Source organism: Pelomonas nitida, from assembly GCF_043555975.1.
GTDB classification, from domain to species: Bacteria; Pseudomonadota; Gammaproteobacteria; order Burkholderiales; family Burkholderiaceae_C; genus Pelomonas; species Pelomonas nitida.
Genome location: NZ_JBIGIA010000006.1, coordinates 112,779 through 167,695, shown reverse-complemented (window position 1 = coordinate 167,695; position 54,917 = coordinate 112,779). Strand labels below are relative to the sequence as shown.

Here is a 54,917-nt window from a genome sequence, read left to right as displayed (position 1 = left end):
GCCAGGCCGCGGCTGACCGCCTGGTCGAGGCCGTTCTTCGTGCGGTAGAAGCCTTCCACGGTGCGCTCGCCGGTGCAGAACGGCTTGTCGTTGTCGTCGATGTCGCTGGTGACCAGGTCGCCGGCTTCGGCATCGGTGCGGGCGACCAGCAGCGTGGGCACGCCCATGGTGTCGGCCGCGAGGCGCGCCGCGACGAGCTTGGCCACGGCTTCACGCGTGGGCACCAGCACCTTGCCGCCCATGTGGCCGCATTTCTTGGCGCTGGCCAGTTGATCCTCGAAGTGCACCCCGGCGGCGCCGGCCTCGATCATGGCCTTCATCAGCTCGAAGGCATTCAGCACGCCGCCGAAGCCGGCTTCGGCGTCGGCCACGATGGGCGCGAAGAAGTCGATGTCGTCCTTGCCTTCGCTCCACTGGATCTCATCGGCGCGCTTGAACGTGGCGTTGATCTTCCTGACGACCTTGGGCACCGAATCCACGGAGTAAAGCGACTGGTCGGGATACATCTCGCCGTTGCTGTTGGCGTCGCCCGCCACCTGCCAGCCGGACAGGTAGATGGCCTTCAGGCCGGCCTTCACCTGCTGCATCGCCTGGTTGCCCGTCAGCGCGCCGAGCGCGTTGACGAAGGGCTCGCTGTTGACGAGGCCCCACAGCTTCTCGGCGCCACGCTTGGCCAGCGTGTGCTCGATGTCGATGGAGCCGCGCAGCCGCACGACATCGGCAGCGCTGTAGCCGCGCGTGATGCCCTTCCAGCGCGGGTTTTCGGCCCAGTCCTTCTCGAGGGCGGCGATCTGTTGTTCACGGGTCAGGCGGGTCATGAGAGCTCCTTGGCAAACGTTGAAAACCGATGACGTAAGACTAGTCCCGCACGTGCCGGTCGAAAACCCTCAAGTCTTGTAGAAGACAAAAAACTTTCTTGTTAAAAAACAATAACTTGTCTGCAACATTTCAAATCGCAAAAGTGGTTTTGCCATAATGAGAAATATTGCGGCACCGCAGCAATCGGACTTTTCACCATCCAAAAGGTCACTTTCGAATCGTGAGAGCGGTCAGCCGCAGAATCGCGCCCATGACGCAGCTTCAAACCCCTCGGCTACGGCTGGAACCCCTATCCCAGCAGCACTTCGATGCGCTGCATCGCCTCAACCGCGACCCGGTGGTCATGCGGCACATCACCGGCCGGCCCGACACGCCACAGGACACGCAGGACATGATCGACCGCGTGCAGGCGCGCTGGGCGGAGTTCGGCTATTCCTGGTGGGCCTTCATGCGCCAGGAAGACGGCGAGCTGATCGGCTGCGGCTGCATCCAGCACCTCAACCGTGACCCGGCCGGCCCACTGGAGACCGGCTGGCGCCTGCGGCAGGACGCCTGGGGTCAGGGCTATGCGAGCGAGGCCGCACGTCACATGGTGGGCTGGGCGTTCGCCACCCTGGCGCCCGAGCAGATCTGCGCCGTCTGCCGCCCCGAGAACACGCCCTCCTCCACCGTCATGGAACGCCTGGGCATGCAATTCACCGGCACCGGTCGCTGGTACGACATGGATTGCCGGCGCTATGACATCACCGCGGCTCAGTGGGCCGCCAGCGCCGCCAAGACGCGCTACGACGCTGAGGCATAGTTCGCGCTATCTCTACTTTCACCTGCAGGAGGAACCATGGCCAACACCGAACAACGCAGCAACAAGATGACCAAGAAGCCCAAGAAGGACGCGCCCCAGGGCAAGTCCGCGGGCTCTGACCGCCCGGTCGCACCGATGACGTCGGTGATCCCGAAGGGCAAGGAAGCCAAGAAGAACAAGTAAGCCGACCCGCTGGCCGGCGGCGGCCTACAGCCCGCCGATGAAGTAGCGCTTCAGGCCGGCCAGCACCATCTCGACGGCAATGGCCGTCAGCACCAGCCCCATCAGCTTCTCCAGGGCCGACACGACCGAGTCGCCCAGCAGCTTGCGGATGCGGTCGGCCAGCACCAGCACCAGGCCTGACACCAGCAGCGCCGTGCTGAGCGCGCCAATCCATTCATAGATGCGATCGGGCTGCCGCGACGCGAGCAGCAACACGGTCGCCATCGCCGACGGGCCCGCCAGCAGCGGCACCGCCAGCGGGAAGATGAAGGGCTCCTTGCCGGGCTCCATGCCATAGGCCGACTCGCCCGAGGCGCCGAAGATCATGCGGATCGCGATGATCATCAGGATGACGCCGCCGGCCACCTCCAGCGAACGCTCCGACAGGTGCATGACGCTCAGGAAGCTGTCGCCCAGGAACATGAAGGCGAACAGCACGACAAACGCGATGCCGACTTCCCGCACCGCCACGCGCGTGCGCCGCTCGGGCGGCACGTTGCGCATGATGGGAATGAAGACAGGCAGGCTGCCGAGCGGGTCGAGCACGAGCAGCAGGAGGATCAGGGCGGAGAGAAAACTGTGGTCCATCCGCCCGGATTGTCCGCGACGACCTCAGAACCTGTAGTGAGCCCGCGCGAAGTAGGACGCGCCGTTGAGGCCGAACTGCACGCTGTCGTAATAGAAGCCGTTGTCGGTCTCGTACGGGTCCTGGCGGGTCGGCTTCACATTGAAGACGTTGTTGCCACCGACGCTCAATTTCAGCGCAGGCGTGGCCTGCCAGCTCATGCCCAGGTCCATCGAGGCCTTGGGCTTGTATTTCAGCAAGACGCCGTCGGTGAACCCGCCCTGGGTCTGCTTGCCGAAGTGGATGATCTTGGCCTCGCCCGTCCAGGCGCCCTGCGCATACTCGAAGCCCAGCGTGCCCTTCATGCGCGGGCCGGCCTCCTCGATGAACAGGCGCTCCCGCGTGGACAGCAGCACGTCCTCGTAACCCTGCAGCGCGGCTGGCGCATTGCGGGCGGTGACCGTCGTGCGGCTGACGTTCAGCGCCAGGAAGGTGCTCAGCTGGCCGGCGCCGACCTTGGCCCGGGTGGAGGCAGTCAGGTCCAGCCCCCGGGTGCGCGTGTTGACCGAGTTCACGAAGAACTGCGCCTGGCCCACGCCCAGCCCCTGCAGGATGGTGCCGAGCGCCGGATAGTTGTCGGCGTCGAAGCGGCCCGACAGCACGATTCGGTCCTTGATGTTGATCTGGTAAAGGTCGGCGGTGATGGCCGTGTCGGCGTCGGGCTTGACGGTGAAGCCGACGGACAGGTTCTTGGCCTTCTCCTGCTTCAGCGCCGGCACGCCCGCGGCGTTGGCGATCTTGCTGCCGTTGGGCGCCAGCACGACGTCCAGCGGCTGGCCACTGATGAAGTCGGTGAATGTGGACGAGAAGTAGAGCTGCTGCAGGCTGGGCGCGCGGAACCCCGTGCTGGCGGCGCCACGCAGCATCAACGCCTTGCCGAGCTTGTAGCTACCGGCCAGCTTGGCCGTCGTCGCGGAGCCGAAGTCGCTGTAGTGCTCGGCACGCACCGCGGCATCCACGGTCAGCGATGGCGTGAAACTGGCTTCCCAGTCGGCATACAACGCCTGGCTGTTGCGACTGCGGTTCGTCGCATCGCCCGGCTGGAAGCCAGGGAAGCCCTGGCTGCCGGCATTGCCACCGAACCCGACGCCGTCGGCGTCGATGTAGGAGCCCGGCTCGCCAGCGACGATGTCGTATTTCTCCTTGCGGTACTCGGCGCCGAAGGCGATGTTGCTGCCGCCCAGCAGGTCGGGGAAGAAGCGGCTGACGTCGAAGTTCGTCGTCGCTTGGCTGAAACCGAAGCCGCCGGCGTCGAAGCTCGTCGCGCTGACGCCCTTGCCGCCGTTCAGCAGATCCTGGTTGGCGATGGACGCATTCAGCGTGTTGCTGATGTTGTAGCGCATCTTGTTGGAGCCATAGGTCTGCGACAGGTCGGTGTCCCAGCCGGCGAAGGCCGACTTCCAGCCGACGCTGACATAGCGGTCCTGCACGTCGCCGTTGATGAATGGCACGAAGCCGTCCGGGTACATCGCGGCCGAGTTGCGGTCAGGAATGTCGCCGGAGCCCACGCCGCCACGCGCCCAGGCGCCCGAGGAGGCGTCGCGGTCCTGAGCGCCGGCCGTCAGGTAGAGCTTGTTGTCGCCGGCCAGCGGGAACTCGCCGTTCAGGTAGAGCGTTTTGTTCTTGACCGCGGTGTCGCCGATGGTGCGGGGGCCGACCAACTCGTCGTTGGGATCGTTGCGGTTGGAGCGGCCGCGGTCCTGCCACTCGCCGGTGATGCCCAGCGTGCCGCCGGCCAGCTTCACGCCGCAGTAGGCGGAGGCCAGGTAGTTCTTGCCGTCACCGGCCGAGTATTGGCCGTAGCCCGCCACGGCCTCGCAGCCGACCTTCTTCTTCAGCTGGATGTTGAGCACGCCGGCGATGGCGTCCGAGCCGTACTGCGCCGCGGCGCCGTCGCGCAGCACCTGCACGTTGTCGATGGCCAGCAGCGGCAGCGAGTTCATGTCGGTGCCCGTCGCGCCGCGGTTGCGCGCGCCGAAGATGTTGACCAGCGCCACCGTGTGGCGGCGCTTGCCGTTGACGAGCACCAGCGTCTGGTCCGAACCCAGGCCACGCAGTGCGGCGGAGTCGATCAGGTCGGCGCCGTCCGCACCGGTCTGGCGTGTGGAGTTGAACGACGGCGACAGGTATTGCAGCGTCTGCGCCAGGTCGAACTGCCCACCACCCTCGGCCAGCTTGTCCATCGCATAGACATCCACCGGCACCAGCGTGTCGGTGCTGGAGGCGGCCGGCAGCGTCTTGCGTGAGCCGACGACGCTGACACGTTCAAGGCTGGTCGTCTCCTGGGCGATGGCGGCGGTGGCGGCGCACAGGCACAGGGCGGCGAAGGCTGTCGGCAGCAGGCGGGTAGCGTGCATCGAGAACTCCGTGAAGTTGTGTGATGGCGGCGGAGTTTGCCCCTGAGCACCCTGACACACGGCGTCGCTGTTGTGGGCCGCCGACAGGGGTCAACCCCGCTTCCGGCCACCCGCACGGCCGCACGTACGCGGGATGCAACACGACGGCGCAGGCGCTGCGACACGATGATGCAGACCTGCGCCAATATGGTGACTTCACGCGGCTGGATGGCTGGAATTCGCCCCAAACGCGGGATGAATGCGGGATGCGACCGCCGTCAACCGGCAATTGTTCCTAGCACCAATAACGCCTTGTCGCGTGAACATTCTTTGGCCACGCTACAGCGCGCCCCATCACGCGGCAAGCTCGGCGGCTCAGCCCCGCGGGTGGTGCGCCGCGTGCAGGGCCTTCAGGCGTTCACGCGCCACGTGCGTGTAGATCTGCGTCGTCGACAGGTCGGCGTGCCCCAGCAGCAGTTGCACGGCTCGCAGGTCGGCGCCATGGTTGAGCAGGTGCGTGGCGAACGCATGCCGCAACGTATGCGGTGACAAAGGCGCCGTGATGCCCGCCGCGAGCGCGTGTCGCTTGATCAGCGTCCAGAACATCTGGCGCGTCATGCCAGCGCCCCGCCCGGTGACGAACAAGTCGTCGCTGCTCTGCCCGGCCAGGATCTCCGCTCGGGCTTCCCGCAGATAGCGCGTCATCCAGTCGCGCGCATGCTCGCCGAACGGCACGAGGCGGCTCTTGCTGCCCTTGCCGGTCACGTGCAGCACCGCGTCCTTGAAGGCGACATGCGCACTCTTGAGCGTGACCAACTCGCTGACGCGCAGCCCGCTGGCATACATCAGCTCCAGCATCGCGCGGTCGCGCAAACCGAGCGCGGTATTCACATCGGGTGCGGCCAGCAAGGCGCTGACCTGCGCCTCGCTCAGCAGCTTGGGCACCCGCAACGGCTGCTTGGCGGCCGTGAGCTTGAGCGTCGGGTCGGCCTGGATGCGCCCCTCGCGCAACGCCCAGCGGAAGTAGCGCTTGAAGACCGACAGCCGCCGGTTGGCACTCGTGGCCTTGACGGCAGGCCGCGCCACGGCGTATTCCAGCAGGCGCGCCTCGGTGCAGGCGTCCAGCGGCGTCGGCGCCAGCCAGATGGCCAGCGCCGCCAGGTCGCGGCGGTAGGCCGCCTGCGTGTTGGCACTCAGGCCGTCTTCCAGCCACAGCGCCTCGATGAAGGCCTCGATGCCTGCGTCAGTCAAGCTTGAGCTTCTGCAGCGCCACGACCTTCTTGTAGACCTCGAATTCCGCAGCGATCTGCGCTGCGAATTCGGCCGGCGAGTTGGCCAGGATGATGGAGCCGGTGTCCTCGATGCGCTTGCGCACGTCGGGGATCTCGACCGCCTTCTTCATCGCGGCGTTCACCTTGTCCACCACCTCCTTGGGCAGGCCCTTGGGGCCGTGGATGCCGTAGAAGGCCATGCGGTTCACCGGCTCCAGCCCCACTTCCTGGAAGGTGGGCACATTGGGCAGCGAAGGCACGCGGCGCGACGACGCGACGACGATGGGGATGAGCCGGCCGTCCTTGATGAAGGGCAGTGCCGACGGCAGGTTGTCGAAGATCATCGGCACCTGGCCCGCGACGGTGTCGTTCAGGGCCGGGCCGGCGCCCCGGTAAGGGATGTGCAGCACGAACACGCCCGCCAGCGTCTTGTAGAGCTCCATCTGCAGATGGCCGATGCCACCGGTGCCCGACGTCGAGTAGCTGTGCTTGCCCGGGTTCTTCTTGAGCTCGGCGACGAAGGACTTGTAGTCGCGCGCCGGAAAGCTCGGGTGCACGGCAATCACATTGGGTGTGGCCGCCACGTTGATGACGGGCGTGAAGTCCGTCAGCGGGTTGTAGGCGATCCGGGGGTTGATGGCCGGATTGGCCGCCGTCGTGGAGACGGTCGCCACGCCCAGCGTGTAGCCGTCGGCCGCGGCGCGGACGATCTCCATCGCGCCCACGGTGCCACCGCCACCGGCCTTGTTCTCGACCACCATGGTCTGGCCGAGCAGCCCGTTCATGCGCTCGGACAGGATGCGGGCAATGATGTCCGTCGTGCCACCGGGTGCGAACGGCACGATCAGCCGCACCGGCTTGGCCGGGTAGCCATCGGCCCAGGCGAGCGGACTCAGGGAAGCGAGCGCGGCGGCTTGAAGAACGGAACGGCGTTGCATGGAGTCGGTCTCCTTGACGGGTAATGGTCAGCGGGCCCCGGCTGATTCGCCGGGCTTGTGAGCTGCATGCTAGCCCGGCTGGCCCAGCAGTCCGGCGCGAAGCCGGGCGTCGCTGTTGTGATCGCCGATGAAGACCTTCAGGAATGCGGTGTAGAAGTCATGTCCTTCCACCGGCTTGCCCCAGACCTTGCCGTTGACGGCCAGCACCGTGCCGCCCTGTGCGGGCAGGTAGTCAATGGTCAGCAGATCGCCCTTCTTGACGCGCCCGACATCGCTGATCGACGCATTGAACTGCTTCACGCGCGCCTCCAGCGCGGCCCGCTCGGCCTCGGTGCAGTTGCGGCTGACCCCTTTGTTGATAGCCTTCACGAACTCCTGCGTCGACACATCTTTTACAAGTGGAATCACAATGCGCATCTCCAGCCGCTTCGGCCCCTCCTGCGCATAGATCGCGTCAGGCGCCGACGCCTTTTGCGGCAGATACAACGCCGCCAAGTACAGCGGATAGATCGCCACTTGCCGCTTGCCGGTGCCGTTCAGCGCCAGCGCGCTGCCGCCGAGCTTGAGCGTGTCGACGAACTCCTGTCCTTCGTATTGCACGGCCCAGGCCGGCATGGCGGCGGCAGCGATCACGGTCATCAACAAGACTCGGCGGGACAGGGACATGCGAAACACTCCATCAACAGGCAATCACGATAGCGCAGCAGCGCCCCTTGCTGTTGACACGACGTGTAGGACTCGGGCCGCCAGCGGCGTCGGCAGGCGCCCACCGCAGCGTGCGGCCTCTCAGGCCAGCGCCCAGTCGATGTGCTCGCTCACCAGCTCGTCCGCCCCGGCCTGCGCGCGCGTCAACGCCTGCCGCAGGGCGGCATCCTCGCGCTGACGCAATGCATTCCCGGCCGCGACGGCCAGGTTGCGCTGCCAGCGCGCAAAGCCGATGCGCCGGATGGCCGAGCCCTCGGTGCGGCGCAGGAACTCGGCCTCGCTCCACCCGAGCAACTCGGCGATGGACGTGCCCGCCATGCCCGGCCGCACGTCGAAATCGGCCAGCACGGCCGGCTTGGCGAACTTGTTCCACGGGCACACCAGCTGGCAGTCGTCGCAGCCGTAGATGCGGTTGCCCAGGCGCGGGCGCAGCTCGACGGGGATGGGGCCGTCATGCTCGATCGTCAGGTAGGAGATGCAGCGCCGCGCGTCGACCCGGTAGGGCGCGATGATGGCCGCCGTCGGGCACACATCCATGCACGCCCGGCACTCGCCGCAGTGCGACGTCACCGGCTCGGTCACCGGCAGCGCCAGGTCGATGAAGATCTCGCCGAGGAAGAACATCGAGCCGGCATCGCGATGCAGCGTCAAGGTGTGCTTGCCGCGCCAGCCCAGGCCCGAGCGCGACGCCAGCTCCACCTCCAGCACGGGCGCGGAGTCGGTGAACACGCGAAAGCCCAGCGGGCCGACGTCCGCCGCCAGCCGTTCCGCCAGCTTCTGCAGGCGCTGGCGCAAGACCTTGTGATAGTCCCGCCCCCGCGCGTAGATCGAGATCTGCGCCTGGCGCGGCTCGCCCAGGCCGGCCCACTCCACCTCGCGCCACCCGGGCTCGGTGCCCGCCGGAAGATAGTCCATGCGTGCCGTGACGACGCGCAAGGTGCCCGGCACCAACTCCGCCGGCCGCGCGCGCTTCATGCCATGCGCGGCCATGTAGTGCATGCGGCCGTGGTGGCCGGCGTCCAGCCAGGCCTGCAATCCCGGCTCGGCACTGCGCAGGTCCACATCGGCCACGGCGATCTGTGAGAATCCCAGTTCACGAGCCCAGCCGCGCAAACGGTTCAACAGCGCGGCGGCATCGACAGTGGACGGGACCTCTTGCATTTGCCTGCGATTTTAGAAACCGATCTCCTGTGGCCCGACGAGGCCGCGGCCCAGGCCACCGCTGACAAGCTCGCGGCGGCGCTGCTGCCCTCCCCCAACGCCGTCATCGAACTGCACGGGCCGCTCGGCGCCGGCAAGACGACGTTCACGCGCCTGCTGCTGCGCGCGCTGGGCGTGCAGGGGCGCATCAAGAGCCCCAGCTATGCCGTCATGGAGAGCTACGAACTGCCCGGCGGCGGCACGGCCAGCCATTTCGACTTCTACCGCTTCGGCGACCCGCGCGAGTGGGAGGACGCCGGCTTTCGCGACGTCTTCGCCGCGCCGGGCCTGAAGCTCTGCGAATGGCCCGAGAAGGCCGCCGGGCAGTTGCCGCCGGCCGACCTGCAGCTGCACATCGACCTGCTGCCGGACGACCGCCGCCAGGTGCACGTGGCCGGTCTCGCGCGACTCGTGAAGGCCCTGTCATGCGCATGAAGCCGGCACCGCGCCACGCCGCCCGCACCGCGCTGCTGACACGCCGCAGCTCGCTGGGCGCCCTCGCACTCCTACTGAAAGCCCCCACGTCGCTGGCGGCCGGCAGCGAAGCCAGCATCGTCGCCGTGCGTGTGTGGCCGGCCGCCGACTACACGCGGGTGACCATCGAGTCCGACCGCCCCCTGGTCGCGCGGCACTTCACCGTCAATGCGCCGGAGCGGCTGGTCATCGACATCGACGGCCTGACCCTCAACCCCGACCTGCGCGAACTCATCGGCAAGGTCAAGGCCGACGACCCCTACATCGGCGGCGTGCGCGTCGGGCAGAACACGCCGACCGTCGTGCGCATCGTGCTGGACCTCAAGCAGCCGGCCGCGCCGCAGGTGTTCACGCTGGCGCCGATCGCGGCCTACAAGCACCGGCTGGTGCTGGACCTGCACCCCGTCGTGGAGGCGGACCCGCTGGTCGCCCTCGTCCAGGAACAGGACAAGGCGCCGGCTGCCGCCCGCCGCGCCGAGGCGGCCGCCAGCGCCGTCAACGACGCGCTGGAGGACCTGATCCTGAAGATCGAGCGCCCGGCCGCGCCGTCGGCCAAACCCCTGCCCCCTGCCCCGGCCCCCGCGGCTTCGGCGCCCGCTGCGCCGGCCTCGGCCGCCCCGCGCCCGCCCGCGCCCCCGGCCGGCAAACCGCCGGCGGTGGACAGCCTCATCGTCATCGCGCTGGACCCCGGCCATGGCGGCGAGGACCCCGGCGCCGTCGGCCCGTCGGGCTTGAAGGAGAAGGACGTCGTGCTGGCCGTGGGCCTCAAGCTGCGCGAGCGACTCCAGACCAATCCCAACATCCGGGTGCTGATGACCCGTGACGCCGACTTCTTCGTGCCGCTGCAGGACCGCGTGCGCAAGGCCCGGCGCGTGCAGGCCGACCTGTTCGTCTCCATCCACGCCGATGCGTTCTTCACGCCGCAGGCGCGCGGCGCGTCCGTCTTCGTGCTCAGCGACGGTGCCGCCAGCAGCGCCGCCGCGCGCTGGATGGCCAACCGCGAGAACGCCGCCGACATGGTGGGCGGCGTGAACGTCGGCGCCGCCACCAAGGATGCCAACGTGCTGCGCGCGCTGCTGGACATGAGCACCACGGCGCAGATCAAGGACAGCCTCAAGCTCGGCGGTGAAGTGCTCTCGCAGATCGGCAAGATCGGCAAGCTGCACAAGGTCAAGGTGGAGCAGGCCGGCTTCGCCGTGCTGAAGGCGCCCGACATCCCCAGCATCCTGGTCGAGACCGCCTTCATCTCCAACCCGGAGGAGGAGAAGAAGCTGCGCGACCCGGCCTACCAGGACCAGCTCGTCGACGCGCTGGCGTCCGGCATCGCGAAGTACTTCGCCAAGAACCCGCCGATGGTGCGCAAGCGCAGCACCTCGCTGTGAGGCGAGGCCTGCGGTTGTCCGGCTACGCGGCTACGGCCGCAGGATGGCGCTGCCGGTGAGCCGCCGCGCTTCCAGGTCGCGGTGCGCCTGCGCCACGTCGGCCAGCGCATAGCGCTGGTCGATGCGGATCTTCACGGCGCCGCTGGCCACCACCGAGAACAGCTCGTCGCCCATCGCCTGCGTGGCTTCCCGCGTGGCGATGTGGGTGAACAGCGTGGGCCGGGTCACGTAGACCGAACCCTTGGCCGCCAGCGTGCCGACGCTGAAGGCCGGCACCGGCCCGGACGCCGCGCCGAAGCTGGCCAGCAGCCCGAACGGCGCCAGGCTGTCGAGCGAACCTTCCCAAGTGTCGGCGCCCACCGAGTCGTAGACCACCTTCACGCCACGGCCGCCGGTGATGTCACGCACCCGGGCCGCGAAGTTCGGCTCGCGGCGGTAATTGATGGCATGCGCCGCGCCGTGCGCCAACGCCAGTTCGCATTTCTCGTCGCTGCCGGCCGTGCCGATGAGCTGCAGCCCGAGCGCCCGGGCCCACTGGCAGGCGATCAGGCCCACGCCCCCGGCGGCCGCATGGAAGAGCACGAAGTCGCCCGCCTGCAGCCCGCCCTGCGGCAGCGTGCGGCGCAGCAGATATTGCACCGTCAGTCCCTTGAGCATCATGCCGGCGGCGGTCTCGAAGTCGATGCTGTCGGGCAGCTTCAGCACCGACTTGGCCGGCATCACGCGCGCTGTCGCGTACGCGCCCGGCGGCTGGCTGGCGTAGGCCGCGCGGTCGCCGGCCTTCAGGTGGGTCACGCCCTCGCCCACAGCCTCGACGATGCCGGCCCCCTCCATGCCCAGCCGGGCCGGCAGCGGCAGCGCGTAGGCGCCGCTGCGGTGGTAGACGTCGATGTAGTTGAGGCCGCAGGCTTCATGGCGGATGCGGATCTCGCCCGGGCCCGGCGCCCCGACGTCCACGGCCACCAGCTTGAGCTGCTCCGGCCCACCCGGGGTCTCGATGACCACCACCTTCTCGTTCATTGCCCATCTCCAGTTCAATGCGTGCCGGCGGCTGTCGTCGACACCGCCACAGTCGGCTATCGTGCCAGCCCTTTGCCCCACCCGCAGACCCCGATGAAGCTGACCCCACGACTGGCGTTGCTGCTGACCCTGCCACCGCTGCTGTGGGCCGGCAATGCGGTCGTCGGCCGGCTGGTGCGCGACGCCATCGCGCCGCTGACGCTGAACGCGCTGCGCTGGGGGCTGGCGCTGCTGCTGCTGGCCCCACTCGCCTGGCCGCTGCTGCGCCACCCGGGCGCGGCGCTCCAGCGCTGGCGCGGCCTGGCCGTGCTGGGCTTCCTGGGCATGGGTTGCTACAACGCGCTGCAATACCTGGCCCTGCACACCTCGTCGCCGCTGAACGTGACCCTCATCACCGCCAGCCTGCCGGTCTGGATGCTGGGCGTCGGCGCGGTGTTCTACGGCGTGAAACCGCAGCGCCGCCAACTGGCAGGCGCCGCCCTGTCACTACTGGGCGTGGCGCTGGTCATCGCGCGCGGCGACCCGGCTGCGCTGCTGGCCGTGCGCTTCGTGCCGGGCGACCTGCTGATGCTGGTGGCCATCTTCAGCTGGGCCATCTATTCGTGGATGCTGGCCCGGCCGCCTGCCGGGCTGCGGCCCGGCGAGCGGCCCGACTGGAACTGGGCCGAGTCGCTGATGTCGCAGCTGATGTTCGGCGCCGTGTTCTCCGCCGTGTCGGCCGGCGTGGAGCAGACCATCGCGCCCACCCCCATCCACTGGAGCCCTGCGCTGATCGCCGCACTCGCCTACGTGGCCATCGGCCCGTCGCTGATCGCCTACCGCTGCTGGGGTGTCGGCGTGGCCGAGGCCGGGCCGGCGCTGGCCGGCTTCTTCGTCAACCTGACGCCAGTGTTCGCCGCGCTCATCTCGGCCGTGCTGCTGGGCAGTGCGCCGGCCTGGTATCACGGTGCGGCGTTCGCGCTGATCGTGGCCGGCATCCTCGTCTCGTCGCGCTGAAATGCCGCCCCACTTCACAACACCCGTGACCGCCCTGCGTGTGCTGCATGCCGACGCGCGGCTCGTCGTCGTCGACAAACCGCCGGGCCTGCTGAGCGTGCCGGGGCGCACCGAGCCCGACTGCGCCAGCGCCCGCGTGCAGGCGCTCTACCCCGACGCACTGATCGTCCACCGGCTGGATCAGCCCACGTCGGGCCTGCTGCTGTTCGCGCGCGGCGCCCAGGCGCAGCGCGAACTCAGCGCGGATTTCGCCGAGCGGCGTGTCGACAAGACCTACATCGCCATCGTCGCGGGCCATCTCGACGGCCAGGGCCTCATCGACCAGCCGCTCGCCGCCGACTGGCCCAACCGCCCGCGCCAGCAGATCGACCCGGCCCGCGGCAAGCCCTCCCAGACGCGCTGGCGGGCGCTCGGCCACGAAGGCGCGCACACACGGGTCGCGCTGGAGCCACTGACCGGGCGCAGCCACCAGCTGCGCGTGCATCTGGCCCACCTCGGCCACCCGATGCTGGGTGATGCGCTGTACGCCCCGCCCGACATCGCCGCCGCCAGCCCGCGCCTGCTGCTGCATGCCAGCGAGTTGCGCGTCGCCGGCCACCATTTCGTCTGTCCTCCGGAGTTTTGAATGCACCTCTACATCGTCACCGGCAGCTCGCGCGGCCTGGGCGCGGCGCTCGCCGCCCAGCTCTCGCAACCCGACCATGTCGTCATCGGCATCGCTCGCCAGGTCAACCCGGCGCTGCAGGCCGAGCAATGGGCGCTGGACCTCGCCACGCCCGTGCCCGCCGCCGAGCGTCTGCAAGCCTGGCTGCAAGCCCACGGCGGCTGGCACAGCGCCACGCTGATCAACAACGCGGCGCTGCTGAGCGCACCGGGGCCGCTGGCGGGCAGCGGGCTGGACGAGTTGTCCGCCGCGCTGCGAGTGGGCCTGGAAGCACCGGCGCTGCTCAGCCGCGCCTTCCTGGCCGGCACGGCCGGCGTGCCGGTGCGGCGCATCCTCAACATCTCGTCCGGCCTGGGCCGGCGCGCAATGGCCGGCAGCGCCGCCTACTGCGCGGTCAAGGCCGGGCTCGACCACCTCAGCCGTGCGCTCGCACTGGAGGAGCCGGGCGTGGGCGTCGTGTCGCTGGCGCCGGGCGTCATCGACACCGACATGCAGGTGCAACTGCGCGGCGCCGACCCGGCCAGCTTCCCCGAGCAGTCCCGCTTCCAGGGGCTCAAGGACGGCGGCCAGTTGCAGACCGCCGAGAGCACCGCGGCAGCCATTGTTCGGTTTCTCACGCGGCCAGACTTCGGAAAAACCATCATCGCCGACATCCGGGAAGCTTGAAAATCCTGACCCGAGCCGCGACCTGCGTGGCTCGTCACCCCTCTTCCGGAGACTTGCCTTGAACCGCATCCTCGCCCTGAGCCTGGCCACGCTGCTGGCCACCGCGCTCCCTGCCCACGACGCCGAGGCCAAGCGCCTGAGCAGCGGCGGCATGAAGCGAAGCGTGCCCGCCCAGACGGCGCCGCAGACGCCGACCTCCCCCTCGCCATCGCCCCAGCAGGCTGCGCCGGCCAAGCAGGCCGCCGCCCCCGCAGCGGCCGCTGCAGCCGCGGCGCCCAAGCGGTCGTGGCTGGGCCCGATCGCCGGCCTCGCCGCCGGCCTGGGCCTCGCTGCGCTCGCCAGCCATCTGGGCTTCGGTGAGGGCCTGGCCAACTTCATGATGATGGCCCTGCTCGCCGTGGCCGCGTTCGCGCTGATCCGCTTCCTGATGCGCCGCTTCGCCGCGCCCAAGCCGCAGCTGGTGGCCGCCGGCATGCCGCATCAGTTCCAGGCCGAACCCCAGGCCTGGAACGCGCAGCCGTCCACCGGCACCAGTGCCAGCCCCGCCGCGCCCGCTTCCACGCTGCCGGCCGATTTCGATGCCGCCGGCTTCGAGAAGATCGCCAAGCAGGTGTTCATTCGCCTGCAGGCAGCCAACGACGCCGGTGACCAGGCCGACCTGCGCCGCTTCACGACGCCGCAGATGTACGCCAGCGTTCAGCAGGAACTGCTGGAGCGCGGCGGCAAGACGCAGCGCACCGATGTGCTGCAGCTCGACGCCAGCGTCGTCGACGTCGCGACAGAAGGCGGCGACCGCGTCGTGTCGGTGCGCTTCTGGGGCCTGATCCGCGAAGACAGCGCCCAGGCCGCCGAGAGCTTCGACGAGGTGTGGCACCTGGTGCAGGCCGACGAAGGCTGGCTCATCGCCGGCATCCAGCCGACCGCCTGACCCAGGTCAGGCCCCGCTGTGGCCGCCGCTGGCGGTCACGGCACTCAGATCGTCGTGCTCCTGGCAGCACCGCCCGTAACGGGGCGGCTGAGGCCAGGTGGCCGGTTGCGGTGGCGCACCGCGCCACTGCCGCGCCGTCATCCAGCCGCCATGGCCCACGGCCAAGGCGCAAGGCGGCTGCCAGGCGGCCGCGCGCTGCAGCAGCGCGGCCAGCGACTCACCGCCGTCGAACGCGAAGCCACAGAAGTCGCCCATCCAGCGATCGAACTCGGCGGGCCCGATGCTCTGCCACGGCCGGCCGTCCCAGGCGCCGAAATCCATCTCGGCAAGACCGGCGTCGACCCGCCACACGAAACCCCAGCGCCGCAGCCAGCGGCCGACGTCAGCCGCCCGGGTCAGCGGCGACGTGACCACCTCGCGCGGCAAGCCATGGCGGCGCGCATGCTGGCGGATGCGGTGGGCCAGCCGCTTGGCCTTGCGGCGGTCCACCGGCAGGTCCGTGCGCCCGCCGATGCAGCGCCCCGCCGCGCCCAGCGGCTTGGGGTGGCGCCAGAGGATGAAGGCCGGCATCAGATCGCGGCCGTGAAGGCCAGCAACACGCCGATCTCGGCGAGTTGCTCGGTGGCGCCGAGGCCGTCACCCGTGTAGCCGCCCAGACGCTGCCGCAGCCAGCGCCGCATCGCCAGCGCCACGAGCGCCGCCGCCAGCACGGCCAGCAACAGCCGCAGCGGCGCGATGCCCCACGCGCCCAGCAGCGCCAGCAGCAGCGCACACCAGGCCAGCGCGATGACGAAGTTGACCGGCGCGACGGCCAGCGCCAAAGGCTTGGCCTTGGCGTGTTCGGCGTCGCCCCCATAGGGCAAGCTGACCATGACACCCACCGCCGCTGCCCGCGCCAGCGCATGGCTGGCCAGCAGCGCCGCCACGGCGCCCCACAGCGGCCGCGCCGCCAGCTCCGCCAGCAAGGCGGCACGCAGCAGCAGCGTCAGCCCCAGCGCCAAGGCCCCGTAGCTGCCGATGCGCGAGTCCTTCATGATGAGCAGCGACTTCTCGCGCGACACGGCACCACCCAGCGCGTCGAAGGTGTCCGCCAGGCCGTCCTCGTGGAAGCCGCCGGTCAACGCGACCGTGGCCATCAGCGCCAGCACCGCTGCCACCCACGCGGGCCACCACTGCGCCGCCCCCGCCAGCACGGCAGCGCCCACCGCGCCGACCAGCGCGCCCACGAGCGGAAAATGCCGCACGCAATCGGTCAGCCAGGCAGGCTCGAAATGCCGCAGCCGCACCGGCAGCCGGGTCAGAAACTGCAGCGCGACGAGAAAGAGGCGCATGCCGCTCAGGCGGTTCAGTCGCGATTGCTGACGCCAGCGCTCTCGAAGCTGGCCATCTCCGCCAGCACCGCACAGGCCGCCGTCAACAGCGGCCAAGCGAGCGCCGCACCACTGCCCTCGCCCAGGCGCAGGTCCAGATCCAGCAACGCACGCACACCCAGGTGCTGCAACCAGCGCGCGTGCGGCCCTTCCGCCGAGCGGTGCGAGAACACGCACGCCGCCAACACGCCCGGGCGCAGCGCCTCGGCGAGCACCACGGCGGCCGTGGTGATGAAGCCGTCGACCACGACGACGCGGCGCCCGGCCGCGGCCGCGATGACGCTGCCGGCCATCGTGACGATCTCGAATCCGCCCAGTGCCGCCGCCAGCGCCAGCGGTGCCTGCGCTCCGGCGTTGACCGCCAGGGCCTCGCCCAGCACGGCCAGCTTGCGGGCCACGCCGGCGTCGTCCAGCCCCGTGCCACGGCCCACGCAGTCGGCCAGCGGCAGGCCGGTCAGGCGCTGCATCAGCAGGCTGGCCGACGACGTGTTGCCGATGCCCATCTCGCCCAGCAGCAGCGCATTGCCCGGCAGCCGCTCCACGAGCGCCATGCCGTTGTGAAGCGCGCGTTCGGCCTGCTCGACGGTCATGGCCGGGCCGACGCTCGCGTCCGCCGTGCCGGCGGCGATGCGCAGGTCGGCAGCACCCGCCGCCAGCGGCGCATCCACGCCGCAATCCGCGATGGTCAGCGCCAGTCCCTGCTGCCGGGCCAGCACCGACACGGCCGCACCACCGGCGAGCATGTTGGCCACCATCTGCGGCGTCACCTCGCGCGGAAAGGCCGACACGCCGCGCCGCGACAGGCCATGGTCGGCCGCGAACACCACCAGTTGAGGATCAGCCAGCTGCGGGCGCTCGACGCCCTGGATCAGCGCCAACTGCAGCGCCAGCGCTTCGAGGCGCCCCAGCGCGCCGAGCGGCTTGGTCTTGTGGTCGATGGCGTGCTGGACGCGCGCGGCCAGCGCGGGCTCGGCGAGCGCCGGCAATTCAGGAAAGTTCATTCGGGTCACCCGTGTGTGAAATCAGCGAGCCAAGCACCGCAGGCCGGCTTCGCAGCCTGGCCGCAGCAGGCGCATCCGGCCGTCAGCCAACGAGGTTCGCCAGCGACAGCAAGGCCAGCAACAGCATCCAGAGCACGACCGACCGCCACACCAGGCCGACGACGCTCTGCAGATGCGCCAGTTGCGGCAAGGCACCGGCCGTGGAGCCGGCGGCGCCGATGGCCTCGGCCTCAGCGCCGGAATCGAAGGTACGGCTGCGGTCAGGCGTGATGCCGGGCGCGGCCGCCCCGCCCAGCTGCAGTCCCACGGCGCCAGCGGCGGACGCGAGGATGATGCCTTCGTTGGGATGCAGCCACAGGCTGGCATCGCGGCGCCACGCGTTCACGGCTTCCTCGAAGTTGCCGACGATGGCAAAGCCGGTGGCCGTCAGCCGCGCCGGCACGTGATCGATCCAGACGAACGCTTGGCGGGACAGCGCCAGCAGGCGTTGGTTGGTCGGCGCGTCGATGGTGCGGCTCTTGAACGCCCAGTAGCGGCTCGTGAACTCGGCCATGCGGTAGACCACGGCGCCGGCCGGGCCCAGGCCCAGCGTCGAGCAAACGATGAACCAGAAGAACACGCCGAACACGTGCCGGTGCGCGGCCAGCAGCGAGTGCTCGATGACGTGGCGGATCAGTTCGGTGCGGGGCAGCTCGCTGGCATCCAGATGGCGCCAGTCGGCCAGCAACTGGCGCGCCATCAGGTCGTCGCCACGCTCCAGCGCGTCGCGGATATCGGTGAAGTAATGGCTGAACTGCCGGAAGCCGAGCGTCAGGTATAGCGCCAGCACATTCAGCGCCAGCGCCAGCAACAGGCTGAAATGGCGCAGCGTCCAATAGGCCAGCGTCAGCACCAGCCCCGGCACGATGACGGTGATGAGCCAGACGATGACGGCGTGATGCTCGTCGCCGGCGTCGAAATTGCGCCCGGTCCAGCGCACCCAGCCGATGACGGACTGGTGCACCCGGTTCCCATGCCTCAAGGGCTTGAGCTGCTCACACAACAGGGCCAACAGCACCGCGAAGAAATTCATGGGCCGGGATGATAGTGGCGCGCTCAGCGCCCGATCAGAAGTCGGTAGAGGTTGCGCAACATTGCCGCCGTCGCGCCCCAGATGAAGTACTCGCGCTCAGCCGCCTGCCAGGGCATGGACAGGAAGCGCCGCGTGACGCCGCCGGCCTCGAACACGTGGTGGCGGTGGTGGGCCGGGTCCATCAGGAAAGCCAGCGGCACCTCGAACGCCTCGGCGACCTCACCGCTGTCCAGCGTCAGCGAGAAGCCTGGCGCCACCAGCGCGACGACGGGCGTCACCTGGAAGGCCGTCACGGTGGCGTAGACCGGCAGTTGGCCGATGACGTGAATATGCTCGCGCGACAGGCCGATTTCCTCTTCCGTCTCGCGCAGCGCGGTCGCCACCGGACCGTCGTCTTCCGGCTCGACGCGGCCGCCGGGGAAGCTGATCTGCCCGGCGTGGTCGCGCAGATGGTCGGTGCGGCGGGTCAGCAACAGCGTCAGCCCCGATTCCCGCTGCACCAGGGGCACGAGCACGGCCGCACCGGCCGGCTGCCGATCGGCGAAGCGGCCGCCATCGCCGGCGAACTCGGGCTGCCAGTCGGGTGGCGACGCCAGGCGATCACGGATGGCCTGGGCGGTCAGCGCGTCGGCGCGAACGGCGGGCAGGTCGGCATCAACCTTCGTGACGGGCGCGAGCTGCGGTTGGGTGATGGCGAGGCGCGTCATGCAGAAAAGACAAAAGCCGCCGAGAGCGCAGGCCCTGGCGGCTTTGGCAGCGGTAAGCGGCCGATCAGGCCAGCTTTTCCTTGATCCGGGCCGACTTGCCCGAACGCTGACGGAGGTAGTACAGCTTGGCGCGACGGACGTCACCGCGGCGCTTGACTTCGATCGAAGCGATCAGCGGGCTGTACAGCTGGAACGTACGCTCCACGCCTTCGCCGCTGGACATCTTGCGGACGATGAAGCTGCTGTTCAGGCCGCGGTTGCGCTTGGCGATGACCACGCCTTCGTAGGCCTGCACGCGCTTGCGGGTGCCTTCGACGACGTTCACGCTGACGATCACGGTGTCGCCAGGGGCGAAAGCCGGAATGGTCTTGTTCAGGCGAGCAATTTCTTCTTGCTCGAGGGTTTGGATCAGGTTCATCTGTACTCCTGGGATCTTGGCGAGACGCTATTTATCGGCATGTTTGCAGCTGCTCTTGCTTGAGACGTCACCGTTGCCGTTAACGCCTGCAAATTCAGCCACTCGACCCGCCAGAGGATCGGACAGCCCGCAAATATAACCCGGTTTACGGGTTTTGCCTAGAGCTTGGCGAGAAAGGCCTCGTCGGCCTTGCTCAGCCGACCCGCCGCGCGCGCCGCAGCGATCAACTCGGGCCGACGTGCCGCCGTCAACGCCAGCGAGCGTTCACGCCGCCAGCGGCGGATATCCGCATGGTGACCCGACATCAGCACGGCCGGCACCGCCCGCCCGTCAGGCAAGACCTCGGGGCGGCTGTAGTGCGGGCAGTCCAGCAAGCCGTCGACCGCCTCCGCAAAGCTGTCCTGCTGGTGGGACTGGGCATCACCCAGCACGCCCTCCTGCAGGCGGGCGATCGCATCCAACAAGGTCAGCGCGGGCAACTCGCCGCCGGACAGCACGAAATCACCCAGGCTCAACTCCATCGTCACATGCCGGTCCAGCACGCGTTGGTCGATGCCCTCGTAGCGGCCGCACAGCATGATGGCCCCGGGGCCCTCCGCCAGCCGCTGCACGAGCGCCTGGTCGATGCGCGCGCCGGTGGGCGTGAAATGGATGACGACGGGCGCCGCCTCGCCGCGATCGGCAGCAGCGGCGGCGAACGCTTTTTCCAGCGGCTCCGCCAACATGACCATGCCCGGGCCGCCACCGTAAGGGCGGTCATCGACACGGCGGTAGTTGTCCTCGGCGAAATCGCGCAGCGGCCACAAGCGCACATCGACCTGGCGGCTGTCGAAGGCGCGCCGCGTGACGCCATGCGTCAGGTGCGGCGCGAACAGCTCCGGGAAGATCGTCAGGATGTCGAAGCGCATGGCTTCAGATCAGAAGTCCAGACCCCAGTCGACCGTGATCCGCCGGGCTTCCAGGCTCACATCGTCGACAAAGGCCTCGACGAACGGGATCAGCCGCTCCTGGTCGGGCTTGGCCGGCTCCACCACACCCGGCGGCAGGATGCGCAGCACGCAGTGCGGGCCGGTGTCGATAAGGCCGATGACGCGGCCCAGCGGCTGCAACTCCCGGTTGACGACATCCAGGCCGATCAGGTCGATCCAGTAGTACTCGCCATCGGGCGTGCGCGGGAAATCGCTGCGGGGAATGTGAATCTCATGGCCGCGCAGCGCCTCGGCGGCATTGCGATCGTCCACACCGTCGGCCATGGCGACGATGCCTTCACCCTGCTCGCGCACCGAGCGCACGGCGAGTTGCAGTTGGCCTGGCTTGGGGCCGGTGGCCTTCAGATACCAGCGCTTGGCACTGAACAGCGCATCGGCGTCGGCCGAGTAAGCCTGGATCTTCAGGCCGCCCTTGATGCCCCAGGCATCCAGGATGCGCCCCACCGGCACCAGGTCGTCGGGCCAGGATTCACCAGCGGGCGCCTGAGCGCCCCTGGAAGCAAAAGACGGCGCCGAGGCGCCGTCTTGCTGAGGCTTGTTGCCTGCCACGCCAGCTTAGGCGGCAGCGACGGCGGCCTTCTTGGCCTCGTCCACCAGGCGAGCCACGGTGGGCGACAGCTGAGCGCCGACACCAACCCAGTAGCTGACGCGGTCTTGCGCCACGCGCAGCTTCTCGGCAGCGCCGGAGGCGATGGGGTTGTAGAAGCCGACGCGCTCGATGAAGCGGCCGTCACGGCGCTGCTGGCTGTTGGCCACGACGATGTTGTAGAAGGGGCGCTTCTTGGAACCGCCGCGGGCGAGACGAATGACAACCATGATGTTTCCTAAAAAATGGGCGACCACCGCACGAGGAGACACTCAGGGCGAGCAAGTCGGATAGCAGGATCCCCCTGCGAGGGGCTGGCCTCCGTAGATACGCCGCTCCCCTTGCTTCACACAGGGTAGCGACCGGCGCCAAAACCGCGCATTATAAACTCGATCGCATCCGCTTCGAACAGATATGTCACAGACCTCCGCCCCCTCGCCCCTGATCCTGCGCAACAGCACCGATGCCGACCTGCCCGCCGTGCAGGCCATCTACGCCCAAGCGGTGCTGGAAGGCACCGGCACCTTCGAAACCGAAGTCCCGACCGTCGAGGAAATGGGGCGCCGCCGGGCCGAAGTGCTGGGCCGTCAGCTACCCTGGCTGGTGGCTGAGCGTGATGGACAGATCCTGGGCTACGCCTACGCCAACTACTTCCGCCCTCGCCTCGCCTACCGCTTCTGCGTCGAGGACTCCATCTACCTGGCTCCGGCAGCCCAGGGCCAGGGCGTGGGCCGCTTGCTGCTGGCCGAACTCATCGCGCGCTGCGAAGCCGCCGGCGCGCGCCAGATGCTGGCCGTCATCGGCGACGCCGCCAATGCCGGCTCCATCGGCGTGCACACGGCGCTGGGCTTTCAGCACACGGGCGTACTCAAGAGCGCGGGCTGGAAGTTCGGCCGCTGGCTCGAAGTCGTGCTGATGCAGCGCCCGCTGGGCCAGGGCGACAGCACCGCTGCGGCATGAGCACCACGCCCAGGCGCAAGGTCGTCGCGACCTGGCTGGCGCTCGTCGCAGGCGTCTTCGGGCTGCACCGCTTCTATCTGCACGGCGCCAAGGACCGCTGGGCCTGGCTGTTCCCGCTGCCGACGCTGCTGGGCCTCGTCGGCGTACAGCGCATGAGCGCCCTCGGCCAGGACGATCGCCTGGCCTGGCTGCTGATCCCGCTGCTGGGCGCCAGCCTCGTGGCTGCGCTGCTGGGCGGCATCGTCTACGGCCTCACGCCGGACGAGCGCTGGAACGCGCGCTTCAACGCCGGCCGTGCGGCACCAGCCAGCGGCTGGGCCACCATCATCGGCGTCGTGCTGTGCCTATTCGTCGGCGGCATCGTGCTGATGTCGACCATCGCGTTCAGCGCCCAGCGCTATTTCGAATCGCAGGCCGACATCCATTGACAGCCGGCGCACCGCGCCGGCCGCCGGCCAGGCATCAATACAGCGTGAAGCTGATCCAGTAGCACAGCGCCGCCACCAGGGCCGCAGCCGGGATCGTGAAGATCCACGCCCAGACGATGTTGCCCGCCACGCCCCAGCGCACCGCCGACGCGCGCTGCACGGAGCCCACGCCGACGATGGCGCCGGTGATGGTGTGGGTGGTGGACACCGGCACGCCGAGCGCCGTCGCGACGAACAGCGTGATCGCACCACCGGTTTCGGCGCAGAAGCCGCCGACAGGCTTGAGCTTGGTGATGCGCTGCCCCATCGTCTGCACGATGCGCCAGCCACCGAACATGGTGCCCAGGCCAATGGCGATGTAGCACGCAAAGATGACCCAGTTCGGCGGCGCCTTGTCACCCACCGACACCATGCCGGCGGCGATGAGCAGCATCCAGATCAGGCCGATGGTCTTCTGCGCGTCGTTGCCGCCATGCCCCAGGCTGTAAAGCCCAGCCGACACCAGCTGCAGCCGGCGGAACCAGCGGTCCACGCGCAGCGGCGACGTGTTGCGGCAGACCCAGGCCACCAGCACCATCATCAGCGAACCCAGCATGTAGCCCAGCAGCGGCGACACGACGATGAAGGCCACCGTCTTCCAGATGCCCGCCCCGACCAGCGCGTCGGGCCCGGCCTTGGCCATCACGGCGCCGACGATGCCGCCGATCAGCGCATGGGACGAGCTGGACGGAATCCCCCACCACCAGGTAATGAGGTTCCAGGCAATCGCGCCCATCAGCGCGCCGAACACGACATGGTGATCAACGATGCCGGGCTCGACGATGCCCTTGCCCACGGTCGCCGCGACCTTGAGCTGGAAGATCATGATGGCGACGACATTGAAGAAGGCGGCGAACAGCACAGCCTGCTGGGGCTTGAGCACGCCCGTGGACACAACCGTGGCGATGGAATTGGCCGCGTCATGGAAGCCGTTCATGAAGTCGAACAGCAGTGCCAGCACGACGAGCAGGGCCACCACCCAGAAGGCGATCTCGACAGATGCCATGGGAACGCCGGATCAGGAGTTCTCGAGGACGATGCCCTCGATCAGATTGGCCACGTCTTCGCAACGGTCGGAAATCGACTCCAGCTGCTCATAGATCGCCTTGAGCTTGATGAGCTCGCGCACGTCCGCCTCCTCGCGGAACAGGCGCGACATGGCCGAGCGCATGACGCGGTCGGCGTCCGACTCCAGGCGGTCGATCTCCTCGCAGGTCTTGATCGCAGCCTCGGTGGTGGCCGGCTTACTCAGGTGCGGCAGCAGCGTGACGGCATGCTGAACGCGCTCGCAGCAGCGCACCGACAGCGTGGCGAGTTGCAGCACCTGCTCGGGCACGGCCCGCACGTCATACAGCGACATCGTCTCGGACGAGTCCTGCAGCAGGTCGACGATGTCGTCCATCGCATTGATCAGGCCATGGATCTGCTCGCGATCGATCGGCGTGATGAAGGTGCGATGCAACAGCCGATTGACCTCGGCCGTGACGCGATCCGCCGCATGCTCGGCCTTGTCGACAGCATCCGCATACTGCTGGCGCAGCGCCGGGTCGGCATAGTTCTGGATCATCAACAGGAAGGCGCGCGCGCCTTCAGCGATGAAACCGGCGTGCTCGTTGAACAGCTCAAAAAAATTGCCCTCACGGGGCAACAGCTTGCCAAACAGCATGGCGTCCTTCTCTTGGGAATCAGTGCGAAACCGGGATTTTAGCTAGACCGGTTACATGACAGACGAATGAACACCATTCCAACGAGAACACCCCGCCGCCGCCGCGCACCGCACCCTGGCCAGCCACCCTGGACACGACAACGCCGCCAAAACCGGCGGCGTTGCGCGAAACAAGCCGGGCACAGACTCAGGGCGGCGTCTGCCGACTGATCTCCACGCGGCGATTCTCGGCCGCGAGCGGGTCCTTGACCTTGGGTGCCGTGGCCCCACGGCCGACGGCGTTCAGCATGCGGTCATCGGCGCCTCGCGCCACCAGATAACGCTTTACTTCGTCGGCACGCTTTTGCGACAGCTCCTGGCTGTTTTCGGTGGCGCCAGCGTCATCCGCATGGCCCTCGATGCGCACCGTCTTGCCGCTGCCGCGCTTGCTGGCCAGCGCTTCGGCAAAGACGTCAAGCTGCTTGCGAAGGCCGTCGGGAATATCCGCCGAGCCGACCTTGAAAGCCAGCGCAGGAAGGGAGAAGCGCACCGCAGGCTTGAAACCCATGCACTTGAAGCCCGCAGCCACAAGCTGCTCGCAGGCATCTTCCGGGAACAGGCCTTCCTTGATGGCGCTGACCGTGGGCACACCGCTGCCGACTTCAACCGTCTCCTGCGCATGCGCCGCAACAGCAGCCATCACGCACGCCGTCAAAACACACCCACGCAGAGCGCGGCGAACACACATGGTGAACTCCCAATCAATCATGGCTGGTCAACACACAACGGTCCATCTGACACGGCCGCACCTGCAATGGGTAGCGCAGCGCTCGAACAAATCGTAATGCCGAGAACCATCAGACAACACCCTCAAATGTGCGGACCGCAGCCAGACACCTCCGCCGCGGCAATGCGCTTGCAGCCCGGCAGGGAAGCACACACTGCCCACACCTGATGCACGCGCACGCAGCTTGTCCACCCCCACCTTCCCCACGCGAACGTGTCGAGTCGCTGCCAGGCAACGGCCGCGAAGCCATTCACGAGCAACAGGCCTGGCTGCTCACGGATAGCAATGCCCCCAGGCTCCCTTTCCGACTTCTCGCCCCTGCAGGCGTCGCCGCGTCGCCCCTCCACTTGCCCACGCCAAGCAGCCCGCGCGCGCCCCATCGACCTGTTCAAACGAGCGCACCCACACGCCAGTGAACAAAGAAAAAGGCCCAAGTCGTTGATTGACTTGGGCCTTTTTGGCTTCAGCGAACCTCGCTGAACTCTGTCATGGTGCGTCTTGTCACCGGGGATCAGGTCGCGGGCCATGCAGTAACTTTCGCGGCTGGAATGGCCGGATTGTCGGGTTACTGCGGAAGTTACTGCAACTGAGGCCCGGTTGTCGGCGGAAGTTACTGCACGTCGGCGGACAAAGAAAAAGGCCCAAGTCGTTGATTGACTTGGGCCTTTTTGGCTTCAGCAAACCTCGCTGAACTCTGTCATGGTGGAGCCGGGGGGAATTGAACCCCCGTCCGCAAGCCATCACCGGGCAGATCTACATGCTTAGCCGGCTGATTTGAATCTCACGGTCAACTCGCGCAGTGGCACGCTAGCTTTCCCGCCAGTCACTTGATCTCACGCCCTCCCGAGTGACCCGGGAAGACGCCAGCCGATGTGAGTGACTTCTCAGCCTTGCCCCTTGCGGAACTCAGCCCGGCCCATCGGCCTGCCGTTGAGAAGCTCAACCGCAATTAAGCGGCGAGTGCGAACGTAGAGTCGTTTGCAGTTACTTTGTTTCCAGTGGATTAACGAGCGGACTGGTGCTCGGCATGCCCTACTCCGGATCCGCACCCACGTCGAAACCTGGTCGGCCCCAGAGTCCCGTAGTTTAGGCCACTCCCAGCGCCTTCAAGAGGTCGCCGGGTGTTGGCAGCAACAAGTCGGCCTGCCAGTCCTGGCAATCCGCGCCGACACCCAGGTAGCCCCAGGCCGCAGCCGCCGTGGCCATGCCGGCCGCGCGCCCCGCCACGATGTCCCGCTCATCGTCACCGACATAGAGGCAGCTGGCCGCGGGCAGGCCCAGCCGGCGAGCCGCCTCCAGCAGCGGCGCGGGGTGCGGCTTGACGTGCGCCGTGCTGTCGCCGCCCACCACCACCTCGATGCCCAAGGCCAAGGCCGCCACCAAGGGCAGTGCGAAGCGTTCAGCCTTGTTCGTGACCACGCCCATGGCCAGCCCTGACGCCCGTAGCCTGGCCAACTGCGCCACCACACCCGGAAATGGCTGGGTGCTGTCGAACATCAGCTGCGCGTAGCGATCCAGAAACTCCTGCTTGGACGGCTCATAGCCAGCGTCTCCCGGCCGCAGCCCGAAGGCCTGCGCGAGCATGCCGCGCGCACCGGACCCGCCATGCGGCCGGTACTGCGACAAGGGCAACGGCTCGAGCCCGCGATCGGCGCGCAGCGCGTTGGCCGCGCGTGCCAGATCGGGCGCACTGTCGATCAGCGTGCCATCGAGGTCGAACAGCACCGCTCGAAGGTGCCGCCAGGGCGGCGCAAGCGGCGTCACAGCGGGCGCTGGCAGGCGAGCAGGTAGTTCACGTCGGTATCGCTGCCCAGGCTGTAGTGCTGCGTCAGCGGGTTGTAGGTGAGCCCGCGGCTCGCGCGCAGCTCCAGCCCGGCATCGCGGCAGAACTGTGCGAGTTCGGCGGGCTTGATGAAACGCGCGTATTCATGCGTGCCCTTGGGCAGCATCTTCAGCACGTATTCGGCACCGACGATGGCGAGCAGGAAGGCCTTGGCGTTGCGGTTCAGCGTCGACAAAAACACCCAGCCGCCCGGCTTCACCAGCGTAGCCAGCGCACGCACGACGGAAGCCGGGTCAGGCACATGCTCCAGCATCTCCATGCAGGTCACGGCGTCGAAAGCACCCGGCAGCTCCTCGGCCAGCGCCTCCACCGCCACCTCGCGGTACTCCACGCCCTCGGTGCCCGCCTCCATCGCATGCAGCTCGGCCACGCGCAGCGGCTTGGTCGACAGGTCGATGCCCAGCACCTGGGCTCCGGCGCGCGCCATGGAGTCACTCAGGATGCCGCCGCCGCACCCCACATCCACCACCCGCTTGCCCGCCAGCGGGCAGAGTTGCTGAATCCAGCCCAGGCGCAGCGGGTTGATCTGGTGCAGCGGCTTGAAGTCGCTCTCGGGGTCCCACCATCGGTGAGCCAGCTCACCAAATTTGGCGAGCTCTTGCGGGTCGGCGTTGATCGCGGCGTTGGTCGTCATGACAGGTTCAGGAAAAAGAAAAGCCCCGACGGGCGGGCCGTACGGGGCTTTGCGCAAAGCGCCCGAAGGCGCTGAGCTTACTTGTTGCGCGTACCGACGACTTCGATCTCGGTGCGGCGGTTCTTGGCGCGGCCGTCCTCGGTCTTGTTGTCGGCCACGGGCTGCTTCTCGCCCTTGCCTTCGGTGTAGACGCGGTTCGGCTCGACACCCTTGCTCACCAGATAGGCCTTGACAGCCTCGGAGCGGCGGATCGACAGCTTCTGGTTGTATTCGTCGCTGCCCACCGAGTCGGTGTGGCCCACGGCGATGATGACTTCCAGGTTGATGCCCTTGGTCTTGCTGACGAGGTCGTTCAGCTTCTCGGTAGCTTCGGGCTTGAGCGTGGCCTTGTCGAAGTCGAAGAAGGCATCAGCCGCGAAGGTGACCTTTTCGCTGACCGGAGCGACCACCGGGGGCGGCGGCGGGGTCACGGGCTTCGGAGCCACTTCGGCGGCAGGCGCCGGCGGGGGCGGAGCAACGACCTTGGGCGCCTCGACCTTCGGTGCGGGCTTGATTTCGCCATCGCAACCGGGGGCTGCAGTAGCAGGCGTCCAGAAGGCATCACGCCAGCAGTATTCGTTTGTGCCGTTCTTCCAAACGGTACCGTCGGTTGCGCGCCAGTTGTCGATGGTTTGCGCCGAGGCGCCAGCCGATGCCACAACGGCGATCGCAGCCACCGCAAACAGCGACGCCACGCGATTCAGTTTCTTCATGATTCTCCTCTCAAGGAATGCCGCAGTTGCCCTGCGAGAGTCAGTACTAAAACCGCAGGAGAGTCTTTAGGGTTTCTCCTAGGGACCAGGCGATTGTGCCATGGGGGTACTGAGCGAAACACATTGTGTAGGCCTACGTTCAAGGGCATGGTGACGATGTTGCTCGGCGACTACAAGGAGGCGTGCCGCGTAGAATTCGCGCCTTTCACCTACCTCCGAGGACGCCGCGCTCGTGTAGCGCGACGCAAACCCGCCGCATGACCCAGTTCGCCAAGGAAACACTGCCGATCAGCCTCGAGGAGGAGATGCGCCGTTCCTACCTCGACTACGCGATGAGCGTGATCGTCGGCCGCGCCCTTCCCGATGCCCGCGACGGCCTCAAGCCCGTGCATCGCCGCGTGCTGTACGCGATGAACGAGATGGGCAACACCTACAACGCCAAGTACCGCAAGAGTGCGCAGGCGGTGGGCGAAACGATGGGTAAATACCACCCACACGGCGACTCGGCGATTTACGACACCATCGTGCGCATGGCGCAGCCATTCAGCCTGCGCCACATGCTGATCGACGGCCAGGGCAACTTCGGCTCGATCGACGGCGATAACGCGGCGGCGATGCGATACACCGAAATTCGCCTCGACAAAATCGCCCATGAAATGCTGGCCGATATCGACAAGGAAACCGTCGATTTCGGGCCGAATTACGACGGCAGCCATAAGGAACCCCTGGTCCTGCCCACCCGTTTGCCGCAACTGCTGGTCAACGGCTCCGCGGGTATTGCGGTGGGCATGGCGACGAATATTCCGCCGCACAACCTCAATGAAGTCGTCGACGCCTGCCTGTTCGCGCTGCGCAAGCCGGACTGCACGGTCGACGAATTGATGGAGATCATCCCGGCGCCGGACTTCCCGACCGCCGGCATCATCTACGGCCTGGCGGGCGTGCGAGACGGCTACCGCACGGGCCGCGGCCGCGTGGTGATGCGCGCCAAGGTGCACTTCGAGGACATCGACAAGGGCAACCGCCAGGCGATCATCGTTGACGAGATCCCCTATCAGGTCAACAAGAAGAGCCTGCTGGAGCGCATCGCCGAGCTGGTGCACGAGAAGAAGATCGAGGGCATCAGCCACATCCAGGACGAGTCCGACAAGTCGGGCATGCGCGTCGTCATCGAGCTCAAGCGCGGTGAAGTGCCCGAGGTGGTGCTGAACAACCTCTACAAGCAGACCCAGCTGCAGGACAGCTTCGGCATGAACATGGTCGCGCTCGTCGACGGCCAGCCCAAGCTGTGCAATCTGCGCGACATGGTCATCGTGTTCCTGGAACACCGCCGCGAGGTGGTGACCCGCCGCACGATTTATGAGTTGCGCAAGGCCCGCGAGCGCGGCCACGTGCTGGAAGGCCTGGCCGTCGCGCTGGCCAACATCGACGAGTTCATCGAGACCATCAAGACCTCGCCGACGCCGCCAGTCGCGAAGGCCGCACTGATGGCCAAGAGCTGGGACTCGTCGCTGGTGCGCGAGATGCTGTCGCGCGCCGAAGGCGGCAGCGACGCCTACCGCCCGGAAGGCCTGGAAGCGCAGTTCGGCATGCAGCCCGACGGCCTCTACCGCCTCTCCGAAGCCCAGGCTGGCGAAATCCTGCAGATGCGCCTGCAGCGCCTGACAGGGCTGGAGCAGGACAAGATCGTCGGCGAGTACCGCGAGGTGATGGCCGAGATCGCCGACCTGCTCGACATCCTCGCCAAGCCGGCCCGCGTGACGACCATCATTGGCGACGAGCTGACGCAGCTGAAGACCGAGTTCGGGCAGACCAAGCTGGGCGCCCGCCGCAGCGTGATCGAGCACAACGCGCAGGAACTCGGCACCGAAGACCTGATCACGCCGACCGACATGGTCGTCACGCTCTCGCACACCGGCTACATCAAGAGCCAGGCGCTCAGCGAGTACCGCTCGCAGCGCCGCGGCGGCCGCGGCAAGCAGGCCACAGCCACGAAGGACGACGACTGGATCGACCAGCTCTTCATCGCCAACACGCACGACTGGATCCTGTGCTTCTCCGACCGCGGCCGCGTGTACTGGCTGAAGGTCTGGGAGGTGCCGCAGGGCTCGCGCAACTCGCGCGGCAAGCCCATCGTCAACATGTTCCCGCTGCAGCAGGGCGAGAAGATCACCGTGGTGCTGCCACTGACCGGCGAGTTCCGCAGCTTCCCTGAAGATCACTTCATCTTCATGGCCACCGCGCTGGGCACGGTCAAGAAGACCTCGCTGAAGGACTTCAGCAACCCGCGCAAGGCCGGCATCATCGCCGTGGACCTGGACGAGGGCGACCACCTCATCGGCGCGGCGCTGACCGACGGCCACCACGATGTGATGCTGTTCAGCGACGGCGGCAAGGCCGTGCGCTTCGACGAGGACGATGTGCGCCCCATGGGCCGTACCGCGCGCGGCGTGCGCGGCATGATGCTGGAACCCGATCAGCGCCTGATCGCCATGCTGGTGGCCGAGGACGAAAACCAGAGCGTGCTGACGGCCACCGAGAACGGCTACGGCAAGCGCACCGCCATCACCGAGTACACCCGCCACGGCCGCGGCACCAAGGGCATGATCGCCATCCAGCAGAGCGAGCGCAACGGCCGCGTGGTGGCCGCCACGCTGGTGCACCCCGAAGACGAGATCATGCTGATCACCGACAAGGGCGTGCTGGTGCGCACCCGTGTCGCCGAGATCCGTGAGCTGGGCCGCGCCACGCAGGGCGTCACGCTGATCGCGCTGGATGACGGCGCCAAGCTGTCGGGCCTGCAGCGCATCGTCGAGAACGACGCGAACGAAGCCGATGCCGCCGCCGGCGGCGACGAAGGCACGGCGGCCGACGACTCCTCCGAAGCTCCCAAGGATTGACATGACCCTCCGCAAACTGGGCCTCGCGATCACACTGGCGCTGGCCGCCAGCGCCACGCTGGCGCAACCCTCGCCCGCCAAGAGGGCGCTGATCGACAAGATCATCGCCATCCAGCAGCAAGGCCTCACCGACTCCCTCGCTGCCAGCATCGTGCAGGCGCCGCTGGGCCAGCTGACGCAGGCCGGCCGCCAGGCCCTGCAGCAGATGCCGGCGGAGAAGCGTGAAGCCACCGCGAAGGCGCTGGACACCGAGATGAAGAAGTTCATCGACGAGAACGTGGCCTACCTGAAGGACAAGATCTCCAAGGCCGTGCCCACCACCGCTTCGGCGCTGCTGGACGAACGCTTCAACGAGGACGAACTGAAGCAGATCCTGGCCTGGGCAGAATCGCCCGTCAGCCGGAAGTTCGGCCAGATGGGCGGTGAGCTGCAGAAGGCCGTCGTGCAGAAGGTCATGGCCGAATCCGGCGCGACGCTGGAGGGCCGACTCAAGACGCTGCAGGCCAACATGGCCAAGCAGCTCGGCATCCAGCCCGCCGCCCCCAAGCCCGCCGCCTCGGCCCCCGCCAAAAAGTAAGCCCCCCCGGACCCGCCCATCGATGACCGCTCCCCGCCCGTTCAACTTCTCAGCCGGCCCGGCCGCACTGCCCGAACCTGTCTTGCGCCAGGTCGCCGAGGAAATGCTGGACTGGCACGGCAGCGGCATGAGCGTCATGGAGATGAGCCATCGCGGCAAGGAGTTCGGCACCATCCTCGCGGCCGCCGAGGCTGACCTGCGCGAACTGCTCGCCGTGCCGCCCAACTACCGTGTGCTGTTCATGCAGGGCGGCGGCCTGGGCGAGAACGCCATCGTGCCGATGAACCTGAGCCGCGGCGGCAAGGTGGACGTCGTGGTGACGGGCTCGTGGTCGCGCAAGAGCGCGGGCGAGGCGCGGCGCTATGCCGACGTGCAGATCGCCGCGGACATCGGCAAGACCGGCGTCATCCCGCGCGAGTGGGCGCTGCGCGATGACGCCGCCTATGTGCACGTCTGCAGCAACGAGACCATCGATGGCGTCGAGTTCCAGGAACTTCCCGAACTGACCCACGGTGTGCCGCTGGTCATCGACGCCTCGTCGCACCTGCTGTCGCGGCCGATCGACTGGCGCCGTGTCGGCCTGGCATTCGGCGGTGCGCAAAAGAACATCGGCCCCGCCGGCCTGACGCTCGTGTTCGTCCGCGAAGACCTGCTGGGTCATGCGCTGTCCATCTGCCCGTCGGCCTTCAATTACGAGACGGTGGCCGCGAACCAGTCGATGTTCAACACGCCGCCGACCTTCGCCATCTACGTCGCCGGCCTCGTGTTCCAGTGGGTCAAGGGCCTCGAATACGCCGGCCGGCGCGGCCTCGCCGCCGTGGAGCAGCGCAACATCGACAAGGCCGCCCTGCTCTACGCCGCGCTCGACGGCTCCAGCTTCTACGAGAACCGGGTCGACCCGAGCTGCCGCTCGCGCATGAACGTGCCGTTCTTCCTCAAGAACGAGGCGCTCAACGACACCTTCCTGGCCGAGGCCCGCGCGGCCGGCCTGCTGCAGCTCAAGGGCCACAAGTCGGTGGGCGGCATGCGCGCCTCCATCTACAACGCGATGCCGCTGGAAGGCGTGCAGGCGCTGGTCGGCTTCCTGAAAGATTTCGAGGTGCGCCATGGCTGAGCCCGTCGCCTCCCAGGCCCTGCTGGCGCTGCGCGACCAGATCGACGGCCTGGACCGGCAACTGCTGGCGCTGCTGAACGAACGCGCCCGCGTCGCGGAGCAGGTCGGCGAGATCAAGCGTGCCGAAGGCACGCCGTTCTTCCGCCCGGACCGCGTCGCGCAAGTCATCGAGAAGATCCGCTCGGCCAACCCCGGCCCGCTGAAGGCGGAGCATGTGTCGGCCATCTGGCGCGAGATCATGTCGGCCTGCCTGGCGCTGGAATCGCCGCAGCGCGTGGCCGTGCTGGGCCCCGTGGGCACCTTCTGCGAGCAGGCCGCCATCGAGTATTTCGGCGGCGCCGCCGACCTGGTCTATTGCGCGACCTTCGACGAGGTCTTCCACGCGACTGCCTCGGGCAGCGCGCAGTTCGGCGTCGTCGGCGTCGAGAACATGACCGAGGGCGTCGTCACGCGCTCGCTGGACCTGTTCCTGCACACGCCCTGCCACATCGTCGGCGAAGTCAGCCTGCTGATCCGCCACAACCTGATGCGCAAGGAGCCGTCGATGCGTGACATCGAAGCGGTGCTGGCGCATCCGCAGGCGCTGGCCCAATGCCAGAACTGGCTGAACAAGCACCTGCCCGACGTCGAGCGCCGCGCTGTCTCCAGCAACGCCGAGGGCGCCCGGCTGGCGGCGACCAATCCGGCCTGGGCCGCCATCGGCGCCGAGCGCGCGTCCACGCTGTTCGGCCTGCACATCACGGCCCACGCCATCCAGGACGAGGCCTACAACCGCACGCGCTTCGCCGTCATCTGCCTGCCGCAGACGATGGCGACGCCGCCGGCCACCAGCCGCGACTGCACCAGCCTCGTCGTGTCCGTCGCCAACCGCCCCGGCGCCATGCACGACCTGCTCGTGCCGCTGAAAAAGCACGGCGTCTCCATGACCCGGCTCGAATCCCGCCCGGCCCGTAACGGCCAGTGGGAGTACTACTTCTACATCGACCTCGATGGCCACCCCAGCCAGCCGCATGTGGCGGCCGCGCTGGACGAGTTGCGCCAGATCTGCGCCTTCTACAAGATGCTGGGCGCATACCCTGTCAAGAACTGAGGTCAGCCATGTTCCAACAGCTAGGCGTGATCGGGTGCGGCCTGATGGGCGGCAGCTTTGCGCTCGCGATGAAGCGCGCCGGCCTGGTGCGCCGCGTCGTCGGCTACAGCAAATCCCCGTCCACCACGGAAGCCGCCAAGAGGCTGGGCGTCATCGACGTGGCCGCCGAATCTGCGCTGCTCGCCGTGTCCGGCTCGGACATCGTGCTGATCGCCGTCCCCGTCTCCGCCACCGAAAACACGCTCAAGGCCATCCGTCACTTGGTGAACCCCGGCGTGCTGTTCATGGACGTCGGCTCCACCAAGTGCGACGTCATTGAAGCCGCCCGCCGCGCGCTGGGCGAGCGCGCAGCGAGCTTCGTGCCCTGCCACCCCATCGCCGGCAAGGAATCGGGTGGCGTGCAGCACGCCGAAGCCAACCTGTACGAGGGCCGGCAGGTCATCCTGACCCCGCAGTCCTTCACCACCCCGGAACTGGTGCAAAAAGCCACCGACGTCTGGTCCGCACTGGGTGCCACGGTGCTGAAGATGCGCCCGCACAACCACGACGCGGCGTTCGCTGCCGTCAGCCATCTGCCGCATCTGCTCGCGTACGCCTATTTCCAGGCCATCGCCGAGCAACCGGCCGCGCGCGACTATCTCAGCCTCGCCGGCCCGGGCTTTCGCGACTTCACCCGCATCGCCGCCAGCGAGCCCTCCGTGTGGCGCGACATCCTCCTGGCCAACAAGCATGAAGTGCTGGCCCAGTCCAAGCGCTTTCGCACCATGCTGGACCAGCTCGAGGCCCTGATCGAGACCGGCGACGCGGTCGCCCTCGAGGCCGCGCTGCGCCCCATTGCCGAAGGCCGCTCGGCCTGGACCCTTCCTACGATCCCTCCAGGCCGCCCGGCGGCTAAGTGATGTTCAAGATCCCCTTCCTCGACCTGCCGCCCCTGCGCAGCGCCGCAGGCACCGTGCGCCTGCCCGGCTCCAAGAGCATTTCCAACCGCGTGCTGCTGCTGGCCGCACTCAGCGAAGGCAAGACGGTCGTGCGCGACCTGCTGGCGTCCGACGACACGGCCGTCATGCTCGAGTCGCTGCGCACGCTGGGCTGCGGGGTGTGGCGCGACGGTGACGCCATCGTCATCGACGGCCTCGGCGGCCGTCTGCGCGCCAAGGAGGCCAAACTCTTCCTCGGCAACGCCGGCACCGCCATGCGGCCGCTGACCGCCGCGCTGGCCCTGCTGGCGGCCACGCAAGGCGGCAGCTTCGAAGTCTCGGGCGTGCCGCGCATGCACGAGCGCCCGATCGGCGACCTCGTCGACGCCCTGCGCGGCCTGGGCTGCAACATCGACGACCTCGGCAACCCGGGCTACCCGCCGCTGCGCCTGCGCGGCCCCTCGACGCTGGCATTGGACACGCCGGTGCGTGTGCGCGGCGATGTGTCGAGCCAGTTCCTGACGGCGCTGCTGCTGGCGCTGCCGCTGGTGGCCGGCTTTGAAGCCCCCAGTTCCCCCGAGGGGGCATCCCCGGCCCGGGGTGGCCCAGCGCCGGGGCGCGACATCCGCATCGAGGTGATCGGCGAACTGATCTCCAAGCCCTACATCGAGATCACGCTGGCCCTGCTGCAGCGCTTCGGCATCGCCGTGCGGCGCGAAGGCTGGCAGGCCTTCGTCATTCCGGCCGGCAGCCGCTACCGCTCGCCGGGCGAGGTCTTCGTCGAAGGCGACGCCTCGTCGGCCTCGTATTTCGTCGCGCTGGGCGCCATCGCGGCGGCCGACACGCCTCTGCGCATCGAGGGCGTCGGCAGCGAATCGCTGCAGGGCGACGTGCGGTTCATCGAGGCCGCCGCCGCCATGGGTGCCGAGGTCAAGGCCGGCCCCAACTGGCTGGAGGTGCGTCGCGGCGCCTGGCCGCTCAAGGGCATCACGCTGGACTGCAACCACATCCCCGATGCGGCGATGACGCTGACCGTCATGGCGCTCTACGCCGACGGACCGACGACGCTCACCAACATCGCCAGCTGGCGCGTCAAGGAAACCGACCGCATCGCCGCCATGGCGGCCGAGCTGCGCAAACTGGGCACCGTGGTTGACGAAGGGCCCGACTGGATCCGCGTGCAGCCGCTGCGCGACTGGCGCGCCGCCGCCATCCACACCTACGACGACCACCGCGTCGCCATGTGCTTCTCGCTGGCAGCGTTCAACGGCCTGGTGACGGAACGCGCCGTGCCGGTGCGCGTGCTGGAGCCGCACTGCGTCGCCAAGACCTTCCCCGACTACTTCGAGACGCTGTTCGGCGTCGTGACGGCCCGCGCCGCCGACATCCCCGTCATCACCATCGACGGCCCCACCGCCTCCGGCAAGGGCACGCTGGCCGACGAGACGGCCAAGGCCCTCGGCTTCTCGGTGCTGGACTCCGGCGCGCTGTACCGCGTGACCGGCCTGGCCGCCCGTCGCGCCGGCCTGAACCTGGACGATGGCGACGCCGTCGCCGCCATCGTGCCCACGCTGGACCTGCGCTTCAGCGACGGCCAGGTCTTCCTCGGGCAGGAAGATGTCAGCGCACGGCTGCGCGCCGAAGCCACCGGCCTGCTCGCCTCGCAGGTGGCCGTGCATTCCGCCGTGCGGCAGGCGCTGCACCAGCTGCAGCTCGATTTCCGGCGGCTGCCGGGCCTGGTGGCCGATGGGCGCGACATGGGCACGGCCATCTTCCCCGACGCGACGCTGAAGGTCTTCCTGACGGCCAGCGCCGCCACGCGCGCCGAGCGCCGCCATAAGCAATTGATTTCCAAAGGGATTTCAGCTAATATCAACAGCTTGCGCGAAGATTTGGAGGCGCGGGACGAACGAGACAAAAACCGTTCAGCCTCGCCTTTGACCCCCGCGCAGGACGCGCAGCTGCTCGACAACTCGGCACTGTCCATCGAAGCCTCGGTGGAGCAGATGCTGGCTTGGTGGCAAACGCGCCGGCCCTTCTGATCGGCATTCAACCGCCGCTCTGTCGGGCCCAGGCCTGAGAAGCCACGGCCCGCCGCCCTTCCCTCCGAACGTCTGTTCATCGAGGGCGGCGATGTCAACAACTTAACCCGCAGCTCGCCTGCACGCCGCGTCGGGGTTCCCCCTTCGCCATCCAAGGTCCACCAAATGTCCCAAACCCAAACCGCCGCTTCCGGCATGGAATCCTTTGCCGCCATGTTCGAGGAGTCGCTGCAGCGCTCCGACATGCGCGCTGGCGAAGTGATCTCGGCCGAAGTCGTTCGTGTCGAACACAACTTCGTCGTCGTCAACGCAGGCCTCAAGTCCGAAGCCTACGTGCCCATCGAAGAGTTCAAGAACGACCAGGGCGAACTGGAAGTCCAGGTCGGCGACTTCGTCTCCGTCGCCATCGACGCCATCGAAAACGGCTACGGCGACACCATCCTGTCGCGCGACAAGGCCAAGCGCCTGGCCTCGTGGCTGAGCCTGGAAACGGCCCTGGAGTCTGGCGACTTCGTGACCGGCACCGTCTCCGGCAAGGTCAAGGGCGGCCTGACCGTCCTGGTCAACGGCATCCGCGCCTTCCTGCCCGGCTCGCTGCTGGACACCCGCCCGGTGAAGGACATGAGCCCGTTCGAGGGCAAGACCATGGAATTCAAGGTCATCAAGCTCGACCGCAAGCGCAACAACGTTGTGCTGTCGCGTCGCGCCGTGGTCGAAGCCTCCATGGGTGAAGAGCGCGCCAAGCTGCTCGAGACGCTGTCCGAAGGCGCCATCGTCAACGGCGTGGTCAAGAACATCACCGAATACGGTGCGTTCGTGGACCTGGGCGGCATCGACGGCCTGCTGCACATCACCGACATGGCCTGGCGCCGTGTCCGTCACCCGAGCGAAGTGGTGACGGTCGGCCAGGAACTGACCGCCAAGGTCCTGAAGTTCGACGCCGAGAAGAACCGCGTCTCGCTGGGCATCAAGCAGCTGGGCGACGACCCGTGGTTCGGCGTGGCCCGCCGCTACCCGACCAGCACCCGCCTGTTCGGCAAGGTCACGAACATCGCCGACTACGGCGCGTTCGTCGAGATCGAGCCGGGCATCGAAGGCCTGGTGCACGTCTCCGAAATGGACTGGACCAACAAGAACATCGCCCCCAGCAAGCTGGTCTCGCTGGGCGACGAAGTCGAAGTCATGGTCCTGGAGATCGACGAAGACAAGCGCCGCATCAGCCTGGGCATGAAGCAGTGCAAGGCCAACCCGTGGGAAGAGTTCGCCGAGAACGTCAAGCGCGGCGACAAGGTCAAGGGCCCGGTCAAGTCGATCACCGACTTCGGCGTGTTCGTGGGCCTGGCCCAGGGCATCGACGGCCTGGTGCACCTGTCCGACCTGTCGTGGGACGAGACTGGCGAAACCGCCGTGCGCAACTTCAAGAAGGGCCAGGAAGTCGAAGCCGTCGTGCTGGCTGTGGACGTCGAGCGCGAGCGCATCTCGCTGGGCATCAAGCAGCTGGACAGCGACCCCTTCACCGCCTACACGACCATCAACGATCGTGGCGCTTCGGTGACCGGCAAGGTCAAGACCGTCGACCCGCGTGGCGCTGAAGTCGAACTGGCTGAAGGCGTGATGGCCTACCTGCGCGCTTCGGAAATCTCCCGCGACCGCGTGGAAGACGCCCGCAACGTGCTGAAGGAAGGCGACGAAGTCACGGCCGTCATCGTCAACGTCGACCGCAAGACCCGCAACATCCAGCTGTCGATCAAGGCCAAGGACAACGCCGACCAGCAGGAAGCCATGCAGCGCATCAGCCAGTCGAACGAGCGTGAAAACGCCGGCACGACCAGCCTGGGCGCCCTGCTGCGCGCCAAGCTGGACAACCAGGGCAACTAAGCCCTCGGTTGACCGCCCGCCCCGGCAACAAGCGCCGGGGCCGGGTATGCTCCCCACAGGCTCGCCGGCCTCGCCAGCGGGCCTGTTTCAATTCAGCCCCCCCCCGTTGTCAGTCACAAGCCCGCAGGGGCGACGCGAAGCGGCCATCGCGCCCGCCAGCTGTCGCGCCGCGCCGGCTGCGGGCTTGTGAGTGACACGCGCCGCCCGGCGCTGACCCCCGTTCCGTTTACAGGCCCGCCCCGCCATGACCCGCTCCGACCTCGTCACCGTGCTCGCCGAACGCTTTGGCCAACTGACCCAACGGGACACCGAGTTCGCGGTCAAGACCATCCTCGACGCGATGAGCGACGCACTGGCGCGCGGCCACCGCATCGAGATCCGGGGCTTCGGCAGTTTCTCCATCAGCCGCCGCCCCCCTCGCGTGGGCCGCAACCCGCGCAGCGGCGAGCAGGTCATGATCCCCGAGAAGCTGGCGCCGCACTTCAAGCCCGGCAAGGCGCTGCGCGAGGCCGTCGACATGCACCTGCCGGTGGAATGACGGCCGTCGTCCGACGCGCACGTTGGCCGCGACCCCGCAGGGGCGGCGCTGCTGTCGGCCTTGAGCCGCACGCACATCGCCAGGACCGGCCGGCTTGGGAGCGGCCCTGCGCTCCTCCCGAAAAAACAAGCGGCCGCTGAGCCAGAATCCAGCGCCATGCGCACCATCGTCTGGCTCCTGCGGGCCCTGCTCTTCTTCACGCTGTTCGCCTTCGCGCTGAACAACAGCCACGACGCCGTCGTGCGCTGGTTCTTCGGCCATGAATGGCGCGCGCCCCAGGTCATCATCGTGCTGCTGGCCTTCGGGCTGGGCGCCGCGTTCGGCGTGCTGGCGATGGTGCCCTCCTGGTGGCGGCATCGGCGCGCCGCGCAACGGGCCGAGCCCATGAACACGCTGCCCACACCGATGACCGACACCCCTGCAACGCCTTTCGCCGCCCACCAAGATGGAGTTTGATCCGCGCTGGCTGCTCTTCGTCCTGCCCGTCGTCTTCGTGCTCGGCTGGCTGGCCTCCAAACTCGATTCGAAGCAGTGGAAGCTCGAACAGCGTGAATCGCCCAAGGCGTATTTCAAAGGCCTGAACCTGCTGTTGAACGAACAGCAGGACAAGGCCATCGACGCCTTCATCGAAGCCGTCCAGAACGACCCCGACACCTCCGAGCTGCACTTCGCACTCGGCAGCCTGTTCCGCCGCCGTGGCGAGACCGAGCGTGCCGTGCGCGTGCACGAGCACCTGCTGCGCCGTGGCGACCTGCCCAAGGCCGACCGCGACCGCGCCCAGCACGAACTCGCCCAGGACTTCTTCAAGGCCGGCCTGTTCGACCGCGCCGAAGCCGCCTATGCGGAACTGCGCGGCACCGCCTTCGAGCGGGAGGCGCGGCTGGCGCTGCTGTCGCTGTACGAACGCTCGCGCGACTGGGCCAAGGCCGCCGAAGTGGCGGGCGAGCTGGAAGCGGCCGGCACCGGCTCGTTCTCCGGGCGCATCGCGCACTACCTGTGCGAGCAGGCGCTGGTGGCCCAAGCGCAAGGGCATGCCGATCTCGCGCTGGATCTGCTCGCGCAGGCTCGGCGCCGCGAACCCGAAGCGGCCCGCGCCTATGTGCTCCAGGGGCAATTGCAGCTCAAAGCGGCCCAGCACGAAGCGGCGCTGGCCACGTTCGCCAAGTTGATGTCGGCCAATCCACCGGCTTTCAACCTCGTGGCGGCCGACTGCGCGGCCGCCGCCAAGGCCCTGGGCCAGCCCGAGCGCGCCATCGCGATGCTGACGGAGCAATACCAGCGCGCGCCCAGCATGCACCTGTTGCGCGCGCTGGCCACGCTGCAGCCCGAGCCGCAGCGCGAACGGCTCGCGGCCCACCTGCGCGAACAGCCGGCGCTGTCCGCCGCCACTGAATTGCTCAAGCTCAACGCGGACGCGCTGCCGCCTGACGAGGCCACGCCGCTGGTCCAGACGCTCGAAAAAGCCACCAAGCCGCTGCTGCGCTATCGCTGCGCGGCCTGCGGCTTCGAGGCCGCCCACTATTTCTGGCAGTGCCCTGGTTGCCTGAACTGGGACACCTACCCGCCACGCCACGTGGAAGAGCTGTGAGAACGATCGTCTGCATGAAGTGGGGCACCAAGTACGGCCCCGAGTACGTCAATCGCCTCTACGCGATGGTGCGCCGCCACCTGAAGGGCGAGTTCCAGTTCGTCTGCCTGACGGACCGCACCGAGGGCGTCCGCGCCGAGGTGACGTGCTTCCCCATCCCCGAGATGACGCTGCCCAACGGCGAACCCGAGCGCGGCTGGAAGAAGCTCACCACCTTCAGCCCGGTGCTCGTCAACGAGTACGGCCTGAGCGGCACGGCGCTCTTCCTGGACCTGGACGTCGTCATCGTCGACGACATCACGCCGTTCTTCGAGGTGCCGGGCGACTTCCTCATCATCCACGACTGGAAGCGCCCCTGGCGCATCACCGGCAACTCGTCGGTCTACCGCTGGGTGCTGGGCGCCCACCAGGACGTGCTGACCGAGTTCGTCGCCGACCAGGCCAAGGCCAAGGCCGAGTTCCGCAACGAGCAGGCGTTTCTGTCTGCCGTGCTGCACCGGCGCGGCTTGCTGCGCTACTGGGACGCCGCCTGGTGCGCCAGCTACAAATACCACTGCATCCCGGCCTGGCCCAGCAGCTACTGGCGCGACCCCTTCGTCCCAGGCGGCGCGCGCATCCTGATCTTCCACGGCGTCATGAACCCGCCCGACGCGCTGGCCGGCCGCAGCAACGGCAACTGGCGCCATGCCCGCCCCGCGCGCTGGATCGCCGACCATTGGCGCGAGTGATCGCACCCTCAACGACTGCCGAGGCTTGGCATCGATGACATCCCTGTTTCTCCGCAATCTCGACGAACACCTGCAACTGATGCAGGTTCTCGGCGCCCTCGACCCGCAGGTGCAAAAGGCCGGCCAGCGCCTGGCCGCCGTGCTGAGCGCTGGCGGCAAGATCATGTTCTGCGGCAATGGCGGCTCGGCCGCCGACAGCCAGCACCTGGCCTCCGAGCTGACCGGCCGCTTCATCAAGGACCGCCGCCCGCTCGCCGGCCTGGCGCTGACGACCGACAGCTCGGCGCTGACCTGCATCGGCAACGACTACAGCTTCGACGACGTGTTCACGCGCCAGGTGCAAGGCCTGGGCCGCGCGGGTGACGCGCTGATCGGCATCTCGACGTCGGGCAACTCCGGCAACGTCTTGCGCGCCGTTGAAGCCGCCAAGGCCATGGGCATCTACACGCTGGGCCTGCTGGGCCGCGACGGCGGCAAGCTGGGCGCGCTGTGCGACGCCAGCATCGTCGTGCCGCACGGGGTCACCGCGCGCATCCAGGAAGCCCACCTGCTGATCGGCCACACGCTGTGCGGCCTGATCGAGGCCGAGATGGGGCTGGGGCAATGAGCGCCGCGCCGGGCCGCCCCAAGCAAGCTCGCTCCCCTTCGGGGGGACAGGCCGCAGGCCAAAGGGGGCAACAATGAGCAAGTTGCCCAGCCAGGAACAGCTCGCCGCCTGCCGCGTGCTGGTCGTCGGCGACGTCATGCTGGACCGTTACTGGCACGGCGCCGTCGAGCGCATCTCGCCCGAGGCGCCGGTGCCCGTCGTGCGCGTGGAGCGCGAGGAACTGCGCCTGGGCGGCGCCGCCAACGTCGCGCTCAATGTGCGCACGCTCGGCACGCAGGCCACGCTGCTGACCGTCGTCGGCCAGGACGAGCCCGCGCAGCAGTTGCGCCGGCTGCTGCACGAGCGCGACATCGCCACCGTGCTGCGTGACGACAAGCAGCTGCACACCATCGTCAAGCTGCGCGTCATCGGCCGCGCCCAGCAGCTCATCCGCATCGACTTCGAGAACGAGCCCGATCACGAGGTGCTGGGCCAGATGCTCGACGCCTTCGAGGAGCAACTGCCCAGTCACGACGTCGTGCTGTTCTCCGACTACGGCAAGGGCGGCCTGACCCACATCCCGCGCATGATCGAACTGGCCCGTGCCGCGGCCAAGCCCGTGCTCATCGACCCCAAGGGCAGCGACTACCGCCGCTATGCCGGCGCCAGCATCATCACGCCCAACCGCGGCGAGCTGGCGCAGGTGACCGGCACGTGGAAAGGCGAGCAGGACCTGCTGGCCAAGGTCGACCGGCTGCGCGCCGACATCGGCGTCGGCGCCGTGCTGCTGACGCGCTCCGAGGAAGGCATGACGCTGTTCGACGCGGCCGGCGTCACCCATGAGCCCGCCCGCGCGCGCGAGGTGTTCGACGTGACCGGCGCCGGCGACACCGTCATCGCCACGCTGGCCGCGCTGCTGGCCGCCGGCACCCCGCTGCCCGACGCGATGCGCCTGGCCAACAAGGCCGGCGGCATCGTCGTCGGCAAGTTCGGCACGGCCACCGTCAGCTACGAGGAACTGGCCGCATGAGTGCGCTGGAAGACAAGCTCATCGACGCGGCCGCGCTTGACGACGCCGCGTTGACCGACCGCCTGGCCTCGCTGGGCCGCCCGATGGTGTTCACCAACGGTGTGTTCGACGTGCTGCACCGTGGTCACGTCGCCTATCTGCACGCGGCACGCGCCAAGGGCGCCAGCCTCGTCGTCGCGGTCAACTCCGACGCGTCGGCGCGCATGCTCGGCAAGGGCCCGGACCGGCCGCTGAACCGCGACGTCGACCGTGCCCTCGTGCTGGCAGGCCTCGCGTCGGTCGACGCGCTGCTGTTCTTCGACGAACGCACGCCCTGCGAACTGCTCAAGCGCGTCAAGCCGCAGCTCTACGTGAAGGGCGGCGACTACGACATGGAGGCGCTGGAGGAGACCCGCCTCGTCAGGTCGTGGGGCGGCGACGCGCTGGCGATTCCCTTCGTCGACGGCTACTCCACGACGGCCCTCGTCAACCGCATCCGAGCACAGACCTGATGCGCCCCGCAGCCTTTCTCGACCGCGACGGCGTCATCAACCTCGACCACGGCTACCTGTACCGCTGGGAAGATTTCGAGTTCGTCCCCGGGTCCGTCGACGCGCTGCGGCGCCTGCAGGCGGCGGGCTACGCGCTCGTCATCGTGACCAACCAGTCGGGCATCGCACGCGGCTACTACGACGAGGCCGCGCTGCAAGCGCTGCACGACGCGCTGCGCCACCACCTGGCCTCGCAAGGCATCACGCTGGCGGCCATCGAGTACTGCCCTCACCTGCCCGATGGAACCGTGGCGCGCTACGCCATCGACTGCGACTGCCGCAAGCCGGCGCCGGGCATGATCCTGCGCAGCGCCCAGGCGCTGGGCATCGATCTCGCCGCCTCGCTGATGTTCGGCGACAAGACCTCCGACATCGAAGCCGCCGAGCGGGCCGGCGTGGGCCGCGCCGTGCTGCTCGCCACGGACGCCAACCCTGCGGCGGCCAAGGGCCGGAACCCCGAATTCACCAGCCTGGCCGACGCCGTCGACGCCCTGCTCCATGCCTGACCCCCTGATCCACGACCTGCGCGGCCGCGTCGCCCTCGTCTGCCTGGAAACACGGCACCTGGGCCTGGCGATGAGCGCCATCCGACGCTGCACGGCGAACTTCCAGTTCGACGAGATCCTGCTGTTCACCGACCAGGACTGGGCCGTGGACGGCGTGACCCTCGTGCGCTGCGAACCCATCCGTTCGGCGGAGGAATACTCGGCGTTCATGCTGGGCGACTTCCACCAGCACATCCGCGTGCCGCATTTCCTGGTGGTGCAGTGGGACGGCTTTGTCATCCATCCCGAAAAATGGGACGACGGCTTCCTCGCCTGGGACTACATCGGCGCGCCATGGCCGCATCGGGACTACGCCGTCGGCAATGGCGGCTTCTCGCTGCGCTCGGTCCGGCTGCACCAGGCGGTGTCGAAGCTGCCGCAGCCGCAATGCCACCCCGAGGACTCGTTCATCTGCCTGTGGAACCGCCCGGCGCTGGAGGCGCAAGGCATGCGCTTCGCGCCGCTGTCCGTCGCGCGTGAGTTCTCGGCCGAGACCGACGGCTACGAGTACCGGCCCCTGGGCTTCCATCGCTTCGGCAATTTCAACGAAGCCTATGACGAAGCCGGGCTGCTGGCCTTCCTGCGCGCCGCGCCGGACGACATCGTGCACTCCACCGAAGGCCGCGTGCTGCTGAAGCAGTCGCTGATGCTCGGGCGCCGGGCCGTCGCGCGGGAACTCGTAACGCGCCGCCTGGCCGGGCCGCTGCGCCTGCGCATCGACACGCTGTGGACCGCGCTGCGCTACGGCCTGCGGAGCGCCCTCAACCGCAAGTCCCGCTAAGGCCCTCGCCAAGCACCGCCAGCATGCGCGCCTCGACATCGGCGGCGCTGATGTCTGACAGCTGCGGCGCCTGCAGCAGGTGCACATGCTCGGGGTCATGCTCCAGCGGCGGGCGCGGGCCCAGCACGACGAAAGCATGGGTGCCCACGGCCGCCGCGAACTGCACGGCACCGGTGTCATTGCCACTGCAGCTCTGCACCAGCGACAGCGCGGCCACGCTCTCGGCCACGCTGATGCCGGTCATGGCGATCACGCGGTCACGCTGGGCTGGCTCGACGCGGGCGCGGATGGCCTGGGCCATCGCCCCTTCGGCCGGCCCGCCGAGCAGCAGCACACCGTGGCCGCGCGCAGCCAGCCGGTTGGCCAGATCCACGAAGTTGTCCTCGCCCCACTGCTTGTAGGGCAACGAGGCGCCGATGGCCAACGCGTGCAGCGGCCCCTGAAGCGGCGCGAGCCGCTGCGTCATGCGCGCCAGTGCATCGGGCCGCACGTTCAGGCGCGGCACGATGGGCGCCTGACAGAAGCCCTGCGCGATGGAAAACGCCGTGGCGTCCCGATAGCCGGCAACGGCCGGCCCGCGGTAGCGCCGGATCCAGGGCGACGGCGTCAGCAGCTGGCGCTGCAGCCAGGTGTCACCGAAGCCGAGGATGGTGCGGATGCCGGCACGCCAGCAGGCGACGATCGCGCGCCCCGGGTGGTCGGAAAACAGCACCATGCGATCGAAATGCTTGGGCGCCAGCTCGGCACCGAACCGCAGCACCCCGCCCCAGCCACTGTGGCGGCCCTTGCGGCGCTCGCTGCGGCGTGGGCGCCGGTCGAAATCGATGACCTCGCGCACCCAAGGCTCGTGGCCGATCAGCTCACGCGCCATGGTCGTGGGCGCGGCAATCACGCTGACCTGGCCGTCGCGGCTCTGCTCGGCCACGCAGCGGAAATACTCCGCATGCCAGACGAGGTCGCCCATACCGTTGAGTTGCAGCTGCACCGCCGTCAGAGGCCTTGTATCAGCCGCCCCGCGGCTCGCCGGGGTGGCGCCAAAGTGATTCATGCGGAAGAAGGTCGTCGGTCTGCTGAGATGGCCTGCGCCAGCAGCGCATCGTAGCGCTGGCGCATCAAGGCCTGACCATGTTCAGCCAGCGCGCGCTCCCGGGCACTGGCACCGAGTCGATCGGCCAGCGCCGGGTCCAGCAGCAGCCGCTCGATCGCCGCCGCCAGCGCATCGGCGTCGCCCTCCGGCACCAGCAGCCCGGTGCGCTCGTGGTCAATCACACCGCGCACGCCGATGACATCGGATGCGATACAGGCGCAGCCCGAGGCCATGGCCTCGACTAGCGCCAACGGCATGCCCTCGAAATGCGTGGCCAGCACGAAGATGCGCTGCGAGCGCAGCAGCCCCGGCATGTCGTTGTGATGCCCCAGGAACCGCACCTGGGCCTGCAGACCGCCGCGCGCGGCCCGGGCCTGCATGCGGGGCATCAGCGGCCCGGTGCCTGCCAGTTGCACCGGCGGCGTCACCCCGCGTGCCCGCAGCAGGGCGAGTGCCGCGATCAGCGTGGCGTGGTCCTTCTGGCGCGCAAACCGCGCCGCCATGACCACGCCGGCTTCGCGCTCGCCCCCGGGGGCGGTAAACCGCGAGAGGTCGATGCCGTTGGGAATCGCAATGGTCTTCTCGGGTGGCAAGCCTTGTGCGATCAGTCCCTGGCGCACGCCCTCGCTGACGCCGACCAGCGCGGTGCTCACTTTCGCAAGCCGCCGGCTCAGCCAAAGACTCCAGGGCGAGTAACGTTCACGCGAGTTGTGCTCGACCTGGATCATCACAGGCACCCCGGCCCGCAGGCCGGCGCGACGGCCGATTAGATGTTCCGGGAAGCCGTGCGCCAGCAATGCCGCCGGTTGCAGTTCGCGCAGCAGGCGGGCGAGTTCGGCAACGATGGGCAGGTGCAACCAGGCGCTCGACACCACCAAGACCGTGAGCCCACGCTCGCGAAGCGCATTGATACGGGCCTGCGACGTCCGCGACTTGCGCCGCAGCACGAGGATCGGCTCGTAGGCGCTGTCGCGCAGCGCGGACAGGCACAGGTCGATGGCCACCTGCGTGGCACCGGAGAAGCCACCGGTGACGAAGTGAACGACCTTGGGACGCGCTCCTGGCGGGGTGTCATACAGCATGGGGGATGGAGTGTAGTGAGCTTGACGCCGGGGCCGGACAAACCGCCCCTCCCGAGAGACAACCACGCCCGTGTCGCCCGCCGTCAAGGCCTCGAGTGCGCCCATCCGCTGCCTGGCCCGCCAGCCCCGTCCGCAGGCAATGTTTCGTGAACGGGGCCGCGCGCGAACACCGACGACAATCCCGCCTCATGTCCACCGACACCCCCGACACCTCGCAGCCCTCCGACTCCCCCGCCCGGCGCCTCGGCCAGTTCGTCTACCCGCACCGCTGGGGCGCCGTGCTGACGGTGCTGGCCTACATCGGCCTGGCCGCCACGGAGCCGGCCATCCCCAAGCTCATCAAATACGCTTTCGGCGAAGGCTTCGCGAACAACGCCTTCGAGCTGTGGATGGTGCCGGTGGTCCTCATCGGCCTGTATTTCATCCGCGGCCTGTTCGGCTTCGCGGGCCAGTACCTCTTCAACTGGACCGTCACCCGCTGCGTGATGGACTTCCGGGCCGCGCTCGTGAACGCGCTGCTGCGGCTGGACGCCCAGGTCTACACGCGCATGCAGCCCGGCACGGCGGTCAGCAAGGTCGTCAACGACCCGCAGCAGATCCTGGAGCTGACCGGCGGCGTGGGCATCAACCTGCTGCGCGACGGCCTGCCCGCCATCGCGATGCTGATCTACCTGTTCTACGTGAACTGGCAGCTCACGCTGCTGAGCCTGGTGGTCACGCCGGTGATGGCGCTGGTCATGAAGAAGGTCAACCAGCGCGTGCGGCAGATGGCCTCGCGCTCCTACGACACGCAGCTCGCGCTGGTGAACCGCGTGGACGACATCACCCGTGCGTGGCGGGTCGTGCGCCAGTTCGGCGCCGTGCCGCATGAGCTGGCGCGCTTCACCGCCGTGTCGCAGGAGGTACGCCGCGCCAACCTGAAGACGGTCACGGCCGGCGCGCTGGGCCAGCCGATGTCGCAGCTGGTGGCGTCGGTGGGCCTGTCGGCCATCATTTGCATCGCGCTGTGGCAGGCCCGCCATGCGGGCACCGGCGTGGGCGACTTCGCCGAGTTCGTCGCGGCGCTGCTGCTGCTCACCTCACGGCTGCGCCATCTGTCGGACCTGGCCGCGCCTTTCACGCGCGCCATGGTCATCGCCCGTGGCTGCTTCGCGCTGATGGACGCCCCCAAGGAAGTCGACAGCGGCCGCCAGGAACTGACCGCCCCGGCCCGCGGCGAGATCGCGCTGGAGGACGTGCGCCTCACCTATCCGGGCGCCAGCACGCCGGCGCTGGATGGCCTGAGCCTGCGCTTCCCAGCGGGCAAGACGTCTGCGCTGGTCGGCGCGTCGGGCGCCGGCAAGAGCTCCATCGTCCACCTGCTGCTGGGCTTCGACCAGCCCGAGGCGGGCCGCATCACGCTGGACGGCGACGACATCGAGGCGCTGACCCGCGCCAGCCTGCGCCGCCAGTTCGCGGTCGTGTCGCAAGACATCGTGCTGTTCGACGACACCATCGCCGCCAACATCGCCTACGCCCAGCCGCGCGACGAGGCCAAGCTCGAAGCCGCGCTGCGCGCCGCCCATCTGTGGGACTTCGTGCAGACGCTGCCCGAGGGGCTGAACACGGTCGTCGGCGCCAACGGCAGCAAGCTGTCGGGCGGCCAGCGCCAGCGGCTGGCCATTGCGCGGGCGCTCTACAAGGACGCGCCGATCTGGATCTTCGACGAGGCCACTTCGGCGCTGGACACCGAAAGCGAGCGCGCCGTGCAACAGGCGCTGGATGCATGGTCGGGCCGCAAGACGCTGATCGTCATCGCCCACCGCCTGTCCACCATCCGCAGCGCCGACGCCATCCACGTGCTGGGCGCGGGCAAGCTGGTCGAGACCGGCACGCACGCCGAGCTGCTGGCCCGCGACGGCGCCTATGCCGCCATGGTGCGCGCCCAGGCCGGGGAACCCTGATGAAACGGCGGGCCTGGCTGTGGGCGTGGGCCGCGTTGCCGGTCTTGCCTGCCCTCCCGGCCACCGCGCAGCCCGCCGAGGTCGACGCCAACAGCGCCACGCGCGCGCAACTCGAATCGCTGCCGGGGCTGGGCCCGGCGCTCGTGCAGCGGCTGCTGGCGGCCCGGCCGTTCACCGGCTGGGCCGACCTGATGAAACGCGTGCCGGGCATCCGCGCCGCCAGCGCGCGCAAGCTGTCCGCGGCGGGCCTGCGCGTGGGCGGCCAGGCGTTCGACGACTGAGCCAACAACGGGTCGGACACTGCGTCCAACATCGAGTCAAACGCCGGCCGCGAACCCCGCGGAGCGGCTGCGCCGCAGCGACGCCGGGTCCATCTGCGGGGCCCGCGTGGGCCAGCCGAAAAAGCGCTGCACCTCGGCGCGCCGCGCCAGCGTGTCGCTCATGCCCAGGTTGATCAGCTCGTTGATGAAGCTGGGTTCGAACAGCAGATAGCTCACCAGCGCCGAGCCGCTGGTCGTCTTGCCCTCGCCGCTCACGCCGAACGCGCGCAGCAGTGCGCGCACGGACTTGGGCAGGCTGGCCTGGTGCTCGCCGGCCAGGTCGTCCAGGCGGCGGCTGGGCGCGATGACCAGCAGTTCGATGGGCCGCAGCGCCGTGGCCACGCGCATCTCGTGCGGCATCAGCGCCAGCGTGCGGTTGATGCGCCGCAGCCGCTCGACGTCCACCGCCAGCGCGTCCAGGAAGATGTTGGACAGCGCATGGCCGGCGATCTGGGCCATGCTCGGGTGCTCGTCGGTCGCCTTGCCGCGCCGCCCCTCGGGCTCCTTCATGCGGCCCGCGCCGATGACCAGCACGCGCTCGGCCCCCAGGTGCACGGCCGGCGAGATCGGCGCGCTCTGGCGCATCGAGCCGTCACCGAACCATTCGGGCATGCCCTCCAGCTCCACTGGCTCGGCCGGGAAGATGAAGGGAATGGCCGAGGACGCCATCAGATGGCTCAGGTTCAGCTGTGTCTGCACAGCCAGGCGCTGCTCGCGCAGCCACGGCACCACGTGGTGGTGCGTCTGGAAAAAGGTGACGTGCTGGCCGGAGGTGTAGCTCGAGCCCGTCAGCGCCATCGCGCGCAGGTGGCCGTCCTGCAGCATGCGCTCGATGCGCGCCATGTCCAGGTAGCGTGCCAGCAGCTGCCGCAGCGGCGTGTTGTCGAGCAGGCTGCGCGGGCGGCTGCGCGTCCAGCGCGCGAGCGCCCAGCCCAGGCTCAGCATCGACACCCAGCGCGCACCGCTCCTCACCGCCTCGAAGGCATCGGCCCGATAGATGCTCTCCACGTGCAGTCCCTGCCACAGGTGCACGAGGCCGTCGACGGCGCCGTCGAAATCGTCGGCATGGCAGGCCAGCGTGGTCGCGTTGATGGCGCCGGCCGACGTGCCGCTGATGACGGGAAACGGGTTGCCCTGGGTGGCGCCGGCGTCACGCCGCAGCTGGGCCAGCGCTGCCAGCACGCCCACCTGGTAGGCCGCACGCGCGCCGCCGCCGGTCAGGATGAGCCCGGTGACCGGCTGGGAACGAACAGGCCCGGCGTCGGGCTTGGGCGCGGCATGCAGCATCGGTCGAAATCATCGCCGATGCGGGCCGTCAGCCAGCCTCGTAAATGACCTCGGCCGCCGCCCCCAATTTCGCGAGTGCTTCGTCGGCGGGCCAGAACCGGCTGGCCTCGCCCAGCTCCACCAGCCAGCGCGCCCCGACCTGCCCGCCCTCGGGCTCGGCCCGCATGCTCACGCGCACGGGCAGGCCTTGCTTGCGCGTGCCGCCCTCCTCGGTCTCCACCTCGCGCGGCGGGAAGCGCTGCACCAGCTCATGCACGAGGCCTGCCGCACCGGCGTTGGCCAGCAGCAGGTGGCGGCCAAAGCGCGCCCGCGCTGCGGCCAGGCTCCACACCGCCTGCACGTTCATCCGCAGGCCGCCGGAGAAGCGGTCGTTCTGCACCTTGCCCTGGGCGATGATGAGCTCGTCCTCGGCCAGCAGTTCCTTGTTGGCGTTGAGCAGCTCCTCGTTGGCCACGGCCTCGATGGCGTCGCTCTTGTCGTCGAGCTTGAAGATGCCGACGCGGCCACGCTGGCCGTTGATGATGCGCATGCCGCTGACGATGCCGGCCACGATGGTGGGCTCGCGGCTGTCCTGCAGGTCCGCGATCTGGCGCTTGACGATGCGGCGCACCTCGGCGCCGCTCTGGTCGAACAGGTGGCCCGACAAGTAGAAGCCGATGGCCGTCTTCTCCAGCGACAACCGTTCCTTGATGCTCCACGGCTCGGCATGCACCAGCTCGGGCTCGGCGGTGGACGATGCATGAGAGTCACCGAAATCGAACAGCCCACCCTGATCGGCGTTGGCCTCAGTCGTCTCGGCGTGCGTGTAGCCGCGCGCAACGCTGGCCAGCAGCTTGGAGCGCTCGGGGTTGATGCTGTCGAAGGCGCCGGCCTTGATGAGCGCCTCGACGACGCGCTTGTTGACGGCCTTGCGGTCCACGCGCAGGCAGAAGTCGTAGAAGCTCAGGAACGGGCCGCCGGCCTCGCGCGCCGCGATGATGGCCTCGATGGCGCCACGGCCCGTGCCCTTGACGGCGCCCAGCCCGTAGTTCACGAGGCGGCTCGTCAGCGGCTCGAAACGGTACTGGCCCTTGTTCACGCAGGGCGACTGGAACTCGATGCCGAAGATCTTGGCATCGTTGAGCAACACCTTGAGCTTGTCGGTGTCGTCCATTTCGATGGTCATGTTCGCGGCGTAGAACTCGGCCGTGTAGTGCGCCTTCAGCCAGGCCGTGTGATAGCTCAGCAGCGCGTAGGCCGCGGCGTGCGACTTGTTGAAGCCGTAGCCCGCGAACTTCTCCATCAGGTCGAACACCTCGTCGGCCTGGGCCTGGTCGATGTCCTTGGCCGCGGCCCCCTTGCGGAAGATCTCGCGGTGCATGGCCATTTCCTCGGCCTTCTTCTTGCCCATCGCGCGGCGCAGCATGTCGGCGCCGCCCAGCGAGTAACCGCCCAGCACCTGGGCGCTCTGCATCACCTGCTCCTGGTAGACGAACACGCCGTAGGTCTCGGCCAACACCTGCTCCAGCAGCGGGTGCGGGTACTCGATGACCTCCTTGCCGTGCTTGCGCGCGACGAACGACGGGATCAGGTCCATCGGGCCCGGCCGGTACAGCGACACCAGCGCGATCAAGTCCTCGAAGCGCGAGGGCTTGGCGTCCTTCAGCAGGCGCTGCATGCCCGGAGATTCGAACTGGAACACGCTTTCCGACAGCCCGTCGCCGAACAGCTTGAAGGTCTTGCGGTCGTCCAGCGCGACGTTGGCCCAGTCGAAATCCTTGCGGTCCGGGTGGCGGGCGACGATGAAGTTCTTGGCCAGCTCCAGGATGGTCAGCGTGGCCAGGCCCAGAAAGTCGAACTTCACGAGGCCGATGGCCTCCACGTCGTCCTTGTCGTACTGGCTGACCGCGCTGGTCGACCCCGGCTGCTGGTATTGCGGGCAGAAGTCGGTGATCTTGCCGGGCGCGATCAGCACGCCACCGGCGTGCATGCCGATGGAGCGCACGGTGCCTTCCACGCGCGCGGCCATCTCCAGCAGGCCCGCCACCTCTTCGTCGGACTTCTCGCGCTCCTCGATCTCCGGCGACTCGTGCCGCGCGTAGACCATCTTGGCCTTGTCGGGGTCGAAGTTGGGCGGCAGCTTGGCCAGCGTGACCGTCTTGCCGGGCGGCGCCGGAATGAGCTTGGCGACGCTGTCCACATGGCCGAAGCCCATGCCCAGCACGCGGCCGATGTCGCGCAGCGCGCCCTTGGCGGCCATGGTGCCGAACGTCGCGATCTGGCTGACCGCCGGGCGGCCGTACTTGTCCTTCACGTAGTCGATGACGCGGTCGCGGTTGCCCTGGCAGAAGTCGATGTCGAAGTCGGGCATCGAGACCCGCTCCGGGTTCAGGAAACGCTCGAACAGCAGGTTGTACTTGAGCGGGTCCAGGTCCGTGATGAGCAGCGCGTACGCGACCAGCGAGCCGGCGCCCGAGCCCCGGCCCGGGCCCACAGGGCAGCCGTTTTCCTTGGCCCAGCGGATGAAGTCCGACACGATGAGGAAGTAGCCGGGGAAGCCCATCTTGATGATGGTGTCCAGCTCGAAGTCCAGGCGCTCCACATAGCGCGGCCGCTCCTTCTCGCGCTCGGCATCAACGGGGAAGAGGTGGATCAGCCGGTCCTTCAGGCCGTCGTGGCTGAGCTCGCGGAAGTACTGCGCCATCGGCATGGGCTGGCCGTCTTCCATCAACGGCGTCGGGAAGTTGGGCAGCTGCGGCTTGCCCAGCACCAGCGTCAGCGAGCAGCGCCGCGCGATCTCCGTCGTGTTGCGGATGGCGCTGGGGATGTCCTTGAACAGCTCGCGCATCTGCGCCTGCGTCTTGAAGTACTGGCTGGGCAGGAAGCGCTTGATGCGCTTGGGGTTGGCCAGCGTCTCGCCCTCGGCCACGCACACGCGCGCCTCGTGCGCCTCGAAGTCTTCCTCGGCGAGGAACTGGATGGGGTGGGTCGCGACGACCGGCAGGCCCAGCTCGGCGGCGAACGGCACGCTGGCCTGCACCAGCGCTTCCTGGCCGGGCAGGCCGGCGCGCTGCAGCTCGATGTAGAAGCGGTTCGGGAAGATGCTGCTGAGCTTGTTCGCCCACTCGCGGGCACGCACCTTGTCGCCCTGCAGCAGCGCCTGGCCCAGGCCGCCATGCTGAGCGCCGCTCAGGCAGATCAGCCCTTCACCCAGCTCCTGCAGCCAGGCCCACGTGACGCAGGCCTGGTTGCGCTGCACGTTCTGAATCCACGCGCGTGACAGCAGCTCGCTGATGTTCAGGTAGCCCTGCTTGTTCTGCACCAGCAACAGCAGCCGCGTGGGCGGCTTGTCGGTCGCGTCGGGCTCCAGCCAGCAGTCCGCGCCGAGGATGGGTTGCACGCCCTTCTTGCGGCAGGCCGAGTAGAACTTGATGCCGCCGAACAGATTGGCCAGGTCGGTGACCGCGGCCGCCACCTGCCCGTCCTTGGCCGCCGCTGAGGCCGCATCGTCGGTGCGAAGCGTGCCGTCCACGACCGAGAACTCGGTGTGCATGCGCAGGTGAACGAAAGGCAGGTCGGGGGAAACAGTCTCGGGCATCGCGGCATTGTAGAAAGCCCCTCCACCGCCCCGGCGCAACGCGTGCCTATCCGCGATATCAACCATGGGCCGCGCCGGCTCACGCCGCTAAGCTGCGCGTCCATGAAAAACACCGTTATTGCGCTGGCCGCCGCCGGCCTGCTCTCCACCGCCGTGGCGGCACCCAGGAAGCCGACCGCGCCCAAGAAGTCAGCCCAGGAGATCTTGGCCGCGTCGCCCGCGACGGACTGGCGTCCGCTCGACCCCGACAACACGCTGCTGATGGAGCTGGCCACCGGCTCGGTGCTCATCGAGCTGGCGCCGCGCTTTGCGCCGGCCCATGTGGCCAACATCCGGGCGCTGGCCCGCGGCGGCTACTGGAATGGCCTGGCGGTCTTGCGCGTGCAGGACAACTTCGTCACGCAGTGGGGCGACCCCGATGGCGAAGACGCCGCCAAGGCGCGGCCACTGCCGGCCGGCGCGGCGCCCAAGCTGCCGGCCGAGTTCTCGGTGCCGATC

56 protein-coding genes and 1 other RNA gene (2 of these 57 cut by a window edge) are annotated in these 54,917 nt (G+C 68.4%); 29 read left to right on the top strand and 28 right to left on the bottom strand.

Annotation, left to right across the window (positions count from 1 at the left end):
* A protein-coding gene (gene aceA / locus ACG00X_RS09740; protein ID WP_394487944.1) for an isocitrate lyase crosses the window boundary here: on the bottom strand, positions 1-818 show its 5' portion. It extends 481 nt beyond the left edge of the window; the window shows 818 of its 1,299 coding nt (coding positions 1-818); it begins with the start codon at positions 816-818; the stop codon falls past the left edge of the window.
* Between the two features lie 251 nt (positions 819-1,069).
* Between aceA and ACG00X_RS09735 the strand changes: the two genes are divergently transcribed.
* Positions 1,070-1,621 carry a GNAT family N-acetyltransferase gene (locus tag ACG00X_RS09735; RefSeq protein ID WP_394487943.1) on the top strand — a complete coding sequence of 184 codons (552 nt, stop codon included), beginning with the start codon at positions 1,070-1,072 and terminating at the stop codon, positions 1,619-1,621.
* Between the two features lie 36 nt (positions 1,622-1,657).
* The gene (locus ACG00X_RS09730) at positions 1,658-1,804 is read left to right on the top strand and encodes a hypothetical protein (protein ID WP_394487942.1); all 147 of its coding nucleotides are present in this window, start codon (positions 1,658-1,660) and stop codon (positions 1,802-1,804) included.
* 24 nt (positions 1,805-1,828) lie between these two features.
* Here the strand turns inward: ACG00X_RS09730 and ACG00X_RS09725 are convergent, their stop codons facing one another.
* From ACG00X_RS09725 to queG, 6 genes are all read right to left on the bottom strand, one after another.
* Positions 1,829-2,431, bottom strand: coding sequence for a MarC family protein (locus tag ACG00X_RS09725; RefSeq protein WP_394487941.1), 603 nt, complete (start codon positions 2,429-2,431; stop codon positions 1,829-1,831).
* Between the two features lie 24 nt (positions 2,432-2,455).
* Positions 2,456-4,825, bottom strand: coding sequence for a TonB-dependent receptor plug domain-containing protein (locus ACG00X_RS09720; RefSeq protein ID WP_394487940.1), 2,370 nt, complete (start codon positions 4,823-4,825; stop codon positions 2,456-2,458).
* A gap of 354 nt (positions 4,826-5,179) precedes the next feature.
* Complete coding sequence (xerD, locus tag ACG00X_RS09715) at positions 5,180-6,055, bottom strand: site-specific tyrosine recombinase XerD (RefSeq protein ID WP_394487938.1); 876 nt, start codon at positions 6,053-6,055, stop codon at positions 5,180-5,182.
* The gene (locus tag ACG00X_RS09710) at positions 6,048-7,013 is read right to left on the bottom strand and encodes a tripartite tricarboxylate transporter substrate binding protein BugE (RefSeq protein WP_394487936.1); all 966 of its coding nucleotides are present in this window, start codon (positions 7,011-7,013) and stop codon (positions 6,048-6,050) included. The genes xerD and ACG00X_RS09710 overlap by 8 nt, the downstream gene beginning before the upstream one ends.
* A 69-nt stretch (positions 7,014-7,082) precedes the next feature.
* A complete protein-coding gene (locus ACG00X_RS09705) occupies positions 7,083-7,679 on the bottom strand; it encodes a chalcone isomerase family protein (RefSeq protein ID WP_394487935.1) in 597 nt (198 codons plus the stop codon).
* A 120-nt stretch (positions 7,680-7,799) separates the two neighbouring features.
* The gene (queG, locus tag ACG00X_RS09700; RefSeq protein WP_394487934.1) at positions 7,800-8,879 is read right to left on the bottom strand and encodes a tRNA epoxyqueuosine(34) reductase QueG; all 1,080 of its coding nucleotides are present in this window, start codon (positions 8,877-8,879) and stop codon (positions 7,800-7,802) included.
* On the opposite strand from queG, the gene tsaE reads away from it, so the two are divergent.
* Together tsaE and ACG00X_RS09690 are read left to right on the top strand one after the other, a co-directional pair.
* Positions 8,874-9,353 carry a tRNA (adenosine(37)-N6)-threonylcarbamoyltransferase complex ATPase subunit type 1 TsaE gene (gene tsaE, locus ACG00X_RS09695; RefSeq protein WP_394487932.1) on the top strand — a complete coding sequence of 160 codons (480 nt, stop codon included), beginning with the start codon at positions 8,874-8,876 and terminating at the stop codon, positions 9,351-9,353. The genes queG and tsaE overlap by 6 nt on opposite strands.
* Positions 9,344-10,774 carry an N-acetylmuramoyl-L-alanine amidase gene (locus ACG00X_RS09690; RefSeq protein ID WP_394487930.1) on the top strand — a complete coding sequence of 477 codons (1,431 nt, stop codon included), beginning with the start codon at positions 9,344-9,346 and terminating at the stop codon, positions 10,772-10,774. The genes tsaE and ACG00X_RS09690 overlap by 10 nt, the downstream gene beginning before the upstream one ends.
* 30 nt (positions 10,775-10,804) lie before the next feature.
* Here ACG00X_RS09690 and ACG00X_RS09685 read toward each other — a convergent pair whose 3' ends face one another.
* Complete coding sequence (locus ACG00X_RS09685) at positions 10,805-11,794, bottom strand: quinone oxidoreductase family protein (RefSeq protein ID WP_394487929.1); 990 nt, start codon at positions 11,792-11,794, stop codon at positions 10,805-10,807.
* A 93-nt stretch (positions 11,795-11,887) separates the two neighbouring features.
* Here ACG00X_RS09685 and ACG00X_RS09680 point away from each other — a divergent pair, with 93 nt between their 5' ends.
* Genes ACG00X_RS09680 through ACG00X_RS09665 form a run of 4 tightly spaced genes read left to right on the top strand, consistent with a single transcriptional unit; the run spans position 11,888 to position 15,048 of the window.
* Entirely contained in the window at positions 11,888-12,790 is a 903-nt protein-coding gene (locus ACG00X_RS09680; RefSeq protein WP_394487928.1) for a DMT family transporter, read from the top strand.
* Between the two features lies 1 nt (position 12,791).
* Positions 12,792-13,415: an RluA family pseudouridine synthase gene (locus ACG00X_RS09675; protein ID WP_394487927.1), complete on the top strand. Its 624-nt coding sequence runs from the start codon at positions 12,792-12,794 to the stop codon at positions 13,413-13,415.
* On the top strand, positions 13,416-14,120 hold the full coding sequence (locus ACG00X_RS09670; protein WP_394487926.1) for an SDR family NAD(P)-dependent oxidoreductase: 705 nt from the start codon (positions 13,416-13,418) through the stop codon (positions 14,118-14,120).
* 58 nt (positions 14,121-14,178) lie between these two features.
* The gene (locus tag ACG00X_RS09665) at positions 14,179-15,048 is read left to right on the top strand and encodes a Tim44 domain-containing protein (protein ID WP_394487925.1); all 870 of its coding nucleotides are present in this window, start codon (positions 14,179-14,181) and stop codon (positions 15,046-15,048) included.
* A 6-nt stretch (positions 15,049-15,054) separates the two neighbouring features.
* Here ACG00X_RS09665 and ACG00X_RS09660 read toward each other — a convergent pair whose 3' ends face one another.
* The 9 genes from ACG00X_RS09660 to rpsP all read right to left on the bottom strand — a co-directional run bounded on the left by ACG00X_RS09660 (position 15,055) and on the right by rpsP (position 21,421).
* Entirely contained in the window at positions 15,055-15,618 is a 564-nt protein-coding gene (locus tag ACG00X_RS09660; RefSeq protein WP_394487924.1) for a histidine phosphatase family protein, read from the bottom strand.
* The gene (gene cobS, locus ACG00X_RS09655; RefSeq protein WP_394487923.1) at positions 15,618-16,379 is read right to left on the bottom strand and encodes an adenosylcobinamide-GDP ribazoletransferase; all 762 of its coding nucleotides are present in this window, start codon (positions 16,377-16,379) and stop codon (positions 15,618-15,620) included. The genes ACG00X_RS09660 and cobS overlap by 1 nt, the downstream gene beginning before the upstream one ends.
* Positions 16,380-16,393: 14 nt before the next feature.
* Entirely contained in the window at positions 16,394-17,419 is a 1,026-nt protein-coding gene (gene cobT / locus ACG00X_RS09650) for a nicotinate-nucleotide--dimethylbenzimidazole phosphoribosyltransferase (protein ID WP_394487921.1), read from the bottom strand.
* Positions 17,420-17,501: 82 nt separating this feature from the next.
* The gene (locus ACG00X_RS09645) at positions 17,502-18,491 is read right to left on the bottom strand and encodes a CobD/CbiB family protein (protein ID WP_394487920.1); all 990 of its coding nucleotides are present in this window, start codon (positions 18,489-18,491) and stop codon (positions 17,502-17,504) included.
* Positions 18,492-18,514: 23 nt separating this feature from the next.
* The gene (locus tag ACG00X_RS09640; RefSeq protein WP_394487919.1) at positions 18,515-19,198 is read right to left on the bottom strand and encodes a CoA pyrophosphatase; all 684 of its coding nucleotides are present in this window, start codon (positions 19,196-19,198) and stop codon (positions 18,515-18,517) included.
* A 64-nt stretch (positions 19,199-19,262) separates the two neighbouring features.
* A complete protein-coding gene (gene rplS, locus ACG00X_RS09635; RefSeq protein ID WP_394487918.1) occupies positions 19,263-19,616 on the bottom strand; it encodes a 50S ribosomal protein L19 in 354 nt (117 codons plus the stop codon).
* A gap of 158 nt (positions 19,617-19,774) precedes the next feature.
* Positions 19,775-20,524 (bottom strand): tRNA (guanosine(37)-N1)-methyltransferase TrmD, encoded by a 750-nt coding sequence (gene trmD, locus ACG00X_RS09630; protein WP_394487916.1) that lies wholly within the window; start codon positions 20,522-20,524, stop codon positions 19,775-19,777.
* Between the two features lie 9 nt (positions 20,525-20,533).
* Positions 20,534-21,154 carry a ribosome maturation factor RimM gene (gene rimM / locus ACG00X_RS09625; protein WP_394487915.1) on the bottom strand — a complete coding sequence of 207 codons (621 nt, stop codon included), beginning with the start codon at positions 21,152-21,154 and terminating at the stop codon, positions 20,534-20,536.
* Positions 21,155-21,160: 6 nt separating this feature from the next.
* Positions 21,161-21,421 (bottom strand): 30S ribosomal protein S16, encoded by a 261-nt coding sequence (rpsP, locus tag ACG00X_RS09620; RefSeq protein WP_394487914.1) that lies wholly within the window; start codon positions 21,419-21,421, stop codon positions 21,161-21,163.
* Between the two features lie 184 nt (positions 21,422-21,605).
* On the opposite strand from rpsP, the gene ACG00X_RS09615 reads away from it, so the two are divergent.
* Complete coding sequence (locus tag ACG00X_RS09615; RefSeq protein ID WP_394487913.1) at positions 21,606-22,151, top strand: GNAT family N-acetyltransferase; 546 nt, start codon at positions 21,606-21,608, stop codon at positions 22,149-22,151.
* Entirely contained in the window at positions 22,148-22,579 is a 432-nt protein-coding gene (locus ACG00X_RS09610; RefSeq protein WP_394487912.1) for a TM2 domain-containing protein, read from the top strand. Before ACG00X_RS09615 ends, ACG00X_RS09610 begins: the two co-directional genes overlap by 4 nt.
* Before the next feature lie 34 nt (positions 22,580-22,613).
* Here ACG00X_RS09610 and ACG00X_RS09605 read toward each other — a convergent pair whose 3' ends face one another.
* From ACG00X_RS09605 to ompA, 7 genes are all read right to left on the bottom strand, one after another.
* Positions 22,614-23,624 (bottom strand): inorganic phosphate transporter, encoded by a 1,011-nt coding sequence (locus ACG00X_RS09605; protein WP_394487911.1) that lies wholly within the window; start codon positions 23,622-23,624, stop codon positions 22,614-22,616.
* 12 nt (positions 23,625-23,636) lie between these two features.
* Entirely contained in the window at positions 23,637-24,284 is a 648-nt protein-coding gene (locus ACG00X_RS09600) for a DUF47 domain-containing protein (protein WP_394487910.1), read from the bottom strand.
* A 187-nt stretch (positions 24,285-24,471) separates the two neighbouring features.
* Positions 24,472-25,032, bottom strand: coding sequence for an OmpA family protein (locus ACG00X_RS09595; RefSeq protein ID WP_394487909.1), 561 nt, complete (start codon positions 25,030-25,032; stop codon positions 24,472-24,474).
* Positions 25,033-25,750: 718 nt separating this feature from the next.
* Positions 25,751-26,123, bottom strand: a transfer-messenger RNA (tmRNA) gene (ssrA, locus tag ACG00X_RS09590).
* 13 nt (positions 26,124-26,136) lie between these two features.
* Positions 26,137-26,775, bottom strand: coding sequence for an HAD-IA family hydrolase (locus tag ACG00X_RS09585; RefSeq protein ID WP_394487908.1), 639 nt, complete (start codon positions 26,773-26,775; stop codon positions 26,137-26,139).
* Between the two features lie 35 nt (positions 26,776-26,810).
* Positions 26,811-27,527, bottom strand: a complete 717-nt coding sequence (gene ubiG / locus ACG00X_RS09580; RefSeq protein WP_394487907.1) for a bifunctional 2-polyprenyl-6-hydroxyphenol methylase/3-demethylubiquinol 3-O-methyltransferase UbiG — start codon at positions 27,525-27,527, stop codon at positions 26,811-26,813.
* A 77-nt stretch (positions 27,528-27,604) separates the two neighbouring features.
* On the bottom strand, positions 27,605-28,279 hold the full coding sequence (ompA, locus tag ACG00X_RS09575) for an outer membrane protein OmpA (protein WP_394487906.1): 675 nt from the start codon (positions 28,277-28,279) through the stop codon (positions 27,605-27,607).
* 257 nt (positions 28,280-28,536) lie between these two features.
* Here ompA and gyrA point away from each other — a divergent pair, with 257 nt between their 5' ends.
* From gyrA to ACG00X_RS09495, 16 genes are all read left to right on the top strand, one after another.
* Positions 28,537-31,179 carry a DNA gyrase subunit A gene (gene gyrA / locus ACG00X_RS09570; RefSeq protein ID WP_394487905.1) on the top strand — a complete coding sequence of 881 codons (2,643 nt, stop codon included), beginning with the start codon at positions 28,537-28,539 and terminating at the stop codon, positions 31,177-31,179.
* Between the two features lies 1 nt (position 31,180).
* Positions 31,181-31,756, top strand: a complete 576-nt coding sequence (locus tag ACG00X_RS09565; RefSeq protein WP_394487904.1) for a DUF2059 domain-containing protein — start codon at positions 31,181-31,183, stop codon at positions 31,754-31,756.
* Between the two features lie 22 nt (positions 31,757-31,778).
* Positions 31,779-32,870 carry a 3-phosphoserine/phosphohydroxythreonine transaminase gene (gene serC / locus ACG00X_RS09560; RefSeq protein ID WP_394487902.1) on the top strand — a complete coding sequence of 364 codons (1,092 nt, stop codon included), beginning with the start codon at positions 31,779-31,781 and terminating at the stop codon, positions 32,868-32,870.
* A complete protein-coding gene (gene pheA, locus ACG00X_RS09555) occupies positions 32,863-33,960 on the top strand; it encodes a prephenate dehydratase (RefSeq protein WP_394487901.1) in 1,098 nt (365 codons plus the stop codon). The genes serC and pheA overlap by 8 nt, the downstream gene beginning before the upstream one ends.
* Before the next feature lie 8 nt (positions 33,961-33,968).
* The gene (locus ACG00X_RS09550; RefSeq protein WP_394487900.1) at positions 33,969-34,859 is read left to right on the top strand and encodes a prephenate dehydrogenase; all 891 of its coding nucleotides are present in this window, start codon (positions 33,969-33,971) and stop codon (positions 34,857-34,859) included.
* Entirely contained in the window at positions 34,859-36,919 is a 2,061-nt protein-coding gene (locus tag ACG00X_RS09545; protein ID WP_394487899.1) for a bifunctional 3-phosphoshikimate 1-carboxyvinyltransferase/cytidylate kinase, read from the top strand. Before ACG00X_RS09550 ends, ACG00X_RS09545 begins: the two co-directional genes overlap by 1 nt.
* Before the next feature lie 165 nt (positions 36,920-37,084).
* Positions 37,085-38,797 carry a 30S ribosomal protein S1 gene (gene rpsA / locus ACG00X_RS09540; RefSeq protein ID WP_394487898.1) on the top strand — a complete coding sequence of 571 codons (1,713 nt, stop codon included), beginning with the start codon at positions 37,085-37,087 and terminating at the stop codon, positions 38,795-38,797.
* Positions 38,798-39,041: 244 nt separating this feature from the next.
* A complete protein-coding gene (locus ACG00X_RS09535) occupies positions 39,042-39,335 on the top strand; it encodes an integration host factor subunit beta (protein WP_394487897.1) in 294 nt (97 codons plus the stop codon).
* Between the two features lie 156 nt (positions 39,336-39,491).
* Positions 39,492-39,791: a LapA family protein gene (locus ACG00X_RS09530; RefSeq protein WP_394487896.1), complete on the top strand. Its 300-nt coding sequence runs from the start codon at positions 39,492-39,494 to the stop codon at positions 39,789-39,791.
* A complete protein-coding gene (lapB, locus tag ACG00X_RS09525) occupies positions 39,781-40,923 on the top strand; it encodes a lipopolysaccharide assembly protein LapB (protein ID WP_394487895.1) in 1,143 nt (380 codons plus the stop codon). Before ACG00X_RS09530 ends, lapB begins: the two co-directional genes overlap by 11 nt.
* Before the next feature lie 14 nt (positions 40,924-40,937).
* Complete coding sequence (locus ACG00X_RS09520; protein WP_394487894.1) at positions 40,938-41,651, top strand: glycosyltransferase; 714 nt, start codon at positions 40,938-40,940, stop codon at positions 41,649-41,651.
* 34 nt (positions 41,652-41,685) lie between these two features.
* Positions 41,686-42,258: a D-sedoheptulose-7-phosphate isomerase gene (locus tag ACG00X_RS09515; protein ID WP_394487893.1), complete on the top strand. Its 573-nt coding sequence runs from the start codon at positions 41,686-41,688 to the stop codon at positions 42,256-42,258.
* A gap of 73 nt (positions 42,259-42,331) precedes the next feature.
* Complete coding sequence (rfaE1, locus tag ACG00X_RS09510) at positions 42,332-43,267, top strand: D-glycero-beta-D-manno-heptose-7-phosphate kinase (protein ID WP_394487892.1); 936 nt, start codon at positions 42,332-42,334, stop codon at positions 43,265-43,267.
* Positions 43,264-43,758 carry an adenylyltransferase/cytidyltransferase family protein gene (locus tag ACG00X_RS09505; RefSeq protein WP_394487891.1) on the top strand — a complete coding sequence of 165 codons (495 nt, stop codon included), beginning with the start codon at positions 43,264-43,266 and terminating at the stop codon, positions 43,756-43,758. Before rfaE1 ends, ACG00X_RS09505 begins: the two co-directional genes overlap by 4 nt.
* On the top strand, positions 43,758-44,303 hold the full coding sequence (gene gmhB, locus ACG00X_RS09500) for a D-glycero-beta-D-manno-heptose 1,7-bisphosphate 7-phosphatase (RefSeq protein ID WP_394487890.1): 546 nt from the start codon (positions 43,758-43,760) through the stop codon (positions 44,301-44,303). The genes ACG00X_RS09505 and gmhB overlap by 1 nt, the downstream gene beginning before the upstream one ends.
* Positions 44,296-45,123 (top strand): DUF5672 family protein, encoded by an 828-nt coding sequence (locus ACG00X_RS09495; RefSeq protein ID WP_394487889.1) that lies wholly within the window; start codon positions 44,296-44,298, stop codon positions 45,121-45,123. Before gmhB ends, ACG00X_RS09495 begins: the two co-directional genes overlap by 8 nt.
* Here ACG00X_RS09495 and ACG00X_RS09490 read toward each other — a convergent pair.
* Complete coding sequence (locus ACG00X_RS09490) at positions 45,104-46,108, bottom strand: glycosyltransferase family 9 protein (protein WP_394487888.1); 1,005 nt, start codon at positions 46,106-46,108, stop codon at positions 45,104-45,106. The two genes, ACG00X_RS09495 and ACG00X_RS09490, sit on opposite strands and share 20 nt — an antisense overlap.
* A gap of 59 nt (positions 46,109-46,167) precedes the next feature.
* Positions 46,168-47,214 (bottom strand): glycosyltransferase, encoded by a 1,047-nt coding sequence (locus tag ACG00X_RS09485; protein ID WP_394487887.1) that lies wholly within the window; start codon positions 47,212-47,214, stop codon positions 46,168-46,170.
* A 266-nt stretch (positions 47,215-47,480) separates the two neighbouring features.
* On the opposite strand from ACG00X_RS09485, the gene msbA reads away from it, so the two are divergent.
* Entirely contained in the window at positions 47,481-49,235 is a 1,755-nt protein-coding gene (msbA, locus tag ACG00X_RS09480) for a lipid A export permease/ATP-binding protein MsbA (protein WP_394487886.1), read from the top strand.
* Complete coding sequence (locus ACG00X_RS09475; RefSeq protein WP_394487884.1) at positions 49,235-49,516, top strand: ComEA family DNA-binding protein; 282 nt, start codon at positions 49,235-49,237, stop codon at positions 49,514-49,516. The genes msbA and ACG00X_RS09475 overlap by 1 nt, the downstream gene beginning before the upstream one ends.
* A gap of 36 nt (positions 49,517-49,552) precedes the next feature.
* Here the strand turns inward: ACG00X_RS09475 and ACG00X_RS09470 are convergent, their stop codons facing one another.
* Together ACG00X_RS09470 and dnaE are read right to left on the bottom strand one after the other, a co-directional pair.
* On the bottom strand, positions 49,553-50,842 hold the full coding sequence (locus ACG00X_RS09470; RefSeq protein WP_394487883.1) for a patatin-like phospholipase family protein: 1,290 nt from the start codon (positions 50,840-50,842) through the stop codon (positions 49,553-49,555).
* A gap of 28 nt (positions 50,843-50,870) precedes the next feature.
* On the bottom strand, positions 50,871-54,419 hold the full coding sequence (gene dnaE, locus ACG00X_RS09465) for a DNA polymerase III subunit alpha (RefSeq protein ID WP_394487882.1): 3,549 nt from the start codon (positions 54,417-54,419) through the stop codon (positions 50,871-50,873).
* 102 nt (positions 54,420-54,521) lie between these two features.
* On the opposite strand from dnaE, the gene ACG00X_RS09460 reads away from it, so the two are divergent.
* Positions 54,522-54,917, top strand: partial view of a peptidylprolyl isomerase gene (locus tag ACG00X_RS09460; RefSeq protein WP_394487881.1) — the beginning only. The gene runs 528 nt beyond the window's last position; the window shows 396 of its 924 coding nt (coding positions 1-396); it begins with the start codon at positions 54,522-54,524; the stop codon falls past the right edge of the window.

What these genes read in the sequence shown, in the direction of transcription:
- gmhB (WP_394487890.1), top strand. Translation starts at nt 43,758, where the DNA reads ATGCGCCCCGCAGCCTTTCTCGACCGCGACGGCGTCATCAACCTCGAC.
- ACG00X_RS09720 (WP_394487940.1), bottom strand. Translation starts at nt 4,825, where the DNA reads ATGCACGCTACCCGCCTGCTGCCGACAGCCTTCGCCGCCCTGTGCCTG.
- ACG00X_RS09730 (WP_394487942.1), top strand. Translation starts at nt 1,658, where the DNA reads ATGGCCAACACCGAACAACGCAGCAACAAGATGACCAAGAAGCCCAAG.
- ubiG (WP_394487907.1), bottom strand. Translation starts at nt 27,527, where the DNA reads ATGACGACCAACGCCGCGATCAACGCCGACCCGCAAGAGCTCGCCAAA.
- ACG00X_RS09520 (WP_394487894.1), top strand. Translation starts at nt 40,938, where the DNA reads ATGAAGTGGGGCACCAAGTACGGCCCCGAGTACGTCAATCGCCTCTAC.
- ACG00X_RS09725 (WP_394487941.1), bottom strand. Translation starts at nt 2,431, where the DNA reads ATGGACCACAGTTTTCTCTCCGCCCTGATCCTCCTGCTGCTCGTGCTC.
- ACG00X_RS09710 (WP_394487936.1), bottom strand. Translation starts at nt 7,013, where the DNA reads ATGCAACGCCGTTCCGTTCTTCAAGCCGCCGCGCTCGCTTCCCTGAGT.
- queG (WP_394487934.1), bottom strand. Translation starts at nt 8,879, where the DNA reads ATGCAAGAGGTCCCGTCCACTGTCGATGCCGCCGCGCTGTTGAACCGT.
- ACG00X_RS09505 (WP_394487891.1), top strand. Translation starts at nt 43,264, where the DNA reads ATGAGTGCGCTGGAAGACAAGCTCATCGACGCGGCCGCGCTTGACGAC.
- msbA (WP_394487886.1), top strand. Translation starts at nt 47,481, where the DNA reads ATGTCCACCGACACCCCCGACACCTCGCAGCCCTCCGACTCCCCCGCC.
- ACG00X_RS09735 (WP_394487943.1), top strand. Translation starts at nt 1,070, where the DNA reads ATGACGCAGCTTCAAACCCCTCGGCTACGGCTGGAACCCCTATCCCAG.
- ACG00X_RS09475 (WP_394487884.1), top strand. Translation starts at nt 49,235, where the DNA reads ATGAAACGGCGGGCCTGGCTGTGGGCGTGGGCCGCGTTGCCGGTCTTG.
- gyrA (WP_394487905.1), top strand. Translation starts at nt 28,537, where the DNA reads ATGACCCAGTTCGCCAAGGAAACACTGCCGATCAGCCTCGAGGAGGAG.
- ACG00X_RS09495 (WP_394487889.1), top strand. Translation starts at nt 44,296, where the DNA reads ATGCCTGACCCCCTGATCCACGACCTGCGCGGCCGCGTCGCCCTCGTC.
- ACG00X_RS09545 (WP_394487899.1), top strand. Translation starts at nt 34,859, where the DNA reads ATGTTCAAGATCCCCTTCCTCGACCTGCCGCCCCTGCGCAGCGCCGCA.
- ACG00X_RS09565 (WP_394487904.1), top strand. Translation starts at nt 31,181, where the DNA reads ATGACCCTCCGCAAACTGGGCCTCGCGATCACACTGGCGCTGGCCGCC.
- ACG00X_RS09675 (WP_394487927.1), top strand. Translation starts at nt 12,792, where the DNA reads ATGCCGCCCCACTTCACAACACCCGTGACCGCCCTGCGTGTGCTGCAT.
- ACG00X_RS09645 (WP_394487920.1), bottom strand. Translation starts at nt 18,491, where the DNA reads ATGAATTTCTTCGCGGTGCTGTTGGCCCTGTTGTGTGAGCAGCTCAAG.
- ACG00X_RS09705 (WP_394487935.1), bottom strand. Translation starts at nt 7,679, where the DNA reads ATGTCCCTGTCCCGCCGAGTCTTGTTGATGACCGTGATCGCTGCCGCC.
- ACG00X_RS09470 (WP_394487883.1), bottom strand. Translation starts at nt 50,842, where the DNA reads ATGCTGCATGCCGCGCCCAAGCCCGACGCCGGGCCTGTTCGTTCCCAG.
- serC (WP_394487902.1), top strand. Translation starts at nt 31,779, where the DNA reads ATGACCGCTCCCCGCCCGTTCAACTTCTCAGCCGGCCCGGCCGCACTG.
- ompA (WP_394487906.1), bottom strand. Translation starts at nt 28,279, where the DNA reads ATGAAGAAACTGAATCGCGTGGCGTCGCTGTTTGCGGTGGCTGCGATC.
- rplS (WP_394487918.1), bottom strand. Translation starts at nt 19,616, where the DNA reads ATGAACCTGATCCAAACCCTCGAGCAAGAAGAAATTGCTCGCCTGAAC.
- ACG00X_RS09595 (WP_394487909.1), bottom strand. Translation starts at nt 25,032, where the DNA reads ATGATTGATTGGGAGTTCACCATGTGTGTTCGCCGCGCTCTGCGTGGG.
- ACG00X_RS09660 (WP_394487924.1), bottom strand. Translation starts at nt 15,618, where the DNA reads ATGCCGGCCTTCATCCTCTGGCGCCACCCCAAGCCGCTGGGCGCGGCG.
- ACG00X_RS09640 (WP_394487919.1), bottom strand. Translation starts at nt 19,198, where the DNA reads ATGACGCGCCTCGCCATCACCCAACCGCAGCTCGCGCCCGTCACGAAG.
- ACG00X_RS09605 (WP_394487911.1), bottom strand. Translation starts at nt 23,624, where the DNA reads ATGGCATCTGTCGAGATCGCCTTCTGGGTGGTGGCCCTGCTCGTCGTG.
- pheA (WP_394487901.1), top strand. Translation starts at nt 32,863, where the DNA reads ATGGCTGAGCCCGTCGCCTCCCAGGCCCTGCTGGCGCTGCGCGACCAG.
- rpsA (WP_394487898.1), top strand. Translation starts at nt 37,085, where the DNA reads ATGTCCCAAACCCAAACCGCCGCTTCCGGCATGGAATCCTTTGCCGCC.
- ACG00X_RS09515 (WP_394487893.1), top strand. Translation starts at nt 41,686, where the DNA reads ATGACATCCCTGTTTCTCCGCAATCTCGACGAACACCTGCAACTGATG.
- ACG00X_RS09535 (WP_394487897.1), top strand. Translation starts at nt 39,042, where the DNA reads ATGACCCGCTCCGACCTCGTCACCGTGCTCGCCGAACGCTTTGGCCAA.
- ACG00X_RS09670 (WP_394487926.1), top strand. Translation starts at nt 13,416, where the DNA reads ATGCACCTCTACATCGTCACCGGCAGCTCGCGCGGCCTGGGCGCGGCG.
- ACG00X_RS09680 (WP_394487928.1), top strand. Translation starts at nt 11,888, where the DNA reads ATGAAGCTGACCCCACGACTGGCGTTGCTGCTGACCCTGCCACCGCTG.
- ACG00X_RS09685 (WP_394487929.1), bottom strand. Translation starts at nt 11,794, where the DNA reads ATGAACGAGAAGGTGGTGGTCATCGAGACCCCGGGTGGGCCGGAGCAG.
- cobS (WP_394487923.1), bottom strand. Translation starts at nt 16,379, where the DNA reads ATGCGCCTCTTTCTCGTCGCGCTGCAGTTTCTGACCCGGCTGCCGGTG.
- rfaE1 (WP_394487892.1), top strand. Translation starts at nt 42,332, where the DNA reads ATGAGCAAGTTGCCCAGCCAGGAACAGCTCGCCGCCTGCCGCGTGCTG.
- cobT (WP_394487921.1), bottom strand. Translation starts at nt 17,419, where the DNA reads ATGAACTTTCCTGAATTGCCGGCGCTCGCCGAGCCCGCGCTGGCCGCG.
- ACG00X_RS09550 (WP_394487900.1), top strand. Translation starts at nt 33,969, where the DNA reads ATGTTCCAACAGCTAGGCGTGATCGGGTGCGGCCTGATGGGCGGCAGC.
- ACG00X_RS09530 (WP_394487896.1), top strand. Translation starts at nt 39,492, where the DNA reads ATGCGCACCATCGTCTGGCTCCTGCGGGCCCTGCTCTTCTTCACGCTG.
- ACG00X_RS09610 (WP_394487912.1), top strand. Translation starts at nt 22,148, where the DNA reads ATGAGCACCACGCCCAGGCGCAAGGTCGTCGCGACCTGGCTGGCGCTC.
- ACG00X_RS09615 (WP_394487913.1), top strand. Translation starts at nt 21,606, where the DNA reads ATGTCACAGACCTCCGCCCCCTCGCCCCTGATCCTGCGCAACAGCACC.
- trmD (WP_394487916.1), bottom strand. Translation starts at nt 20,524, where the DNA reads ATGCGCTTCGACATCCTGACGATCTTCCCGGAGCTGTTCGCGCCGCAC.
- dnaE (WP_394487882.1), bottom strand. Translation starts at nt 54,419, where the DNA reads ATGCCCGAGACTGTTTCCCCCGACCTGCCTTTCGTTCACCTGCGCATG.
- lapB (WP_394487895.1), top strand. Translation starts at nt 39,781, where the DNA reads ATGGAGTTTGATCCGCGCTGGCTGCTCTTCGTCCTGCCCGTCGTCTTC.
- ACG00X_RS09600 (WP_394487910.1), bottom strand. Translation starts at nt 24,284, where the DNA reads ATGCTGTTTGGCAAGCTGTTGCCCCGTGAGGGCAATTTTTTTGAGCTG.
- ACG00X_RS09690 (WP_394487930.1), top strand. Translation starts at nt 9,344, where the DNA reads ATGCGCATGAAGCCGGCACCGCGCCACGCCGCCCGCACCGCGCTGCTG.
- rpsP (WP_394487914.1), bottom strand. Translation starts at nt 21,421, where the DNA reads ATGGTTGTCATTCGTCTCGCCCGCGGCGGTTCCAAGAAGCGCCCCTTC.